51 protein-coding genes and 2 pseudogenes (1 of these 53 only partly in view) are annotated in these 56,502 nt (G+C 72.6%); 28 read left to right on the top strand and 25 right to left on the bottom strand.

Going from position 1 to position 56,502, the window contains the following annotated elements:
* Both BG452_RS36700 and BG452_RS36695 read right to left on the bottom strand, forming a co-directional pair.
* A protein-coding gene (locus tag BG452_RS36700) for a serine hydrolase domain-containing protein (RefSeq protein WP_188308723.1) crosses the window boundary here: on the bottom strand, positions 1-923 show its 5' portion. 184 nt of this gene lie to the left of the window's left edge; the window shows 923 of its 1,107 coding nt (coding positions 1-923); the start codon lies at positions 921-923; its stop codon lies off the left edge, out of view.
* Between the two features lie 438 nt (positions 924-1,361).
* Positions 1,362-1,814 (bottom strand): MarR family winged helix-turn-helix transcriptional regulator, encoded by a 453-nt coding sequence (locus BG452_RS36695; protein ID WP_188308668.1) that lies wholly within the window; start codon positions 1,812-1,814, stop codon positions 1,362-1,364.
* Positions 1,815-1,874: 60 nt separating this feature from the next.
* Here BG452_RS36695 and BG452_RS36690 point away from each other — a divergent pair, with 60 nt between their 5' ends.
* From BG452_RS36690 to BG452_RS36670, 5 genes are all read left to right on the top strand, one after another.
* Positions 1,875-2,261 (top strand): hypothetical protein, encoded by a 387-nt coding sequence (locus BG452_RS36690; RefSeq protein WP_188308667.1) that lies wholly within the window; start codon positions 1,875-1,877, stop codon positions 2,259-2,261.
* 14 nt (positions 2,262-2,275) lie between these two features.
* Positions 2,276-2,593: a YrdB family protein gene (locus BG452_RS36685; RefSeq protein ID WP_188308666.1), complete on the top strand. Its 318-nt coding sequence runs from the start codon at positions 2,276-2,278 to the stop codon at positions 2,591-2,593.
* A 333-nt stretch (positions 2,594-2,926) separates the two neighbouring features.
* Positions 2,927-3,400 carry a DIP1984 family protein gene (locus tag BG452_RS36680; protein ID WP_188308665.1) on the top strand — a complete coding sequence of 158 codons (474 nt, stop codon included), beginning with the start codon at positions 2,927-2,929 and terminating at the stop codon, positions 3,398-3,400.
* Positions 3,401-3,814: 414 nt separating this feature from the next.
* Positions 3,815-4,066, top strand: coding sequence for a hypothetical protein (locus BG452_RS36675; RefSeq protein ID WP_188308664.1), 252 nt, complete (start codon positions 3,815-3,817; stop codon positions 4,064-4,066).
* A gap of 192 nt (positions 4,067-4,258) precedes the next feature.
* On the top strand, positions 4,259-4,951 hold the full coding sequence (locus BG452_RS36670) for an SDR family oxidoreductase (protein WP_188308663.1): 693 nt from the start codon (positions 4,259-4,261) through the stop codon (positions 4,949-4,951).
* Positions 4,952-5,174: 223 nt separating this feature from the next.
* Here BG452_RS36670 and BG452_RS36665 read toward each other — a convergent pair whose 3' ends face one another.
* From BG452_RS36665 to BG452_RS36655, 3 genes are all read right to left on the bottom strand, one after another.
* Positions 5,175-5,975 carry a hypothetical protein gene (locus BG452_RS36665; RefSeq protein WP_223243279.1) on the bottom strand — a complete coding sequence of 267 codons (801 nt, stop codon included), beginning with the start codon at positions 5,973-5,975 and terminating at the stop codon, positions 5,175-5,177.
* Between the two features lie 162 nt (positions 5,976-6,137).
* The gene (locus BG452_RS36660) at positions 6,138-7,214 is read right to left on the bottom strand and encodes a phosphodiester glycosidase family protein (RefSeq protein WP_317621399.1); all 1,077 of its coding nucleotides are present in this window, start codon (positions 7,212-7,214) and stop codon (positions 6,138-6,140) included.
* A 417-nt stretch (positions 7,215-7,631) separates the two neighbouring features.
* Entirely contained in the window at positions 7,632-8,546 is a 915-nt protein-coding gene (locus tag BG452_RS36655; protein WP_188308662.1) for a hypothetical protein, read from the bottom strand.
* A gap of 320 nt (positions 8,547-8,866) precedes the next feature.
* Here BG452_RS36655 and BG452_RS36650 point away from each other — a divergent pair, with 320 nt between their 5' ends.
* From BG452_RS36650 to BG452_RS36640, 3 genes are all read left to right on the top strand, one after another.
* Positions 8,867-9,406 (top strand): hypothetical protein, encoded by a 540-nt coding sequence (locus tag BG452_RS36650; RefSeq protein WP_188308661.1) that lies wholly within the window; start codon positions 8,867-8,869, stop codon positions 9,404-9,406.
* A 150-nt stretch (positions 9,407-9,556) separates the two neighbouring features.
* Positions 9,557-10,033: a carboxymuconolactone decarboxylase family protein gene (locus BG452_RS36645; RefSeq protein WP_188308660.1), complete on the top strand. Its 477-nt coding sequence runs from the start codon at positions 9,557-9,559 to the stop codon at positions 10,031-10,033.
* Positions 10,034-10,080: 47 nt separating this feature from the next.
* Complete coding sequence (locus BG452_RS36640) at positions 10,081-11,004, top strand: RNA polymerase sigma-70 factor (RefSeq protein ID WP_188308659.1); 924 nt, start codon at positions 10,081-10,083, stop codon at positions 11,002-11,004.
* An 80-nt stretch (positions 11,005-11,084) separates the two neighbouring features.
* On the opposite strand, the pseudogene BG452_RS48255 reads toward BG452_RS36640, so the two are convergent.
* Positions 11,085-11,187 (bottom strand): annotated as a pseudogene (locus tag BG452_RS48255) (aminoglycoside phosphotransferase); the annotation flags it as partial.
* 1,295 nt (positions 11,188-12,482) lie between these two features.
* Positions 12,483-13,178 carry an alpha/beta hydrolase gene (locus BG452_RS36635; protein ID WP_188308658.1) on the bottom strand — a complete coding sequence of 232 codons (696 nt, stop codon included), beginning with the start codon at positions 13,176-13,178 and terminating at the stop codon, positions 12,483-12,485.
* Between the two features lie 315 nt (positions 13,179-13,493).
* Here BG452_RS36635 and BG452_RS36630 point away from each other — a divergent pair, with 315 nt between their 5' ends.
* Entirely contained in the window at positions 13,494-13,835 is a 342-nt protein-coding gene (locus BG452_RS36630) for a hypothetical protein (RefSeq protein ID WP_188308657.1), read from the top strand.
* An 8-nt stretch (positions 13,836-13,843) separates the two neighbouring features.
* Here the strand turns inward: BG452_RS36630 and BG452_RS36625 are convergent, their stop codons facing one another.
* A complete protein-coding gene (locus BG452_RS36625; RefSeq protein ID WP_188308656.1) occupies positions 13,844-14,416 on the bottom strand; it encodes a TetR/AcrR family transcriptional regulator in 573 nt (190 codons plus the stop codon).
* 120 nt (positions 14,417-14,536) lie between these two features.
* Between BG452_RS36625 and BG452_RS36620 the strand changes: the two genes are divergently transcribed.
* Positions 14,537-14,977, top strand: a complete 441-nt coding sequence (locus tag BG452_RS36620) for a nuclear transport factor 2 family protein (protein WP_188308655.1) — start codon at positions 14,537-14,539, stop codon at positions 14,975-14,977.
* Between the two features lie 465 nt (positions 14,978-15,442).
* Here BG452_RS36620 and BG452_RS36615 read toward each other — a convergent pair whose 3' ends face one another.
* Positions 15,443-16,942 (bottom strand): MFS transporter, encoded by a 1,500-nt coding sequence (locus tag BG452_RS36615; RefSeq protein WP_188308654.1) that lies wholly within the window; start codon positions 16,940-16,942, stop codon positions 15,443-15,445.
* Positions 16,943-17,268: 326 nt separating this feature from the next.
* On the opposite strand from BG452_RS36615, the gene BG452_RS36610 reads away from it, so the two are divergent.
* A complete protein-coding gene (locus tag BG452_RS36610) occupies positions 17,269-17,469 on the top strand; it encodes a hypothetical protein (RefSeq protein WP_188308653.1) in 201 nt (66 codons plus the stop codon).
* Positions 17,470-17,531: 62 nt separating this feature from the next.
* Here the strand turns inward: BG452_RS36610 and BG452_RS36605 are convergent, their stop codons facing one another.
* Positions 17,532-17,885: a helix-turn-helix transcriptional regulator gene (locus BG452_RS36605; RefSeq protein ID WP_188308652.1), complete on the bottom strand. Its 354-nt coding sequence runs from the start codon at positions 17,883-17,885 to the stop codon at positions 17,532-17,534.
* A gap of 172 nt (positions 17,886-18,057) precedes the next feature.
* Between BG452_RS36605 and BG452_RS36600 the strand changes: the two genes are divergently transcribed.
* Positions 18,058-18,381 carry a hypothetical protein gene (locus BG452_RS36600; RefSeq protein ID WP_188308651.1) on the top strand — a complete coding sequence of 108 codons (324 nt, stop codon included), beginning with the start codon at positions 18,058-18,060 and terminating at the stop codon, positions 18,379-18,381.
* Between the two features lie 10 nt (positions 18,382-18,391).
* Positions 18,392-18,763, top strand: coding sequence for an STAS domain-containing protein (locus tag BG452_RS36595; protein ID WP_188308650.1), 372 nt, complete (start codon positions 18,392-18,394; stop codon positions 18,761-18,763).
* Between the two features lie 352 nt (positions 18,764-19,115).
* On the opposite strand, the gene BG452_RS36590 is transcribed toward BG452_RS36595, so the two are convergent.
* From BG452_RS36590 to BG452_RS36580, 3 genes are all read right to left on the bottom strand, one after another.
* The gene (locus BG452_RS36590; protein WP_188308649.1) at positions 19,116-20,486 is read right to left on the bottom strand and encodes a ricin-type beta-trefoil lectin domain protein; all 1,371 of its coding nucleotides are present in this window, start codon (positions 20,484-20,486) and stop codon (positions 19,116-19,118) included.
* Between the two features lie 874 nt (positions 20,487-21,360).
* Positions 21,361-24,192 carry an ATP-binding protein gene (locus BG452_RS36585; protein ID WP_317621397.1) on the bottom strand — a complete coding sequence of 944 codons (2,832 nt, stop codon included), beginning with the start codon at positions 24,190-24,192 and terminating at the stop codon, positions 21,361-21,363.
* A gap of 475 nt (positions 24,193-24,667) precedes the next feature.
* Entirely contained in the window at positions 24,668-27,478 is a 2,811-nt protein-coding gene (locus BG452_RS36580; protein WP_188308719.1) for a helix-turn-helix transcriptional regulator, read from the bottom strand.
* A gap of 195 nt (positions 27,479-27,673) precedes the next feature.
* Between BG452_RS36580 and BG452_RS36575 the strand changes: the two genes are divergently transcribed.
* From BG452_RS36575 to BG452_RS36565, 3 genes are all read left to right on the top strand, one after another.
* Complete coding sequence (locus BG452_RS36575; protein WP_188308648.1) at positions 27,674-28,237, top strand: TetR family transcriptional regulator; 564 nt, start codon at positions 27,674-27,676, stop codon at positions 28,235-28,237.
* Between the two features lie 162 nt (positions 28,238-28,399).
* Positions 28,400-28,804, top strand: coding sequence for a hypothetical protein (locus tag BG452_RS36570; protein WP_188308647.1), 405 nt, complete (start codon positions 28,400-28,402; stop codon positions 28,802-28,804).
* Positions 28,805-28,933: 129 nt separating this feature from the next.
* On the top strand, positions 28,934-29,293 hold the full coding sequence (locus BG452_RS36565; RefSeq protein WP_188308646.1) for a hypothetical protein: 360 nt from the start codon (positions 28,934-28,936) through the stop codon (positions 29,291-29,293).
* A 98-nt stretch (positions 29,294-29,391) separates the two neighbouring features.
* On the opposite strand, the gene BG452_RS36560 is transcribed toward BG452_RS36565, so the two are convergent.
* Positions 29,392-30,624 (bottom strand): cytochrome P450 family protein, encoded by a 1,233-nt coding sequence (locus tag BG452_RS36560; RefSeq protein WP_188308645.1) that lies wholly within the window; start codon positions 30,622-30,624, stop codon positions 29,392-29,394.
* 254 nt (positions 30,625-30,878) lie between these two features.
* Between BG452_RS36560 and BG452_RS36555 the strand changes: the two genes are divergently transcribed.
* Together BG452_RS36555 and BG452_RS36550 are read left to right on the top strand one after the other, a co-directional pair.
* A complete protein-coding gene (locus tag BG452_RS36555) occupies positions 30,879-31,805 on the top strand; it encodes an alpha/beta hydrolase (protein ID WP_188308644.1) in 927 nt (308 codons plus the stop codon).
* A 291-nt stretch (positions 31,806-32,096) separates the two neighbouring features.
* Entirely contained in the window at positions 32,097-33,767 is a 1,671-nt protein-coding gene (locus tag BG452_RS36550) for a tannase/feruloyl esterase family alpha/beta hydrolase (RefSeq protein WP_188308643.1), read from the top strand.
* A gap of 78 nt (positions 33,768-33,845) precedes the next feature.
* Here BG452_RS36550 and BG452_RS36545 read toward each other — a convergent pair whose 3' ends face one another.
* The 3 genes from BG452_RS36545 to BG452_RS36535 all read right to left on the bottom strand — a co-directional run bounded on the left by BG452_RS36545 (position 33,846) and on the right by BG452_RS36535 (position 37,305).
* On the bottom strand, positions 33,846-34,913 hold the full coding sequence (locus BG452_RS36545; protein WP_188308642.1) for an alpha/beta fold hydrolase: 1,068 nt from the start codon (positions 34,911-34,913) through the stop codon (positions 33,846-33,848).
* A 556-nt stretch (positions 34,914-35,469) separates the two neighbouring features.
* Positions 35,470-35,880, bottom strand: a complete 411-nt coding sequence (locus BG452_RS36540; RefSeq protein ID WP_188308641.1) for a peptidoglycan-binding domain-containing protein — start codon at positions 35,878-35,880, stop codon at positions 35,470-35,472.
* Between the two features lie 462 nt (positions 35,881-36,342).
* On the bottom strand, positions 36,343-37,305 hold the full coding sequence (locus tag BG452_RS36535; RefSeq protein WP_188308640.1) for a hypothetical protein: 963 nt from the start codon (positions 37,303-37,305) through the stop codon (positions 36,343-36,345).
* Positions 37,306-37,959: 654 nt separating this feature from the next.
* Between BG452_RS36535 and BG452_RS36530 the strand changes: the two genes are divergently transcribed.
* Entirely contained in the window at positions 37,960-38,298 is a 339-nt protein-coding gene (locus BG452_RS36530; protein WP_188308639.1) for a peptidoglycan-binding domain-containing protein, read from the top strand.
* A gap of 774 nt (positions 38,299-39,072) precedes the next feature.
* Positions 39,073-39,420 carry a hypothetical protein gene (locus tag BG452_RS36525; protein WP_188308638.1) on the top strand — a complete coding sequence of 116 codons (348 nt, stop codon included), beginning with the start codon at positions 39,073-39,075 and terminating at the stop codon, positions 39,418-39,420.
* 334 nt (positions 39,421-39,754) lie between these two features.
* On the opposite strand, the gene BG452_RS36520 is transcribed toward BG452_RS36525, so the two are convergent.
* The gene (locus BG452_RS36520) at positions 39,755-40,102 is read right to left on the bottom strand and encodes a hypothetical protein (RefSeq protein WP_188308637.1); all 348 of its coding nucleotides are present in this window, start codon (positions 40,100-40,102) and stop codon (positions 39,755-39,757) included.
* A gap of 285 nt (positions 40,103-40,387) precedes the next feature.
* Between BG452_RS36520 and BG452_RS36515 the strand changes: the two genes are divergently transcribed.
* The 4 genes from BG452_RS36515 to BG452_RS36500 all read left to right on the top strand — a co-directional run bounded on the left by BG452_RS36515 (position 40,388) and on the right by BG452_RS36500 (position 43,556).
* Positions 40,388-41,254, top strand: coding sequence for a helix-turn-helix domain-containing protein (locus BG452_RS36515; protein WP_188308636.1), 867 nt, complete (start codon positions 40,388-40,390; stop codon positions 41,252-41,254).
* Positions 41,251-42,150, top strand: a complete 900-nt coding sequence (locus tag BG452_RS36510) for an aldo/keto reductase (protein WP_188308635.1) — start codon at positions 41,251-41,253, stop codon at positions 42,148-42,150. The genes BG452_RS36515 and BG452_RS36510 overlap by 4 nt, the downstream gene beginning before the upstream one ends.
* 81 nt (positions 42,151-42,231) lie before the next feature.
* Positions 42,232-43,029 (top strand): alpha/beta fold hydrolase, encoded by a 798-nt coding sequence (locus BG452_RS36505; RefSeq protein ID WP_188308634.1) that lies wholly within the window; start codon positions 42,232-42,234, stop codon positions 43,027-43,029.
* A 230-nt stretch (positions 43,030-43,259) separates the two neighbouring features.
* Positions 43,260-43,556: a hypothetical protein gene (locus tag BG452_RS36500; RefSeq protein WP_188308633.1), complete on the top strand. Its 297-nt coding sequence runs from the start codon at positions 43,260-43,262 to the stop codon at positions 43,554-43,556.
* 286 nt (positions 43,557-43,842) lie between these two features.
* Here BG452_RS36500 and BG452_RS36495 read toward each other — a convergent pair whose 3' ends face one another.
* From BG452_RS36495 to BG452_RS36470, 7 genes and pseudogenes are all read right to left on the bottom strand, one after another.
* A complete protein-coding gene (locus tag BG452_RS36495) occupies positions 43,843-44,667 on the bottom strand; it encodes a helix-turn-helix domain-containing protein (protein WP_188308632.1) in 825 nt (274 codons plus the stop codon).
* Between the two features lie 10 nt (positions 44,668-44,677).
* Positions 44,678-44,926, bottom strand: coding sequence for a hypothetical protein (locus BG452_RS36490; RefSeq protein ID WP_188308631.1), 249 nt, complete (start codon positions 44,924-44,926; stop codon positions 44,678-44,680).
* A 1,561-nt stretch (positions 44,927-46,487) separates the two neighbouring features.
* A pseudogene (locus tag BG452_RS46400) lies at positions 46,488-46,694 on the bottom strand (NAD(P)/FAD-dependent oxidoreductase); the annotation flags it as partial.
* Between the two features lie 108 nt (positions 46,695-46,802).
* Positions 46,803-47,168, bottom strand: coding sequence for a hypothetical protein (locus BG452_RS36485; RefSeq protein ID WP_188308630.1), 366 nt, complete (start codon positions 47,166-47,168; stop codon positions 46,803-46,805).
* A gap of 134 nt (positions 47,169-47,302) precedes the next feature.
* On the bottom strand, positions 47,303-47,557 hold the full coding sequence (locus BG452_RS36480) for a hypothetical protein (RefSeq protein WP_188308629.1): 255 nt from the start codon (positions 47,555-47,557) through the stop codon (positions 47,303-47,305).
* A gap of 432 nt (positions 47,558-47,989) precedes the next feature.
* Positions 47,990-48,922: an effector-associated constant component EACC1 gene (locus BG452_RS36475; protein WP_188308628.1), complete on the bottom strand. Its 933-nt coding sequence runs from the start codon at positions 48,920-48,922 to the stop codon at positions 47,990-47,992.
* A gap of 176 nt (positions 48,923-49,098) precedes the next feature.
* Entirely contained in the window at positions 49,099-49,491 is a 393-nt protein-coding gene (locus tag BG452_RS36470) for a peptidoglycan-binding domain-containing protein (protein ID WP_188308627.1), read from the bottom strand.
* 395 nt (positions 49,492-49,886) lie between these two features.
* On the opposite strand from BG452_RS36470, the gene BG452_RS47390 reads away from it, so the two are divergent.
* From BG452_RS47390 to BG452_RS36455, 4 genes are all read left to right on the top strand, one after another.
* A complete protein-coding gene (locus tag BG452_RS47390) occupies positions 49,887-50,015 on the top strand; it encodes a hypothetical protein (RefSeq protein WP_262986098.1) in 129 nt (42 codons plus the stop codon).
* 990 nt (positions 50,016-51,005) lie between these two features.
* Positions 51,006-51,998: an AraC family transcriptional regulator gene (locus tag BG452_RS36465; protein WP_317621396.1), complete on the top strand. Its 993-nt coding sequence runs from the start codon at positions 51,006-51,008 to the stop codon at positions 51,996-51,998.
* Positions 51,999-52,438: 440 nt separating this feature from the next.
* Positions 52,439-53,521: a peptidoglycan-binding protein gene (locus tag BG452_RS36460; RefSeq protein ID WP_188308626.1), complete on the top strand. Its 1,083-nt coding sequence runs from the start codon at positions 52,439-52,441 to the stop codon at positions 53,519-53,521.
* Between the two features lie 191 nt (positions 53,522-53,712).
* On the top strand, positions 53,713-54,186 hold the full coding sequence (locus BG452_RS36455) for a hypothetical protein (protein ID WP_188308625.1): 474 nt from the start codon (positions 53,713-53,715) through the stop codon (positions 54,184-54,186).
* The last annotated feature ends 2,316 nt before the right edge of the window (positions 54,187-56,502 follow it).

The raw sequence follows: 56,502 nt of genomic DNA, 5'->3' as shown, positions 1-56,502 counted from the left end.
ATCAGGCCGAGGCCGTAGCGGACCCCGGGGCCGGCCGGCTCGGCGGCGACGGTGGTGCGCATCTGGGCGAGCTGGGCCGCGGGCAGCAGCCGGCCGGCGAGCAGCGCGTCGTAGAACCGGGTGAGGTCGGTGTTGGTCGAGACCATCGCGCCGGCCGCCCAGCCCCAGGACGGGTCCAGCTCGGTGTAGTCGCGCAGCGACCCGTCCGCGGCACGCTGGTAGCCCTTGGGGTGGGCCTCGTGGATCGTCATGTCGCCGGGGACGGGGAAGTAGGTGTGGCGCAGGCCGATCCGGTCGATGACGCGCTTGGTGATCTCCTCGCCGATCGGGCGTCCGGTGACCTTCTGGATGATCATGCCCGCCAGCAGGTAGTTGGTGTTGCTGTACTCCCACTGGGCGCCGGGCGCGAAGTGGGCCTTGTGGGCCAGCGCGGCGTCGAGGAGTTCGCGCGGCTCGAGGTAGCGCTTGGGGTCGCTGAGCGCGCCGGCCTTGTCCACGTAGTCGGGCAGGCCGCTGGTGTGCTGGAGCAGCTGGTGGACCGTGATGTTCCGGCCGTCGATGCCGTCGCCGCGCAGAAGACCCGGCAGGTAGGTGTCCACGTTCGCGTCGAGGCCGACCTTGCCCTCGGCGACCAGTTGCAGGACGACGACGGCGGTGAACGCCTTGGTGTTGCTGCCGATCCGGACCTGCCCGTCGACCGGGACCTTGGCCTTGGTGGCGGCGTCGCCGACACCGGCGGTGTAGGTGCGGGTACGGCCGTCGCGGCCCTTGACGGTGGCGAGGGCGGCGGGTACCCCGTCCTTCTGGACCAGGGCGTCGAGGCGTTGCTGCACGGCGTCCGGGCGCGGTGCGGCGGAGGCCGTGGCGGGTGCCAGGACGCCGGCCACCACGGCCGCGGCCACGGCGGTCACGGTCGCCGCCACCCCGCGCCGGTGACCGCGGAGGCGGTTCGGACGGTGGTGCTGCGATGCGTGTTCGTTCACGGGAAAGCCCCTCTGGGTAGGGCACCGGAGCTCTTCTCGGCGCCCTCCAAGAGGATCATCAGACGGGCCGTCAATCCGTCCGCGCAGAGGACGATATGGCACCCGGGAACGTGCTCCGGGTCGGGGCCGGGCACGGGACCGTACTCCCAGGGCCGGTCCGGCACGGTGCCGCCGGACACAGGTCCCGGGGTGCCCCGCATGCCGAGCGCATCGGGGTCCGTCTCGCCTTTGTCGAGGGGAAGTGCGTTCGCCGCCACGGCGGGTGAACCCGGGCACCGGGCCGGCTGCGCTCTGGCAGTCGAGGGGAGAGCAGTCCGGCCGACCCCTTGTCATGGCGTCGTGGGGGCGGTGACGGTGGCCGGGTTCGTCGTCGCGGGGCTACTCCTCGACCGGCAGGCCGGCCTCGCGGGCGAGCACGCCCAGGGCCCGGCGCAGCGACTCGCGCTCGACGGGGGAGAGGGCGGCGGCCAGTTCGGCGTCGATGGCGTGGGCCTGGGCGGCGCACTCGTGCAGCAGGGCGCGGCCGTCCTGGGTGAGGGCGAGCATCTGGCGGCGGCGGTCGGCGGGGTCGCGCTCGCGTGCCACCGCGCCCAGTGCCTGCAACTGGTCGGCCATGCTCACCACCAGGCTCGGCGCCACGCCCATCGCCTGTGCCAGTTCCAGCTGCGAGGAGGCCGCGCCCGCGTCGAGGGCGGCGAGCAGCGCGACGTGTTTCGGCTTGAGGCCGCGGTCCTGGATCGCGGCGGTGAAGCGCGTGGTGGCGATGGTGCCCAGGGTGCCGAGGCGGAAGGACAGCGAGGAGGTCAGCGAAGGGGGGTTGACGGCGCTCATGGCAGCGATACTATCTCTATCGAATCATTCGAAGCTCAAATCATTTGAGGTGTGTTTGATATGGGTGGGACTGGGACGGGCGCGCTGTCGAAGCCGCTGGTGATCGCCAACGCCGCTGCTGCGGCGCTCTCGATGGCCTCCTGCGCGGCCGGGTTGATCAACCCCGGGATCGGGCTGGCGAAGGAGGAGCCGGTGACCGGCGGCGTGCGGTTCTACGCCCAGGCGTACGCCGCCCGGGCCCTGCCCTTGGGGGCGTTGCTGCTGCACCAACTGGTGCGCGGGCGTGGCGGAGCGGCGCTGCCGGCGGTGCTGCTGCTCGCGGGTGCGGTGCAGGCGGGGGATGCCGCGATCGGGGTGCGCACCCGCAACCCGGGGATGGCGCTCGGGGCGGGCGCACTGGCGCTGCTGCACCTGGCGACGGCGCGGCGGGTTGCGGGTGCGCGGTGACCGGGGCGCTGCGCGTGGCCGACGACACGCTCGCCTTCCTGCTCGAACTCTCCGTCTACGCCGCCGCCGTGCGGTTCGCCCTCACCCGGCGGGCGGCCCGGCCGGCCCGCTGGGCGCTCGCCCTCGCCCTGCCGGCCGGGTACGCCGCGGTCTGGGCGCTGTTCGGCGCGCCGGGTGCGACGGTGCCGCTGCACGGTGCGCCCCGGGCGGTGCTGGACCTGGTCTGGTTCGGCAGTGCGGCCGTCCTGCTCCGGGCGACGAACCTGCGCCGCACGGCGGTCGTCTTCGCGGTGGCCTACCTGCTGACCACCGCAGTGCACCTGACGCTGTGACAGGGCGGAGCCGGGGCGCGGCCGGCGGCGAGGGGCCCCGTCAAGGCCGCCGCCGCGGCCTCGGCGACGTGCCCGACCCGTACGGGCCGCCGCCCGCCGCCGGCTCGCCATGGGGCCCGACGCGCTGCCGTGTGGTGATGCCGCTGCTCACCCTCGCCCTCATGCCGCGGGTGCGCTTCCCGGAACTTCGCCGCAGTCCGGACGCGTACGTGCGCCACCTGCGCAAGCGGGGCTGACCGCGCGCATCCCCCCGGCCCCACCCCGCGAACCGCGCCGCAGGCGCTGACGTGCATACTTTCCGGACGATCGGCAGGACGTAGGAGTGATGGCACGGTGAAACTGGCGGAGGCGCTCGCGCAACGCGCGGCTGCGGTGCGGCAGGTGGAGCAGCTGCGGGCGCGCGTCGTCGGCAGCGCCCGCTATCAGGAGGGCGAGGAACCCGCCGAGAACGCGGCGGAGGTACTGGCCCAGGCCGGGGAGACGCTGGACGAGCTGGAGCGGCTGATCCGTCAGATCAACCGGACCAACTCCACCGCGACCATCGAGGGCGGCGGCACCCTCACCGACGCCCTCGCCCGCCGGGACGTCCTGCGGTTGCGCCACTCGGTGATCACCGCAGCCGCCGACGCCGCCTCCGGGCGCGACCAGCGCGGAGCCGTACGGCAGTTGCGGTCCGAGCTCAGGATTCTTTCCGCCCTGCCGGTCGCCGAGCTGCGCGCCCGGGCGGACGTGCTGGCCAAGGAGATCCGTGAGGTGGACGCCCTGATCCAGCGCACCAACTGGCAGATCGACCTGATCGAGGACTGACCCCACGAGCAGGGTGTGGGGGAGCAGGTAGTCGCCACGGAGGCGTGCACACACCGCGGGCCGGCGGTTCATCCGGCCCTTGGCGCGTGAAGAGCAACGCAGGGGTTCGATTCCTCACCGACAGTGCAGCTCAGCACCGCGCACAAGTGACGGAGCACTCCGTACAGCACATCACCACGTGCAGATCCGGGCGACGAGGGCGGGAAACGGGGCGCCCCACACCCGTTGCGGGGGCCGTGCCAACAGCACGGCCCCCGCAATCACCCCACAGCCGACCCGCACGGACACCTCGAGGATGCGGACAGCGCCGACAGCTCCATTTCCGTCGGGCGACGGGACGGTGGCGGAGTGCGCCGGCTGCCGTCGGATCAAAACGCTTCGCTCCGGGCTGGAGCGGGCGGCTACGCTCGCGCCATGGAGCTTGACCAGGAGCCGGCCCGGTACTGCCTGCGGGACCTGCTGGACGGCCGCCTTGATCCGCTGGCGGCGGCCGAGCGGATCGGCTTCGAGCTGTGCCCCGCCGACCCCGGCTCGCCGCTGCGGCCGGTCCGCGGGTGGCTGTACCGCGCGGAGGACCAGCAGGAGCACCGCGGCGGACTGACGGAGGAGCTGGAGGCCGAACTGCACGACCTGGCTGCCCGGCTGCTGGCCGGTCCGCTGTCCTGACGGCGGCTGGGTCCCGACAGCGCTCCCGCCCCGGTTCCCGGCGGTCGAAGTACCCGTCGGAGTTCGCACTGGCGGCGGTCGAGCGGGCCCGGGCGGAGCCGGTACGGGGTGACAGCCCTGGCAGCAGCTCACCCCACGTATAGTGCAGGCGTTTTGGGGAACTGACGACCACGTCGCCGAGGAGACCGTTGTATGGAGCCCGTCACGCTGATCACTGGTGGATCGACCGGAATCGGTGCCGCCACCGCCCGCACCCTCCTCGAGCAGGGGCACCGTGTGGCGGTCACCGGACGTGACGCGGGCAAGCTGGCCGCCTTCGCCGCTTCGGCCGGAGCGGGTGAGCGGCTGCTGACGATCACCGGCGACGCCGCCGAGGCGGAGGACGTCGCCGCTGCCGTGCGCCGCGTGGTTCAGGCGTGGGGCCGACTGGACAACGTCATTGCCAACGCCGGTTTCTCGCTGCCCGGCAACCTGGAGAGCCACGCCCCCGAGGACATGCGCGCCATGGTCCTCACCAACGTTCTGGGCCCGGCCCTGCTGGTGCGCGAGACCCTGCCGCAGTTGAGGGCGTCCAAGGGCCGGATCGTGTTCATCGGTTCCGTCGCCGGGGTGCGCAACACGCCCGGCAACCTGTACTCGGTCACCAAGTGGGCCGTGCACGCGCTGGCCGAGAACACCCGGCTGCTGGTCGGCAAGGACCGAGTCGGCGTGACCGTCGTCGCCCCCGGAGTGGTGGACACCGCGTTCTGGGCCGAGCGCGGCGGCACCCCCGAGGAGGCGATGACCCCCGAGCAGATCGCGGCCGCGGTCGCCTTCGCGCTCAACCAGCCCGCGGGCGTGGACATCAACCAGATCACCATGCGGCCGACCGGGCAGCTCGGCTGACGCCAGTACGGCGACCGAAGCGGAGCTGAAAGCCGTCGCCCGCGACGCCGAGGGCGTCGTGGTGCAGTTGGAGGAGGCGTAACGGAGCCCCGTGCCTCTTCGGTCCGCGCTCGCCGTCGTGCCGACGGCCACCGCAGTTGCGTGGTCGCGGCTTCCCGGGGGCGTGGTGGCGCCGGTCCCGGTGTTCGTCGGCAGGCGGCCCCGGGGCACCCCGGCTGTCGTGTTACCAGGTCACGATGACGTAGCCGTCGCCGCCTCGGGAGCCGGCGGTCGCGGCGGCCCCGGGGGTGCCGGAGCTTCCGTCGTTCTTGTTCGCGACGCCGTCGTCGCCTTGGCCGCCGTCGCCGCCGGTCCCTCCGTTGCCGCCGTTTCCGCCGGTGGCGACGGAGGCGGGCAGGGCGGCGCTGACGGCAGTGGGCAGGTTCTGGGTGGGGGCGGCGCCGCCCGTTCCGGCGGAGCCGGCTGTGCCGCCGGCGCCACCGGGGGCGTTCAGGCCCTGGTTGTTGGCCCTGCCTCTCGCGCCGCCTTCGCCGGGCCGGCCGGCGGCGCCGTTCGCGCCGTCGCGGCCGGGGTTGGCGCGGACGGTGGCGGTGACGGGCTCGAAGTCGATCTCGCAGCTTCCGGAGGCCACGGTGCCGCCGGTGCCGGGGCTCGTCGGCCGGCCGGGGCGGCCGCCGGAGCCGCCGTCGCCGTTGACGGCGCCGATCCGGCCGTTCTGTCCGCCCGTGCCGCCGCCCCCGCCTCCGCCACCTCCGCCGCCTCCGCCTCCGGCACCGTTCCCGCCCGCGCCCCACACGTAGAACGTCACCTCGGTGACGCCCTCCGGCGCGGTGAAGGTGCTGTACAGCGAACCGTCCCGGCCGAATCCCAGCTGCCCGTGCGCGGCCGCGGGCACCGCCGTCGCAGCAGGGGCGGCTCCGGCAGCCGTACCCGCCCCGAGGCAGGCGGCCCCGAGGGCCGCCGCCATCGCGCCACACGCCAGCCGCCTGGGGGAGGCGGCGGAGATACTCGATGAAGTACGCATGCAAACAGAAGTTCATGCCGGCCGCGCCACCGCAACGCCCCTGTGCCGTTCGGCCCAGCGCCCCTGCATGCGGCCGCCGTGCGGCCCGGCCTCACCGTCCGAAGGTGGGGGACGTCGAGGAACTGACCCCGTACTCCTGCCGCTGCGGCGCGGTTGGTCGTCCTACCCGGCGAAGATGCCGATGGCGTTGGGGATCCGTCGTTCCTGACCGTGGTCGAGGTGGTTGCGCACCGCGAGTTCGCCCGTGTCCGGGTCGCGGGTGACCAGGGTGGCGGAGGCGCCGCCGTCCAGGTACACGCCGTCGGAGCAGCCGAAACCGCGGAGTGCTTGGGCGAGTTCGGTGAGTGTCAACCCGGTGGAGGTGCCCTCGCGGCCGTCCGTGGAGAGAAGTGTGAGCAGCCGGCCGTGGTCTGCCAGGCAGACCGCGGTGCGCGGCTCGACGTCGTGGGCGTCCAGCCCTGCCAAGGGGTTCCCGCCGTGCAGCATCGGGTAGGCGCCGAGGGCGAAGGCGAACGGCACCGGCCCGTTCGACGCGAGGCGGTAGTCCGCCACGACAGCCGTTCCGACCGGCAGGCCCGCCAGCACCCGGGCGCCGGCCTCGCGGCCGAGCAGTACGAGGCTGCCGGCGGGGATCGGACCGCGGCCCGGGGTGGCGGAGGCCGACACGACCCGGTTGCGGCGGACCGTCAGCTCCCAGGTGTCCGTGCTGCAGGGCGCCTTTCGCGACTCGTCGTTCCCGCACACGGCGCGCTCTCGGGAGACCTCACCCCAGTCGGAGGTGAACACTCCGATCGAGCCGACCGGCAGGGCGTACTGGTTCAGCCCGCCCAGCTCCCACGTACGGCCTGCAGCCCGCAGGTGGCCCCGAAGTTCCAGACGGCCGGTACGGGCCACGCCGTCCACCCCGACCCCCAGCACGTCCTGGTCCGTGTCACCCGGCGGCGGCCACCAGCCGAACCGCTGAGCCTGCGGGACCGCGGCCTTCAGGGCCAGGCCGCGGTGGACGGCCGGGCCGGAGGGCGCCCCCGTCGCCTCGACACCGGGGTGCTGCTCCTCAGTGATGTCGAAGAAGTCCCCGTTCACGGCCGCGACCGCCCCGCGTTCGCCGGCCAACCGGGTAAGCGGTGCCCGGGCGGCGACCGCACTGGGATAGAGCAGGTCCGCTCGCACGCCGGGCCGGCGCAGGTCGGCCCGCGCGGCGTACAGCCGAGCGGTGCCGTGCGAGGTGGGTACCGTCACTTCCCTGTACGCGACTCCGGCCGCGAGTGGTACCCAGGGTGCGGTGCCTCCGAGGGCCTCTTCGGCGGACGACGCGGCTGGGCCGGCCGGGACCAGGGCCATCACCAGGGCGACCGCGGATCTCAGGAGAACCTTCACACCCCCATCCTCGCGGCTGCCGCGCCCTGCCCGCAGCAAGGTCTGCGCGGACCAGGTCCGGGCCGCGCTACGCCAGGCCGGCCGGCCTGACGACCAAGCAGCTGATTGCCGCCACCGGGCTCAAACCGACACCGAGGGGTCCGGCCGCCGGGCTCCAGTGGACCAGCCGACGGTTCGGCGAGAGCCGGTCGGAGCGGCGAATCACATCGCTGCTGTTGGGACGACGGACGCCCGCGGTCCGGGGACCGCGGGCGTCCTGGATGCTTCAGCGACGCCGCGTCAGCGGCGGGCGCCCCGACGGCGGGCGATCACCAGCGCGCCCCCGCCGACGGCGAGCAGCGCGGCGCCGCCGGCGCCGTAGACGATCATCTGGCTGCTGTTGCCACCCGTGCTGGCCAGGGTGCTGGCCGGCGTGGTCGAGACCGGATTGGCGGTCGGCTTGCCGACCGGGCCGGTCGTGTCCGCCGGCACGGCCGGGGCGGTCGACGGGGTGCCGCCGGACGGCGTCCCGGTGGTGGCCGGCGCCGACGGCTTGGCGGTGGTGGAGGGCGAAGCGGTGGCCGTCGCGGTGGCCGAAGGCGTCGTCGTGGGGGTGGGCGTCCCGGTCGGGTGCGGGGTCGCGGTGGACGTGGGCGACGCCGAGGAGGTCGGCACCGGGGCGGTCGGCGTGCCGGTCGGGGTCGGCGTGCAGGCCTTGCCGCCGTTCCAGGCCGAGATCAGGTTGTCCGGGAAGACGCCGTCCGGGTACCTCGGCGCGGGGTTGGCGACGCCGTCGAACTTCTTGTCGCCGTTGTACAGGTCGATCTGGCCGTAGCACTTCGGCAGGTGGGCGGAGACGTCCAGGGTCGCCTGGCGGTTCCCGCTGCGCAGCGTGGTGGTCGCCCAGCCGAGGAAGGTCTGCTTGCCCGAGGTGGCCCAGGTCGGCCCCTCGGTGTCGTAGGAGGCCAGCGAGACCCGGTAGTCGCAGCCGTCCACGATGTCGCCGACCAGCCGGACCTGGATGACGCCATGCGGCTGGGACATCCGGCCGTCGGAGATCCAGCCCTTGCCGCCGTCGACGGAGAACTGGACGCCGACGGCGCCGCACCCGTGCTCGGCCTGGGCCTGGGCGGTGCCGGCGGTGAGCAGCGGAGCGCCGACGGCTATGCCGAGGGCGGTGAGGGCCGGAAGGCTCCGACGCAGGAGGTGGTGCACGAGGAAGCTCCCTAGGGGGTTGTACACGGTTCGGTGGGACTCGCCGCTCCCCGGTGGCGATCCGGACGGACCGTCACCGGAACTGAGCGGACGTGAAACCGTGACCGTACCCGATGGCCCCGCGGTCCCGGGCCCCGCACCCACACCGAGCAGGCCTTCGCCGCTCTGCAGGGGGGCAGTCCAGGCCGCCCGGCCCGCTCAGGCCGAGCACGGGAACACGGCGAACACGGCGATTGTCCGGGGCCGGCGGGAGGGTGCAGGCGCGTGGGGGACGGTGCCGATCGGCCGGTGATCGTGAGGAGCTCCGCGCGGCTCCGAGCATGTACGCCGAGTACCGCTTGGCCGGGGAGCTGAAGCACCGATGGGACGTGACCACGTGGAATCTCCACATGGGCATGCTGTCGAGCTTCTATCGGTGGGCACGCGACGAAGGCCTGTCTGCGGCTGGGCCGTTCAGTTACCGCATGGGCAAGAGGATGGCGGATGGCGTGCTGGTGCAGGTCGAACGGAACCTCGCCACGATGCGGACTCCGCGGCCGCACACCTCGATCACGTACTTGGATCGGGACTTCTCTCAGCTGTTCGTGCGGGCCTTGGCGGGGCTGGACCCGGATGGGGAACCGGACCGTCACTACCGGGGGCGCGAGGGCGCCCGGAACTCCGCGATGGCCGGGCTTGTGCTGTCGAGCGGCGTTCGGCGACAGGAGTTCACTTATCTGACCGTGCATGAGGTGCCGCCGCTGCCGGCCCGCCCGTCTCCGGTGCCGGTGCTGTTCCCGCTCGCTCACGCGATCACCAAGGGCCAGAAGCCGCGGACGACGTGGATCAGCTACGGAGCGCCGGCCGACGTGCACCAGTAAGCGAGCTGGACCGAGCCGCGTCGGCGGAGGGCTTCGCCTGGCGGCCATGCGGGCATCGTGGTGATCCACGTCACATTCGGACGTGTCACTGAGCGGCCGGCTGTCTCGTCTCGGGGGTGCAACCCACTCACGAGCACGGAGGAACACACCATGGACGCGCGACTCGACTTCTTCGCCGCTCCCGTCTCCGGCAAGGCCCTGAAGTACTTCATGTCCGCGGGCAAGGTGATCCGGGAATCGGGGCTGCCCGCCAGCCTGCAGGAGCTGGTGTCCACGCGCGTGAGCCAGATCAACGGCTGCGCGGTCTGCCTCGACATGCACGCCAAGGAGGCCATCGCCGCCGACGTGAGCCCGGTGAAGCTGGCTCTCGTGGCGGCGTGGAGGGAGGCCACCGTCTTCAGCGAGGCCGAGCGGGCCGCGCTGGCGCTCGCGGAGGAGGGGACCCGAGTCGCGGACGCGGCCGAGGGCGTCAGTGACGTGGTGTGGACCAATGCCGCCAAGCACTTCGACACCGAGCAGCTCACCGCATTGGTGATCCACATCGCATTCATGAACATGGTGAACCGGATGAACATCATCACCCGCCAGCCGTGCGCCGGCGACTACGTCGCCGGGCAGCTGCACTGAACGTCAGCGGCTCGGATGATCACCAGGAGACGGAAAGGGGCTAAGGAATGGGCAAGGTCGAGGAGTTCGCGGAGCTGCGGCCGCTGCTGTTCTCCATCGCCTACCGGATCCTGGGCAGCGTCAGCGAGGCCGAGGATGCGGTCCAGGAGACCTGGCTGCGGTTCGATGCCTCGCCGACGCAGCCGACTTCGGTCAAGTCCTTCCTCTCCGCCGTGGTGACCCGGATCTCGATCGACGTGCTGCGCTCGGCCCGGGTCCGGCGGGAGGAGTACGTCGGGCCGTGGTTTCCGGAGCCGCTGCTCGACGACCCCTATGAGGACCCGGAGCGCTCGGCGGAGCTGGCCGACTCCGTGTCGACGGCAGCGCTCCTGCTGCTGGAGAGGCTCAGCCCGCTCGAGCGTGCGGTCTTCGTGCTCCGCGAGGTCTTCGACTTCGGCTTCCCCGAAGTCGCCTCTGCGGTCGGCCGTTCGGAGGGCGCGTGCCGCCAGCTCGCGGTGCGGGCGAGGCGTCATATGAGCGCCGGTAGCCCCCGCTTCGAGGCCGACCGCCGGGAGCGGGAGGAATTGGCGACCCGGTTCTTCGAAGCCCTCCGCGAGGGCGACGTCCTCGGTCTGCAGCAGCTGCTCGCCGCCGACGTCTCCATGGTCGGCGACGGCGGCGGCAAGGCCCCGCAGCTGGCCAGGGCGGTCATGGGCGCCGACAAGGTGGCGCGCCTGCTTGCCGCCGTCTTCCCCGAGTTGGCCCGCATCGGACTCACGACCGAGGCCCACGAGATCAACGGCCAGCCGGGCGCGATCTTCCGGGACCGGGACGGCAAGGTGCTGCAGACTCTGGCGCTCGACGTGCTGGACGGGCAGATCCAGACGATCCGCTTCGTGCTCAACCCCGACAAGCTGGGCCATGTCGGCCCGGTCGGGGACGCGTGGGAGGTCTCCCGCGAGTTCAGGGAGTCCCGCCGCTCGGCGGAATGACCGCGCTCGCGCGGCTACGTCTTCCTCGGGACCGTCGCTGCCACGACGCTCGTCATCTGGCTCCGGGCGTGATCGGCCGGACCCTCGGCGTGATCAGCCGGCGGCCCCCCGCGGTCACGACCAGCGGGCCCCGGTGGGAGCGGGTCGCCGAAGAGCCGTCAGGAAGGCGGCCAAGGCGTCGGCCGGAGACGACCGTGCGCCGACCCGTCGAATCAACCCGGTGCGCAACGCCGCGACGTGATCAGGCCGGTCCAGACGTCATCGGCGACCCGTCAGCCCACCGCCTGCTGCGCCCCGGTGCGGCGTCGAACAAGGCGATCCGGCAGGCACTCGGCCACCTGGCGCTGCACGGTGCGGTCCTGGTCGACCGAGACCGAGTTCCTGCTGCCGGGCGGCGGGCGCCAGGTGCGCCCGGACGGTGTGTGGCAGGCCTCGGAGATCGGGGTGCCGGCCGTCCCGTTCCGTGGGGCGCAGACTACCTTCTCCCTGGGCGCTGAAAAATCTGTGATGGCTGGAGTAGACATTGTCGGTGGCTGTGGTTAGTGTTTCTCTCGTAGACGCAGTCAAGCGGTACCCGCCAGACACGAACTGGCGGTCAGCGGTACAGAAGTTCGCAAGCGGCCCGGCGGTGGAGCCCTGAAGCCAGAGCAGGTGCAGGACGGCGACAGGACTGGCTGCCGGGCCGGGCGGCCCGCAGGTATCAGGGGCCGCCACCGAGTGGTACCGCGGCAAGTGCAGGTGCAGTACCAGCAAGTGAAGTCGAGTGGTACCAGCAGTCGCAGGACGCGGTATCCCAGTAAAGGCGCCAGGGCTGCGGGCGCGCGTACTGGGAGGTGCGGCAGTGGGGTTCCAAGCCGAGCAGGTGAGCAGGACGGGCGACGGGGCTGGCCGCCGCACCAGGCAGCCCAGGAGGGCCGCAGTAGTACCGGATGGTCGCAGTACAGCAGTAACCGGCAGTACGCAGTTCCCAGTCAGTACAGAGGATGAACGGAGGGACAGACCGCCATCAGGATCGCCCGGCCCGTGAGGTATTCACCCGGGCGGACACCGCAGACCCCACAGCAAGGACGGTGGTTTCCGGTCACGCATACGCGATCCCCGCACACCCCCACCCTTGGGGCCGTGCGGACACAAGGACCGGCCCAGGGCCGGTAGATGGTGTTGTTCCCCTCGGGGCCCCGGAGCCGCTACGGCACCGGGGCCCCTCAGCGCCGGCTCGGCCCCAGTGCCCCGCCGTCATCGCCTGAACTCATCGGTCCGGTGGGAGGAAGTTGTCCGCCGGCTCGCGCGGCTCGGGCTCGCCCATGGATTCGGCCCTGCCGGGGACCGCCCTCAGCCGGGACCCCCCGAGGACCAGGACCACGTCTTCGTTCGGCTGGTGCCCGCGCCTCGGTGCCCGTTGCCCGGCCGTCTGCTGTTGATGAGGCTCGTTGAACATGGTTCTGGCCGCGATTCCGTGAATGATCTCGTCCCTGCCGTCACAGGCTCAGCAGCAGGTCCCGGACCGCGGCGGGCTGGGACAGGAACGGGTGGTGGCCGGTGTCGAGTTCGACGACGCTGCCGGCCCGGCGGGCGAACTCGCGCTGCAGCCGCGGCGGGGTGCCCCGGTCCTGGGCGCAGACGAGGTATGTCGAGGGCACCTGCTGCCACGCGGCCGCCCCGATCGGCTGTCCGGTCACCTGCACGCTCTGCCGGGCGAGGTGGTTCGCCGCCTGTGCCTGGATCTCGGGGTCGCAGTCCTGCAGGAATGTGTCCACGAGTAGGTCGGGGCGGACTCCGAAGGTGCCGGCGTCAGGGTCGACGTCGAGGAACGGGGCTGGACTGCCGTCCCCGAACTCCGACAGGCTCTGCCCGACCTCGGGCAGGTAGCTGGAGATCAGCAGCAGGTGGCGTACCGACCCGACGCCCGCGGCGGCTTCGGCCGTGATGATGCCGCCGTAGCTGTGGGCGACCACAACGGTGGGTTCGTCCGCGTCCAGCAGCGTCTTCCGCACCGCCTCGACGTCCTCGGAAAGCCCTGGGCCGCCGGCGCCTGCGGGCAGGCCCGCCTCTCCGCAACTCGGCAGCGCCGGGGCCACGCTCGGCACCCCGCGCTCCTGCAGCAGGTCGGCGGTGCGGTGCCACCACCACGACCCGTCCCGCACACACGCCCCGTGCACGAACACGACCCTCATCGCTGCCTCCACGTCCGCCTTGGCTGCCCTGTGATCAACGGTAGACGTGAGCCGAAGGTCATTCACGGAATCACGGGCAGAGCCGTTTTCGCAGATCCTCGTCACTGTTCGCTGCCCTCCGGTCATTGCGCCGGCCTCCAGCTGGCGTCCGGCCGCTGCCGCACCCCGTGGGCCCGGGTACCCGCCCTGTCGGCCTCCGCCTCCGCCCGCCGGCCGACGCCGCCGTTCGGTCCGGTGTCGCGCAGCTTGCGGTGGCCCCCCCTGGGGGGCCGCCGTAAGCGGTTCGCCTGGTCGGACATCACGAACGTCGAGGTGGTGAAGAAGAACGAGCGCGCCAACGCCCCGGATATCGTGCGGATCACGCACCGGGGCCACGGCGTGTGCAGCCCGCCGGTGCTGATTGGTCTCCCGGGCAGCTGGCGGGACCCCGATTTCGAGGCCAAGGCCGCCCGGAAGTTCGGGTGGCGGACGTGGGGAGGTTCGCGCGGCGCGCATCGGGGCCTTCGAGCCGACGGCCTGTCAGCGGGAAGCGGCGCAGGCGTCGTGGCGTGGGCGGGTGCTCGGGTGGTGGTGCGACGGGAGCGCGACCCGAGGAGCGAGCCCAACTCGCCCGATCGGGCCGGGGTTCACCACGGTTCAGGTGGCGAGCGCGCGTGAGGGGTTGGTCAGCGTGGCCGCAGCCCGTCGAAGAGCACCGCGAAGATCCGTTCCCGGGCGGCCGCGTCGTCCCCGAGGTGCTCCATCGTCGTGGTCGCACCGATCAGCAGGGCGACGAGTTCCGGCGGGCCCAGCTCCGGGCGGAGGGCCCCGGCGCGCTGCGCTCGGGCGAGGAGTTCGGTGAGCTGTGCCCGGATCGCCGCGCCGGCGTCTCGCAGGGCCGCGTGCGCGTCGACGCCGGCTGCGGCGAGTGCCTGGGCGAACTCGTTCTTGCCCGCGGACTGTTCGACCACCAGGCGGAAACAGTCGAAGAACGCCTCGGCGGGTGCGGAGTCGGCGGGCAACTGCGCGGCCTGGGTGGCGATCGTCTCGAGCTTGCGCACCATCACGGCTTCAAGCAGTGCCTCCTTGGTCGGGAAGTGCCGGAACAGCGTGCCGACCCCGACTCCGGCGGCCCGGGCGATCTCCTCGGTCGGCACGCCGACGCCGCGGGTGGCGAACACCTGCGTGGCGGTGTCCAGCAGCCTGGCCCGGTTGCGGGCCGCGTCCGCCCGCAGCGGGCGTTCCTGGGTGCCGCTCATCGCTCCCACCCTTTCCTGTCGGTGGCGAAGCCACACTGGACAAACGGAGTAGCTAGTCCGTATCGTCGAAAGCGGATTCGCTAGTCCGATTCTAGCGACGGATCCTGCTGGGGGTTGATCATGTCCGAAACGCTGTCACCTCGTGAGGTCTTCACGAAGCTGCTCGACGGTATCGGTGGGGGGCGGTTCGCGGAGCTCGCGGACCTCTACGCCGAGGACGCCGTGGTGGAGATCGTGTTCGCACCGGTCGGACCGCGCCGGTTCGAGGGACGGTCCGTGATCAGGGAGCGGTTCATGGAACTCGCCACGAGCGTCCCCGTGGAGCTGACCCCGGTGGACGTGGTGATCCGGGAGACCGACGACCCGGAGGTGATCGTCAACGAGTGGAACTACCAGGTGCGTCACCGGGCGACCGGGCGGACCTCCATGGCCGCCAACATCCAGGTGCTGCGCGTCCGCGACGGCCTGATCGTCAGTAGTCGTGACTACCACGACCATCTGGCCCTTGCCGTAGCCGGCGGCAACCTGCCGCAGCTGGTGGAGGCACTGGACGGCAACTGACACAGGTCGTCAGCGGCCCTGTGGGTGTAGGCGTCGCCGTGGGCCATCGAGGGCAACCTGCGCGCCCGGACCTTCTACCAGGGCCAGGGCTGGACGCATGACGGCACGGTGCCGCGGGAGTCGAGCGACGGGGTGCCGATCACCAAGCTCCGCTACCGCCGCATCCTGCCGACCGGCTGAGGCGGCGGGGTGCCGGTGACGTCGAAACCGGCGTGGACGAAGGTCGCAGGCAGGCGCTCGGTGAGGTCTTTGAGGAAGTCGGCGGCTTCCGGGCCTTTGGTGGTGCGGTGGTTGAGGCGGTGGACCTCGTGACGGCCCGTTCCGCGCGCCGCGCCGGGCTGGCCCCCCGAGCATCAGACCCTGTGCCCGGCGAGATCCGCGATCCGCGATCCGTGGCTCGCTCAGCGAGACTCGGCGTCGAAGCCGCCGTTACCGGTGCGGCGGGCCTGCCCGCGCCGTCCACGGCTACGCCTTCGACGGCTCGTCGGCGGTGACCGCGCTCAGCGGCGTGGCCAGCGATTCCAGGCTGCGCTGCTCGGCCTTGACCCCGATGACGGCCTCCACCAGCCCCGCCACGGTCATCAGCCCCGCGCCGATGCAGAACGCGAGGGTGGTGTCCGAGACCTTGCCGCTGCTCACCAGTCCGTTGAACAGCAGCGGCCCGCTGATGCCGCCGACGGCGGTGCCGACCGCATAGAAGAAGGCGATCGACAGGCCCCGGGTCTCCAGCGGGAAGATCTCGCTCACCGTCAGGTAGGCCGAGCTGGCGCCGGCGGAGGCGAGGAAGAGCACGCCCGTCCAGCAGGCCGTCATCGTCGTGGCGGAGAGGTCGCCGTGCTGGAACAGGGCGGCGGTGGCGAACAGCAGGAGGCCGGAGCCGATGTAGGTGCCCGCGATCATCGGTTTGCGGCCCACGGAGTCGAAGAGGTGGCCGAGGAGCAGCGGTCCGAGGAAGTTGCCGACGGCGATCACCGCGAAGTAGTAGCCGGTGTCGCCCTTCGCCACGCCGAAGTAGGTGGTCAGGATGACGGCGTAGCCGAAGGTGACCGCGTTGTAGAGGAACGCCTGGCCGATGAAGAGGGCCAGGCCGAGCGTGGTGCGGCGCGGGTAGCGGGCGACCACGGTGCGCACGACGGTGCCGAAGCCGAGAGCCGCGCGCTCGCGGATCCGGATCGGCTCACCGGTGACGGGAGGCAGCGGCCGTCCGGTCGAGTGCTCCACGGACTCCTCCGCCTCGGCCACGACCTCCTCGGCCTCCTCCGCCCGGCCGTGGGTGAACAGCCAGCGCGGACTCTCCGGGACGTGCCGGCGCACCAGCAGGATCACCAGGCCCAGCACCACGCCGATCCCGAAGGCCAGCCGCCAGCCGAGGTCGGTGGCGAACAGCGAGGTGTCGAGCAGCGCGATGGACGCGAAGGCGCCGAGCGCCGCGCCCACCCAGAAGCTGCCGTTGATGACCAGGTCGATGCGTCCGCGCACCCGGGCCGGGATCAGCTCGTCGATGGCCGAGTTGATGGCCGCGTACTCGCCGCCGATGCCGAAGCCGGTGAAGAAGCGGCAGAGGAAGAAGAACCAGGCCGTCCAGGAGAACGCCGTCAGCGCTGTCGCGGCGAGGTAGACGGCGAGTGTGATCATGAACAGTCTCTTGCGTCCCAGCCGGTCCGTCAGCCAGCCGAAGAACAGGGCCCCGGAGCAGGCGCCGGCCACGTAGACGGCGGCGGCGATGGTGGTGACCTGCGCGGTGGAGATGGCGATGCCGCTGCCGTGCTCGGCCAGCCGGGCCGCCAGGTTGCCGACGATCGTCACCTCCAGGCCGTCGAGGATCCAGACCGTGCCCAGGCCGATGACGATCCGCCAGTGCCAGGCGGACCACGGCAGCCGGTCGAGCCTGGCCGGTACGGAGGTCTCGACCACCCCTGGTTCCTGATCTCCCCGGACCGCCGTCGACTTCGCCGGATCCGCCATGACGGGTCTCCCTCCGCTCGTCCTGCCCCGCTCGCGAGTGCCCACCCGCCCCGGCACCGCCCGGCGAGCAGGTGACCGCGTGGACGTCACGGCCGCCGCACGTCGACCGTCAAGCCGGCTGCGGGGCGAGTGGTTGGGGTGACGTGGTCGCCGCCCCGGGGTCGCGTGTGCCCCGCACGGCACGTCCCATGCCCGGACGGTCCCGGCGGGGGCAGCGTCGCCGGAGGGCCGGACCGGCCAGGCCGCCTTTCTCGCCGAGGACTCGGCGGTCGGCGCGGCGCAGGACGGCCACCTGGCGATCCCGGCGACCGCGAAGCCGTACGACCATGCGGTGGGCGCGTGGATGCGCCGCCGGCGGCACCCTCGACGGCCCCGCCAATCGCACCGGCGGTGAGGCGGACCCGGCCTTCCGGCCCGGCACCCGGCTGTGCGGACGGGCGGGGGCCCGCACCGAGGGCGAACTGACCGACCAGCAGAGCGCACTCCTGGACACGCTCACCCGCCACTGCGAGACCGTCGTCGGCTGACCAACGATCTTCGGTGCACGGGCCGGGCCCGGCCGCACAGCCGGGTGCCGGGCCGGGCGCGGTCACTGCCCGGAGGACTCCTGGGCGCCTGGCGCGGGGCTGTGGTGGCCGTCGGCGGGTGTCCGCAGGAGGGTGGCGAGCAGTTCGGCGACGGTGGGGCCGGCGTCGGCCGGGTGGCGCAGCTGTTTGGCGGCCAGGACGCTGTAGTGGTTGGTGCGGCCGCGGCGTTCGTGGCTGAGGTATTCGGCCTGTTCGAGGTCGGTGATGATGCGCTGGACGGCGCGTTCGGTGAGCAGGCAGCGGACGGCGATGTCCCGTACGCGGACGCCGGGGTCGCGGGCGATCTGGACCAGGACGCGGGCGTGGTTGGTCAGGAAGGTCCACTGTCGTTCCGTCGGTGCTGTGCCGTTGTCCATGCCCCCACGATAAGACCTTGGTTCACGACCGACGAAACACGACAGCAGATTCGTGCTTTGGTTGACAGGCACGGCTGCGGGGGCGAACAGTGGAGCTACCGCAGCCCGCACAGGTGTCCGTGGCGGGCTGCCCTTGATGACCCCTTCGGCGGGAGTGGTGTGCGTGGACCCGATGAGCAGGGAAGGCCTGGAGCGGCTGGCCGTCGTGCTGGCAGAGCGGATCGGCGCGCCCTGCGAGAGCGGGGAGGACGCCGGCCGGGCGGAGCCGCTGCGCCGGCAGGTGCGCCATGCGGTGACCGGCATAGATGCCTACCTCGGCGCGGTGGAGGCGGGCAGCTGCTCCGCGGTGGGACTACGTGAGCGCGCCCTGGACCTCTGGGATGGGCTGGAGCGGATCGTAGCCGCCTTGCCCGCGCACGACACCGCCGGCACTGCGGGAGCAGACGTCCGTGAAGGCGGGAACCGGGTGCCCGTGCAGCCCGCCCCGTTGCCCTGAGGAGGAAGCCGTGTTGCCCCACCCCCTGCTGAACTCGGAGACCCTGCGGGTCGGCGGCGCGCTGGTGTGCTCCTTCACCGGGGACATGACCCTCGACAGCGGACCCGTCGCCGACCAGACGCTGAACGCTGCCTTGGACCAGCGCCCCGTCCTGCTCGCCGTCGACCTGGCCGGCGTCGAGTTCCTCACCTCCACCGGCCTCAACGTGCTTCTGACCGCCCGCCGTCGCGCCCTGGCCGAGGGAATCCCGCTCGTGCTGATCGCGCCCCCGCCCCAGACGTTGCGGGTCCTCGATCTCACCGACACCACCGCGCTGTTCACCATCCACGCCACCACCGAAGACGCTCTGCGGCACCACGTGCCACGCACTCCTTCTGTCTGAGCGCGTCGCCAAGGCCCCCTCGGGTACCCGCCCGGGGCCGGGACGAGACCCTCCGAAGCGAGTAGCCCGCCACGACCGATGCGCACCACCGACTCCGCTCCCGCACGCGGCCACCGCCGAGCGCACCCCGGTGGCCCGGCCGTCGCTGGCATCGGCTCGTCAACGGATTCTGTAGTCGCCAGGGGCCGTTGCTTGGCCACCGGCGGCGGCGGTGGACCTCTGCGTGGGTCCCGGTTCGGGGCCCGGGGCGGCGAGGGGTGGTGCGCTGCCCTGCCCGACGAGCGGCCGCGCCCCCCAGCCGATGCAGCGCCGCACGTCGCGCCGGCCGGTCGACGGCCGGCGCGACGCCGTCTCAGGCGGGCAGCACCCACTTCTGGTTGGCGCCGCCGGTGCAGTCCCAGATCTGCACCTGGGTGCCCGCGGTGGTGGACTGCCCGGGGTCGTCCAGGCACTTGCCCGACTGCGGGTTGTACAGCGAACCGTCGGAGCGCGGGATCCAGACCTGGGAGCCGGTGTTGTTGCAGGCGTAGATGTCCACCGCTGTGCCGTTCGCGGTGCCGGCCGCGTACACGTCCAGGCACTTGCCCAGCACGTGCAGCGTGCTGCCGGCCGGGACGACAGTCCACTGCTGGGCGGGCGTGCCGTTGCAGGTGTAGATCTGCACCGGGTTGTAGTCGGCGGTGGAGGCGGCGCGGTCGTCCAGGCAGAGGCCGCCGTAGCCGGTGATCGCCGAACCGCCGCCGCCGCTGCCGCCGGTGGTGGTGGTGTACGCCGCGACGGACGCGACGCTCATCGTCGCCCCGGAGGTGGTGGCGGCCGTCGGGGTGGTGCACCCACAGGCGCCGTTGGGGAAGCCGCCGCCGATGGCCAGGTCGAAGATGATGGACAGGGGGTGGTCGAAGGCCTGCTGCCAGACGGCGGTGCCGACCTGGTTCTCCGTCACGGTGAAGTACGCGGCGCCGTCGAGGTACCAGGTGATCGACTCGGCGGCGGTGTTGGTGCGGTCCAGGACCATCGCGTAGTCGTGGTAGCCGCTCTGGCAGCCCGGGCAGGCGCGCAGGCCGCTGCCGATCCCGTTGCCCTCGTTGCAGACGCCGCCGGGGAAGGTGCCGCAGTGGACGGTACCGGCCACCTGCGAGCGGGCGTTGACGTCCTCCATGATGTCGATCTCGCCGTTCTCGGGCCACTGCCCCGGGCCCAGCATCCAGAACGCTGGCCAGTACCCCAGCCCGCCGGCGGGGGCGGGCTGCACGATCGAGGCCGTGACCTCCAGCTTGCCGCCGGCCGGCGCGCCGGCGACCGCGTTCGGCGTCCGGATCCGGCCCGAGGTCCAGGAGCTGCCGCTGCCGAGGGCGGTGATGTCCAGGTGGCCGCTGCCGTCGAGGTGGACGTTGGCGGTCGAGTCGGTCATGGTCTCGATCTCGCCGGTCCCGAAGGTCGAGCCCGGGCCGGTGTCGTACGTCCAGTTCGCCCCGGACGGCCGTGCGCCGCCGGGGCCGGAGAAGTCGTCGCTGAACACGGTCGTCCACCCCGGCGGCGGCCCGGCGGCGGCCACCGGGGCGGCCGGCGCCACCGCGGCGGCGGCGGTGGCGTCGGCGGCGGGCGCGTGGCCGATCAGCGCGACGAGCATGCCGAGGGTGGCCAGGACCGCGAGTCGGCGGCCGGACCGGGTGCGGAGGCGAGCGCGTCGGCCGGTGCGGCGGCGCGCGGGGTCACGGGTCATCTGGGGCTCCCGACGGAAGGGGCGCGGACCGGCCCGCGGGGTGGGGTGGGGGCCGGTTCCGCGGAGCGGGGCGGGGGCGCCGGTCCGGCGGATCCTGCCGGACGGGCCCTGGAGTCGTCCTATCGTGTGCTGACCTGAGGCGCATTCAACTCCTGTACCTGTCAAGGCGTCAAGGGGATGGAAGGGCACTCCGCTGCGCCAACTCGTGAAGGCCCTCGCACGGGAGCGGGGGCCGACGCTTCGGTGCACATTGACGAACTGAACCCGGGGGACCCCGGACAGAGGATCGGAGCACGTCCCCCTCGGTGCGCCCCCTGCCCAGCGTGGCGGCGGCGGTCGTTCTCTGGGCCGGCCGGTGATCGCATCCGCGGCACGTGCCGCTCAGGTCCGCGCGGGCAGGACACCTGCCAGGTCCGGACTCTGGACCATCGGCACGCCTTGATCTGCTTCGGCCAGGCAGCCCATCTGCGAGACGCATTGCTCGCCCCCGACGAGCTGGATTGCTCTCGGGCTGATGCGGACCCTGGCCTGCGCCGATGGCGGGAACGTGTCGAAGCAGGGGAGCAGTTGGGAGTACGGCCCCGAGGGAAAGCTGGAGTGGACCCGCCCGCCCGCCCGTCCACCCGGCCCGCCCGCCCGTCCACCCGGCCCGGCCGGCCGTGCCCGGCGAACCACGCCCCGAGCCCGAGTACCACCGGTGCGTAGAGCGCCGAGACTGCGCGTTCCTTCGTCCCTGTCCGAATCTCCTTGCACGGCAGCCGAGTTGACGGCCTATCAGGAAATTTGCGGAGCCTCGCCGCGCCCCCGACGTCCGCTCCAGGATATGGGCGGTGGGATCCCGCCGGGCGCGGGACGGCGAAACCCGCCTCCTCGGTCAGCCGTCCCTGTCCCCGTCGGCCGGCGGCAGTCGGGTCAGCGCGTCGCGCAGCGCGGCCCTGGTGGTGACGCCCAGTTTGGGGAAGAGGCGGTACAGGTGCGAGCCGACGGTGCGCGGGGAGAGCCTGGTCCGCTCGCCGATCTCCTTGTTGGTGAGCCCGCTCGCCGCGAGTTCGGCGATCCGGCGCTCCTGCCAGGTCAGCGGCACGGCCGCCGCGGCCGCCGGACCCGCCGGAAGCCCGCTCTCCCACAGCCCGCTCTCCCGCAGTTCGGCCCTGGCCCGGGCCTCCCAGGCCGTCGCCCCGAGCCGCTCGAACTGCTCGGCGGCCAGCAGTAGCGGGGCCTGCCGGGCCGTCTTCGGCGCCTTCAACTGCCGCAGCCTGATGGCGTGCGCCAGCCGGATCCGGGCCAGCTCGAAGGGGAAGTCCCCGGCCCCGGGGTACGCCTCGACGCGGGCGAAGGTCCGCTCGGCCTCGGCGAGGTCCGCCGCGGTCATCGCCAGGGCGCCGTAGGCGGACAGCGCCAGCCGGGGGGACGCCTCCGGCAGGCCCGCGTCGCAGGCCGCCAGCGCGTGCCGGCGCGCCTGCTCGCGGCGGCCGCTGTACAGCGCGGCCTCGGCCAGTTCGAGCAGGGCCCGCGGGGCGATCTGATGGGCGTGGCGGTCGAAGCTGCCCGGCGGCGTCATGCCGATGGCGTACAGGTAGGCCGCCTCGAAGTCGCCCTCGGTGAGCGCCGCCCCGGTGGCGATCGCCTCGGTGATCTGGGTGAGCAGGCCGACGCCGCGCGGCCGGGCCCAGGCGTCCACGGCCGACTGGAGCTCGCGCGCCTCGTCGAGCCGCCCCTGCCTGGCCGCGAGCTGCCCGAGGCAGGCGCGGGCGTGGTAGGCGAGCAGCACGTGGCCGTGCGCGGTGGCCAGTTCCAGCGCCCGGTCCGCCGTCCGGCGCGCCTCCTCCCACTCCCCGGAGTACATCCGGTCCAGCATCAGCATCCGCAGCAGGACCATGACGCTCGACACTGCGCCGGCCTCCTGCTCGCGCTCGACGGCGCCGCGCAACTGGCCGCGGTACTGGTTCAGCACGTCGACGTGGGAGGCGCAGACCCCCAGCCGGGCCAGGTCCCAGGGGGCCTGGTTCGCCGGGTCGGCGAACGCCCGCTCCAGCCGCGCCCGCAGGCCGACCCCGCTACGGGCCACGGCGCTCGCGTCGTGGTACATCGCCGTCAGGGGGTGGACCAGCTCGCCGAGGGCCTCCAGGATGCGGTCGGTGCGCTGCCACAGGGCGGGGTCGCCGGAGTAGTGGGCCATGGTCACCAGCGCGTCCGCCGCGCGGGTCAGCGTCTCGTCACCCGCGAGCGCGGAGTCGCCCGTACGGTGCTCGACCGCCGCCGCGAGCCGCCGGAAGGCGGGCCGGACCGCGCCGGAGCGGACGAAGTCGGCGTGGGCGGAGGCGAGCACGGCGGCCAGCGGCGCGGCCGCGCCCGGCTCCGGCTCGAAGCGGTGCAGCAGCCGCTGGGCCTCGTCCAGCAGGGCCGCCTGACCGGCGAGGTAGGCCGCGTCGCCGAGCCGCCGGGAACGCTGCGCGGAATCCTCGCTCAACTCGGCCGCGCGGGTGAGCCAGCTGACCGCGGCCGCCGCACCACCGCGCCGGGTCGCCGATCCGGCGGCCGCCTCCAGCGCCGCCGCCACGGACTCGTCGGGGTCGACGGTCGCCGCCGCCAGGTGGCCGGCGTACCGCTCGACGTCCGCGCGGTGCACCCGGGCCAGGTCGGCGTGCGCGGCCCGGCGCTGCGCGGACGTCGCCAGCTGGACGACGGCGGAGCGCACCAGCGGGTGCCGGAACACGAAGTCGCGGCCCGCCGCGTCCACGTCGAGCAGCCCGGACGCGGCGGCCTCCTCCACGCCGCGCATCCGGTACCGCGCGCCGGGCTCCCCGCCCGGCCGGCCGGCGGTGCCGTCGAGGGCGCCCCGCAGCAGTTCGGCCCGGGTGCCGGGGTCCAGACGCCCGATCCGGGCGCCGTAGTGCAGCTGGAGGCGCCGGGACAGCGGGAGGGCGGCGCCGCCCGGGTCGCTGCCCGGGTACGGCGCGGCGGGGCGGGGCGGGAGCTCGTACAGGGCCAGCGGGTTGCCCCGGGCGTGGTCAAGGACGGTGCGCCGGGTGCGGGCGTCGAGCTCCGGGCGGTGCACCGTCAGCAGGCGTTCGGCGGCCTCCTCCGACAGCGGTTCCACCGGCAGTTCCGGGAGGCGGGCGTCGTCGAAGCGGGAACGCTCGTCCGCCCGCAGCGCGACCAGCATCTTCACCGGGCCCGCCGCCAGCCGGCGGGCGACGAACCCGCACACCTCGGCGCTGGCGTCGTCCAGCCAGTGGCCGTCGTCGATCAGCAGCGTCAGCGGCCGCTCCGCGCCGACCAGGGACAGCAGGTCGAGGACGGCGATGCCGAGGGCCAGCACGGACGGCGGCCCGCCGCTGCCGTGCCCGAACACCACGTCGAGCAGCGCCCGTTGGCGCTCGTCGAGCCCGGCGGCGCGGTCCAGCACGGGAAAGAGGCACTGGTGCAGCCCGGCGTAGGGCAGTTCCGACTCGGCCTCCACCCCAGTGACCCGGATCAGGGCGTGCCGCTGCCGCGCGGCCAGTCCCGCCGCGTGACCGACCAGGGCGCTCTTGCCCACCCCCGGCTCGCCCCGCAGCACCAGGGCCTGCCCCTCGGGCGCGGCCACGAAGGCGGCCAGCGCGGCGAGTTCGGGCTCCCGGCCGATCAGCCGAGGGCCGCCGGGGTCCGGACCGCCGGGCCGGGACGGCAAGCCGTCGCTGCGGAGCCTGTCCTCTGCGGCCACGTCCCGTCCTCACCACCGATCGAGGCCTGAGCGGCCTTCACCTGTTTCGCCGGTGTCGCAATGTACCTGGTGACCGGGACCGTCCGGTTCGCTCACGTCCCGGACCCGCCCAGTACCCCCGGGTCCGCAGGGCGGAGTCGGTGTGAGTTGCGGGTGGCTCAGCAGGTCGCCGACCTCGTTCGGCCGGGCCGAGGCGATGGCCGGCGCGTCCAGCCGCTTGACTGCCTCCTCCGTCGTCATGGCCGCCGTCCGGCCGCCGACCAGTCAGCGGCGGGGCACCGGGCGACGTCGGCCGCCCGGTCGGGATGGTCGGCGAGGTCCGGGCGGTCGAGGAAGCCGGTGGCGAGGCGGGCCAGGACCCGCACTGGATCGGCATGCCGTAGGCGCGCTTGTCCCGGTACGGGCCGCCGGTGCCCGGGCGGGGTTCAGTCGCACCGGGTTCGGGGCGGCTCGGGAGGATCGGCCGGTCGAACGGTCAACGGTGGTGCGGGAGAGCGGGGTTCGGCGTAGCAGCGTCCTCGTCCAGTCTGGTGAGGGCGTCGCGCAGGGCCGCCCTGGTGGTGATGTCCAGCTTGGGGAAGATGCGGTACAGGTGGGCGCTGACGGTGCGGGGGGAGAGCCTGGTCCGTTCGCCGATCTCCTTGTTGGTCAGGCCGCCCGCGGCCAGGTCGGCGATCCGGCGCTCCTGCCAGGTCAGCAGGCTCGTGGTGCGCGTTGCCGGCCGGGCGGGGACGCCGCTGACCCGCAGTTCGGCCCGGGCCCGGGCGGCCCAGGCGGTGGCGCCGAGGCGTTCGAAGGCGTCGGCGGCCGGGGCGAGGAACTGCCGTGCCGCGGTGGCGCCCTGGGTACGGCGGACCCGGATGCCGTGCGCCAGCCGGATCCGAGCCAGTTCGAACGGAAAGCGCGCCGCCGCCGGGTGGTCCACGGCCAGGGCGTAGGCCTCGGCGGCCTCCTGCTCCCCGTCGGCGGTCATCGCCAGGGCGCCGTGGGTGACCAGCGCCAGCCGGGGGGAGACAGCGGGCAGGTTCGCGTCCCGGGCGGCCAGCGCGTGCGCCCTGGCCTGTGCGGCGCGCCCGGTGTGGACGGCGGCCTCGACCAGGTCGAGCAGGGTGCGGGAGGCCTGGTGGGCGTAGGGCTGGAAGACGCCCGGCGCGGTGATGCCGATGGCGTGGAGGTAGGCGCCCTCGTAGTCGCCGTCGCTCAGCGCCGCCGTGGCGCCGGCCGCGTCGGCGAGCTGGGTGAGGAAGCCGATGCCGCGCGGGCGGGCCCAGGCGTCGACCACCGCCTGCAGCTCGCGGGCGGCCGCCGTCTGCCCGCGCATCGCGGCGATCTGGGCGAGGTAGGCCCTGGTCTGCTGGGCGAACAGCTCGTGCCCGTGTTCGTCCGAGTGCCGCAGGGCGCGCCCGCCGGTGCGCTCGGCGGCCTCCCACTCCCCGACGCCCATCTGGTCGAGCATGATCAGGTGCAGCATCACCATGCCGGCGGAGACCGCGCCGGTCTCCAGCTCGCGGGAGACGACGCGCTGCAGGTGCGGGCGGAGCGGGCTGAGGACGTCCAGGTGGTAGGCGGAGACGGCGAGCCGGGCGACGTCCCACGGCTCCTGCCCGGGCAGGTCGGCGGCGGCCCGTTCCACCGGGCCGGTCCAGCCGGCCCCGTGCCGGACGACGTCGCTCCAGGTGGCGCTGTAGATCCGGGCCCGCTCGCCGACCCGGTCGCCGAGCGCGGCCAGCAGCGCGTGGGTGCGCTCCCAGAGGGCCCGGTCGGCGGCGAACTGGCTGGTGGCGAGCAGCAGGGCGAGCAGCCGGTCCAGCACAGTGCCGTCGGTGCCGCCGGCGCCGTCCGGATCCTCGGCGTCGGTCCGGTCGGCGGCGCGCCGATCGGCCAGCCGCTCGACGACGGCGGAGATCTGCCGGTGCGTGGAGCGCACGTCGCCGTCCTGGTAGAGCGCCTGGTAGCCGGAGGCCAGCGCGGCGGCGGGGGAGCGGTCGGAGTCGGGCCCGGGGTCGGCCCGCAGCAGGCGGCGGGCGTGGCCGAGGCGGGCGGCGTGCCCCGCGATGAACGCCGCGTCGCCGAGCCGCCGGGACCGTTCGGCCGGGTGCTCGCTGAGTTCGGCGGCGCGGGTCAGCCAGGTCACCGCGGTCAGCGCGCCGCCGCGCCGGGTCGCGGACTCGGCGGCGGCCTCCAGGACCCGGGCCACCTCCTCGTCCGGGTCCAGGGTGGCCTCGGCGAGGTGCGCGGCCCGGCGTTCGAGGTCTCCCCGGTGCAGCCGGGCCAGCGTCCGGTGCGCCTCGCGGCGCTGGCCGGGGGTCGCGAGCTGGACGACGCTGGAGCGCACCAGCGGGTGCCGGAAGGCGAATTCGCCGGTGGACGGCTCGATCACCAGCAGGCCGCGGACGACGGCCTCGTCGGCGTCGCGCATCCGGTACCGGCCCGCGGGCACCGGGCCGTCGCCGGACCCGGCCGCGACGCCGTCGAGGGCGCCCTTGAGCAGCTCCGCCCGGACGCCGGCGGCCAGGCCGGTGATCCGGGTGCCGTAGAGGTGCCGGAGGCGCCGGGAGGGTGAGGCGCCGCGCAGGGACAGCGGGTCGGCCGGGGGCCGGTCGTCGGTCGGGCCGCCCGCGTGGCCGGGCAGCTCCAGCAGGGCGAGCGGGTTGCCCTGGGCCTGGTTGAGGACGATGCGGCGCAACCGGCGCTCCAGCGACGGGTGGTGGCCGTCCAGCAGGAGGGCGGAGTCCTCCTCGCTGAGCGGGCCGACCGCCAGTTCGGGCAGTGCGGCGGTGTCGAAGGGGGAGGCGATGTCGGAGCGGACCGCCAGCAGGAGTTTCAGCCGGCTGCCGGTCAGCCGACGGCCGATGAACCCGCAGACCGCCGCGCTGGAGTCGTCCAGCCACTGGGCGTCGTCCAGGACCAGGAACAGCGGCTGTTCGAGCGCCGCCGCGGAGAGCAGGCCGAGCGCCGCGATGCCGAGGGACATCAGGGACGGCGGGGTGCCCCCGGTCTGGCCGAACACGGCGCCGAGGGCCGCGCGGGAGGTGTCGTCCAGTCCGGTGGTGTGCGCCAGCAGCGGGTAGAGCAGCTGGTGCAGCCCGGCGTAGGGCAGCTCGGACTCGGCCTCGACCCCGGTGGCCCGGACCACGAGCTGCCCCTCCCGGGCCGCGAGTTCGGCGGCGAAGTCGAGCAGGGTGCTCTTGCCGACGCCGGTCTCGCCCCGCAGGAGCAGCGTCCGCCCCTCCACGGACCGTGCGAACGCGGTCAGTTGCTCGCGTTCGCCGTCCCGACCGAGCATCGGCCCGACTGATCCCACGGTCCGGTTCCCTCCCCATCGAACGTCCAGGTCGGTGAGGGCCGTGACCGGTCGGACGTCGGGGCCCGGCGCCCGCGAGGGCCGTACGGCTTTCAACTACCTGGTTGGTTGATTAGACCCGGCCGAGGAACCGACTGTCAACCAAACGGTTAGTCGGTACTCGGCTAAGGTCTGCGCATGCAACGTGACGCCGAAGCCACCAAGCAGAGACTCCTCGCGGCCGGACGGGCCGAGTTCGCCGCTCACGGGCTCCACGGCGCCCGGGTGGATCGCATCGCGGCGGCTGCCCGGAGCAACAAGGCGCAGATCTACCACTACTACAGGAGCAAGGTGGGCCTGTTCGACGCGGTCTGGAGCGCCGCGGTGGAACAGATCGTCGACAGCCTGCCGTTCGACGGGGACGAGGACCTCCCCGAGTTCGCGGCCCGGCTCGGCGACATCTACGCCGAGCACCCCGACCTCCCCCGGCTGATCACCTGGCAGAACATGGAGCGCGGCGCGGAAGCGCCCGACGCCCGCGCCCTCGACGAGGTCCGCCGCCGGATCGGGGTGATCGCCGACGCCCAGAGCCGGGGCGTGGTGTCGGACCGGTTCGAGGCCCGGCTGCTGTTCGCGGTGATGGTCCACCTCGCCATGCTCTGGCCCACGATCGCCCCCGAGGTGCTGATGGTGGTGGACGTCCACGACGCGGCGCAGCGCCGCGAGCTGGTCCGGCGGGTGGCGGCCGGACTGCTGAAGTGAGGGCCGGCCGGGCGGTGACGGCCGGGTGGTGAGGGCCGGGCGGTGGGGAACGCAGTCGTTTGACTGATGCCGGGGTCGTGGCCCGCGCGGCACTGTGGAGTCGCTGCACGAGCAGACACGTCATCAGTACACCGCACGCATCGCACCGCAGGAGTCATCACCGTGAACAACCCGTTCGGCAAGCTGGCCAGGACCGCCGGCGCCCTGGGCCTCGCCGTCGCCGCGCTGACCACCGTCTCGGCCACCCCGGCGTCCGCGAGCACCGCGGCCACGGCCGGCTGCACGAAGTACTTCGGGTTCGGCAACGTCCAAGTCCAGGTGGACAACTGCTCCGACGGCTGGGTGTGGATCTACGTCGGCGACGGCACCTACTTCAAGGGCTCCGTCCAGGCCACCGACGACTTCGGCCACATCAAGACGCCGCTGGAGGTGGACCAGGGCAAGTCCGTCGCGACGAAGTACATCGGCAGGATCAACAGCATCAAGATCTGCGGCACCAAGTACCTCGGCTGGGCCCCGCCCCGCGGCTGGTGGACGTACTGCTCCAACGAGCTCTACGTCCACTGAGCCAGACCGTGCCGTCCCGGACGCCCCGTCCGGGAACCTGACCCGCCGGTACGGCAGGAGCGGCTCAGCCCCCCGCTGCCGCCTGCCGTACCGGCGTCACCAGCACACCCACGGAAAGGTGGTTCACCCATGTGCACCCCGAAGACGGTGCTCCGCGGCTCGGCCGTCGCGGCGACCGCGGTCGCCGCCCTGGTCGGTCTCGGCGCCGGCCCGGCGAACGCGGCCGGCCGGCCGCCGCTGCAGCCGGGCGCCCACCTGTACACCGGCACCGACGGGAGCGGCACGGCGACCACGGTCGACCTGGCCGACCTCGGCACCTGCCACACCCTGGCGACGCCCGCCCGCTCGGTCCAGGTCGCCAACGGCTCCGCGTCCGTGGTGCTGTACCCCGGCGCGGGCTGCGCGGGGGCGGTTCCGTGGGCCACCGGCTCGCTGGCGCAGTCCGACACGCCGTGGGCGATGCGCAGTTACCGGGTCATCCCGGCCTGACGCGGGCCGCGGCGACTTCGGCCGGACGCCGGTACCGGGGGTGCTCTTTCCCGCACCCCCGGTACCGGCGTTTCCGGCTGACGGGCCCCCCGGAGCGGTCAGCCGTGCCGGTAGCGGACCGGCAGGGAGAGCACGCCGCGGATGATCCCGGAGTCGATCCACGCCAGCGACTCCACCGGGACGGCCAGTTCCAGCTCCGGGACGCGGGCGAGCAGCACGCGCAGGGCGACGGCGGCCTCCAGCCGGGCGAGCGGGGCGCCCAGGCAGTGGTGGATGCCGTGGCCGAAGGCGAGGTGGCGGGCGTCCGGCCGGCCCACGTCGAGGGCGGCCGGGTCGCCGGAGCCCCGCTGCGCGGCGTCGTGGCCGGCCGAGCCGAGGGCGACCACGACCAGGCCGCCCCGGGGTATCGCCACCCCGCCCAGCTCCAGGTCCACCGCCGCGTACCGGTTGGTGGAGCGCTCCACGGGGCTGTCGTGGCGCAGGAACTCCTCCACCGCGGCGGGCAGCAGCTCGGGCCGTTCGCGCAGCAGCTCCAGCTGGTCCGGGTGCCGCAGCAGCGCCAGTTCGGCGTTGCCGAGCAGGTTGACGGTGCTCTCGTGGCCCGCGACCACCAGCATCAGCGCGGTGCCGACCAGTTCCTCCTCGGTGAGCCGCCCCGCCTCCCCGTCGCGCACGGCGACCAGCGCGGACAGCAGGTCGTCCTGCGGCCGGCGGCGCTTGTCCGCGACCAGCTCGGCCAGCAGGCCGTGCAGGGCGGCCAGCGCCGGGCGGTGCTCCGGGGAGGCGGGCCGCAGTGCCTGGGACGACCACCGGCGGAAGTCCCGGTGGTGCTCGGCCGGTACACCGAGGAGTTCGGCGATGACGGTGGCGGGCAGCGGGGCGTTGAAGGCCTCGACCAGGTCGAGCGCGCCGGAGGGCGGCATCGCGTCGATCAGCCCGTGGGCGATCTGCTCGATCCGGGGCGCCAGTTCGGCCGTGCGGCGCGGGGTGAAGGCGGCCGCGGCGAGCCGGCGCAGTCGGGTGTGCTCGGGCGGGTCGGCCTCCATCATCTGCGCGCCGAGGCCGACCGAGGGCCGGTGCAGGACGAAGCCGGCCGCGTCCAGGGCGTCGGCGGCGGGCGTGGCGTCCTTGAGCAGGGCGGGGTGGGTCAGCGCCCGGCGGGCGAGGTCGTGGCCGACCACCACCCAGCCCGCCAGGCCGGGTGGGAACTCGGCCGGGTGGATCGGGCCGAGGTCCCGCAGCCGGGCGTACCGGGCGGGGGCGTCCGCCTTGAAGGCGGCGTCGAGGACGACCGTGGCCGTTCTGCCGGGGGGTTCTTCGTGCGGGTCCATGGGAGCTCCTGTCCGGGGGATGGGCGGGTGGCCGGCCGCGACCGGAGCGGCCGTGGCCGGGATCCCATCCTTCGCCCGGTGGCGGGCCCCCGCATCGGTCATCTGACCACCGGCTCCGTCGGCCGCCGGAGCGCCCCATGACTGCATGTCAGGCGTGGAGTCATCTGACCGAAGCCCCGGTCCGCCCCCGTGGGCCACGGTGGTCCCCGACGCCCCCGGACCGCCGGCGGGCCGACCGACCGGAAGAGGACCCCATGGCCAGGACGGACATCCGCTTCGACAGCGCCGGCACCACGATCGCCGCGCACCTGTACCTCCCCGACGCCCCGGCCCGAGCTCCGCGCCCGGCCCTGGTGGTCGGCCACCCGGGCACGGGGGTCAAGGAGCAGGCCTCCGGCACCTACGCCCGGCTGCTGGCCGAGCGCGGCTTCGTCACCCTGGCCTTCGACGCGGCCCACCAGGGCGAGTCGGGCGGTCTGCCGCGCGGACTGGAGGACCCGGGCCAGCGGGTCGAGGACTTCAGGGCGGCGGTGGACTTCCTGGGCACCCGCGGCGAGGTCGACGCCGAGCGGATCGGTCTGCTCGGCATCTGCGCCTCCGGCGGGTACGGGCTGGCCGCCACCGGCGGCGACCGGCGGGTCCGGGCGGTGGCCGCCGTGTCCACCGCCGACCCCTCCCGGCAGTTCCGGCTCGGCGCCGACGGCGGCCAGGACCCGGCCGTCTTCCGGGCCCTGCTGGACGCCGCCGCCCGAGCCCGCACCGCCGCCGCCCGGGGCGAGGACCCCGGCGCGCTGACGGTGTTCCCGCAGACGGCCGAGCAGGCCCGCGCGCTCGGCGGCGAGCACGGTGTCGAGGGCTTCGAGTACTACTGCACCCCACGCGGCGCGCACGAGCGGTCCGCGAAGTCCCTGGCCTGGGCGAGCATCGACCGACTGGCCGGGTTCGACGCCTTCTTCGCCGTTCCGCTGATCGGCCCCCGCCCGGTGCTGCAGATCGTCGGCGAGCGTGCCGTCACCGCCTGGATGGCCGTCGAGGCCCACCAGCGCGCCACCGGCCCGGCCGAACTGCACCGGATCCCGGGCGCGAGCCACGTCGACCTCTACGACCGGAGGGAGTACATCGACCCGGCCGTCGATACGCTGGCCGGCTTCTTCACCGAGCACCTGGGCGCCGCACGCTGACCGGCCGCGCCCGTGCCGCCGTCGAGCCGACGGCGGCACCGGTGGCGATCCGGCGCAGGCGGCCGTTCTCAAGGTTCAACATGGGAGTGCTCCAAGGGAGTTCGACAACGGGTTGATCCAGCGGCCCCACTGTCGTCCGGCGCCGGTGCCGGCACATCGGTCATGTGACCCCAGGTTCTCCGGTCCGGTCGACCCCGCGACCACTGCGCCGACCGGCGTCAAGTGACTGATGTGCCGTCACCGCTCCGGCGGCCACAGTGATGGCGCCGACCCCGATCCCGAGGAGAGATCATGAAACGACGGTTCCTGACCATCGTCGCGGCCGCCGTCCCGCTGGTGGCCGCCGTGGCCGTCTCGACACCGGTGAGCGCGTTCCCGGAGCTCACCGCCGCCGTGAACCCTGCCGCGAACCCCGCCGTGAACGCCACCGCCCCCTCGTCCTTCGCCTGCGCCCCGGCCGCCGTCCCGGTCCAGGCCCCGGCGGGCACCGCGGTGGAGTCCGTGACCGCCGCCCCGGTGCCGGCCGGGACCTTCCAGGTGCCCGGGGTCCCGCCGCTGGGCGGCTTCCCGGTGCCGGACGTCCCGGCGCACTGCGAGGTGACGGTCACCCTGACCCACCCCGGCGCGGACGACCACGCCAAGGTCACCGTCTGGCTGCCGCAGAGCGGCTGGAACGGCCGCTTCCAGGGAGCGGGCGGCAGCGCCTACGCCGCCGGGGACAGCGGCGCCGGGCTCGCCGCGGCCGTCAAGCAGGGCTACGCCGTCGCCACGACGGACGCCGGTGTCGGCGGCGCCCTGGACACCAGTTGGGGGCTGGACGCCGCCGGGAAGGTCAACACCGCGCTGCTGGACAACTTCGCCTCCCGCTCCGCGCACGAGATGGCACTGGTCGGCAAGCAGGTGGTGGCCGGGGTCTACGGCCGGGCCGCCTCCTACTCCTACTGGAACGGCTGCTCCACCGGCGGCCGCCAGGGCTACCTGGAGGCCCAGCGGTACCCGACGGACTTCGACGGCATCAAGGCCGCGGCGCCGGGCATCAACTGGAACCAGTTCGAGGTCGCCAGCCTGTGGCCGCAGGTGGTGATGAACGAGGCGCACACCTACCCGACCGGCTGCGAGTTCGACGCCTTCAACCAGGCCGCGCTCAAGGCCTGCGACCAGCTCGACGGCGTCGCCGACGGCCTGATCGGCGACCCGCGGCGGTGCGACTTCGACCCGCGCCGGCTGATCGGCACCCGGATCGTCTGCGACGGCAAGGAGGTCACCGTCACGGCGGCGGACGCCGAGGTGGTCCGGCGGATCTGGGACGGGCCGCGCGACACCCACGGCAAGCGGCTCTGGTACGGCCTGCCGATCGGCGCCGACTTCCGCTACCTGGCGGCCAGCAGGACCGGTGACGACGGCGTCACCACCGGCGCGCCGTTCCTCGTCCCGGCCGCCTGGGTCGCCACCTTCGTGGCGAAGCAGCCCGGCTTCGACACCGCGCACCTGACCCGCGCGCAGTTCGAGGAGGTCCTCCGCACGGCGCGCGCCGAGTACGACCAGGTCATCGGTACCCGGGACGCGGACCTCTCGGCCTTCCGCGACGCCGGCGGCAAGCTGCTCAGCTGGCACGGCGACTCCGACCAGCTGATCCCCACCGCGGGCACGGTCGACTACCGCGAGCGGGTGGAGGCGCGGATGGGCGGTGCGAGGAAGGTCGACGACTTCTACCGGTTGTTCCTGGCGCCGGGCGTCGACCACTGCGGTCTGGACGGCGGCAAGGTGGACGACCTGGCGGCGCTGACCGCCTGGGTGGAGCAGGGCAGGGCGCCTTCGGTGCTGCACGCCACGGTGACCACCGGCACCGGCGCGACCGTCTCCCGCGAGCTGTGCCGCTACCCGATGCTCTCCCGCTACACCGGCCACGGGGACCCGGCCGCCGCGAGCAGCTTCCACTGCGTCCGGCCCGCGCGGCACTGACCGCGACCGCGCGGCACTGACCGCGTCCGGGTCCGCCCCCTCCGAGCAGAGGGGGCGGACCCGGACGCGGTGCGCGGGTCAGAGCCGGTCGGCGTCCACCACGGCCTGGGCGAAGGCGGTCGGCGCCTCCTGCGGCGCGTCGTGGCCGACGCCGGCGAGCACCCGGTGCTCGTACGGGCCGGTGAAGAACCCGCGGTACCCGGTGCCGTCGGTCGAGGGCAGGAACGGGTCGAGGGCCGGGTCCAGGGTGACGGTCGGCACCGTGACGGGCGGCCGGGCCGCGAGCAGCTGCTCGTAGCGGTCGTAGCGGCGCTCGCCGTCGGCCAGGCCCAGGCGCCAGCGGTAGTTGTGCACCACGACGGCCGGGTAGTCGGGGTTCTCGAAGGCCGCGGCGGTGCGCTCGAAGGTGGCGTCGTCGAAGTGCCAGGTCGGGGAGGCCTCGGTCCACACCAGCCGGGCCAGGTCGTGGCGGTTCTGCCGGGTCTCCATGGCGGTGCGGCCGCGGTCGGTGGCGAAGTAGTACTGGTACCACCACGTGTGCTCGGCCTTGGCCGGCAGCGGGTTGCGTTGCGCGGCGACGTCGGTGACGAGGTAACCGCCCACCGACACCAGGGCCTTGACCCGCTCCGGCCAGAGCGCCGCGACGACGGCGGCCGTTCGCGCGCCCCAGTCGAAACCGGCCAGCACCGCCCGGTGGATCCCGAGGGCGTCCAGCAGGGCGATGACGTCGAGGGCGACCGCGGACTGCTGGGCGTTGCGGACGGCGGTCGGGGAGAGGAACGTGGTGCTGCCGTGGCCCCGCAGGTACGGCACGATCACCCGGTACCCGGCGTCCGCCAGCAGCGGGGCCACGTCGACGTAGCTGTGGATGTCGTAGGGCCAGCCGTGCAGGCAGACCACCACCGGCCCGTGCTTCGGCCCGGCCTCGGCGTAGCCGATGTCGAGCACACCGGCCCGGACCTGCCGGAGGGCGGGAAACGCGGTGTGGGTGCCCGGGGCGACGGTCGGGATGACCGGGGCCGGGCGGCCGGGGCGTCCGGCGCCGGTGGCGGCGGCGCCGGACGCGTTCGCGGCCGCGCCGAGTGATACGGCGGTGGCGCCCACGCCGAGACCGACCGCCCTGGTGAAGGTTCGCCTGTCGATCATGTCTGGTCCTTCCTGGAGACTCGCTGGTGCCCCCACTGTTCTCGGGCCATCGGGGCGACCGCATCAGTCACATGACGTCGAGCCGCAGGAGGCCGCGGCGGGCCCGCCGGGTGCAGTCATCCGACTGTCGCCGACGCCGAACGGGCGGACACCCCCGCAGGGGTGTCCGCCCGTTCGGCCGCCGTGACCGTCCGCCACCCGGCCCCCCGGTGCGGCGGGCAGCGACACGGCCGAGGCCACGGCCGCCGCGAACAACGCCGCAACGGCAGCGCCGCCGACCACGCCGGGCAGAGCCCCAACGCCGCCAAGGAGCCGACCGACCACGCCAACGCGGCCTCCGGCGTCGCCACGGACGCGCAGACCGCGGTCGACAAGGCCGGCGCCGCACAGGACCTGGCCCGCCGTACCCGAGACCGAAGACCTGGCCAACCGCACCGCATCCGCCGTCGAGACCGCCCGCAAGGCCGGCGTGGACGAGACGGACAAGGCCTGCCAGGAGGCCCAGAAGGCCAGAACCGAGGCGGACCGAAGGCCGGGGCTGGGTCGGATCAGTCGATCAGAACTTGTTGCAGATCGTCTGGTCCGTGTTGGCGTGCCAGTACATGGCCATACGCGTCTGGGGACCGTAGACGCCGTCCGGGTCGAGGCCGACCCGAGCCTGGAAGTCCCGCACCGCCTGGGCCGTGGCGGGGCCGTAGTAGCCGTCCTCGGCAAGGTCGTTGGCGCCGTCGCACCGGTGAAGCGAAACCTGGAGGTCGTAGGTCCCGCTGTTGAACCCTGACTGCTGGCCCATGACACAGTTCACCGAGCCGGTGGACGACACCGGCACGAAGGTTCCGTAGCCATTCACCGAGACCTGCTGCCCCGTCGTACACGAAGGGGTGGACGCACTCGCGGCCGGGGCGAAGCCGAGCAAGGCGGCAAAGGACAGAACCGTGGTGCCCAGAGCAATGACGCGTCGCTTCATGAGGGCGCTCCTGAACGGGGTGGAGAAAGGTCCGGGACATCCCCCGTGACGTCCCGAACGACGATGGCTCTCGGCCATCCCGGGAGCATCGTACATATGAGTGATCAACGATCCGCTCAGGGGCGGTGGTCGGGGCGATCCCCCCTGCCCGCCACCACGCCAGCGCCGCTGCCTGCTGTCCGCTCGCCGTGCTCTGGTGAGCGGATCAGGGCTGGCTCAGCCGTCTGTCGGCGATGTGACCGGCTGTCAGGGTGTGCAGCGCACTTCTGAGTCCCGCCCGTGCCGCCCCGGACGGGGATCTCGGATTCCCCAGTGCGCTCCCTGGGCTGAATAAGCCCCGCACGCGTGCGGACACCCTCACCGGAACAGGAACACCATGCGAAACGGACTCAAGAAGCTCGCCGGACGGGGCGCCGCCCCGCCCATAGGCGGGCGGGGCGGCGCTGGTGGTGGGGGTGGTGATCAGGAGGTGGTGGTCGCCGGGAGGATCTGCACGGTGTGCTGGGCGCCGCAGGTCGTCGTGCCGCGGAACCGCATGTCGCCCTCGTTGACGATCACGCACGGGCTCAGCTGCGTGGCGCCGGCCGGCGTGGTGGCGTCGTAGGAGACGCGGACCCGGATGACGGTCGTGTCGCCCGCGTGGATGCCCGAGTCGCGGCCCTGGAGGTAGACGCCGAACGGGTCGTCCGGGATCTGGTCCGACACCTTGTCCAGCACACGCCACGAACCGTCGGCGTCCTGGACCTGCACCGTCGCGTGCGGGTCGGTGTACAGGAGGTTGCTGAGGTTGACGTAGTCGGACGGCGTCGAGTTGTCCAGGACGGCGTCGAACTCGATCGGGTCGCCGCCGGCGACGGCCGTGGCCGGCACCTCGGAGAGCGAGGTGGTCAGCGACTCGGCCTGGATCGTGCTGGTGTCCTGGGCCAGCCCCACCCAGGAGCCGTCGAGCGCGACCACCGAGGAGTGCAGCTTGAGGGACTTGAAGCCGCCGTTGGACGCCCCGTCGTGGGGCAGGCCCATCGGGGCGCCGATGCGCAGGTCCAGCGTGACCTCGCCGCCGGCGGGGACGGTCACACCGTCAGGCCCGGCCAGCAACCCGCTGTAGGTGACGTTGTCCTGTCCCGCGTGGTACTCCAGCGGAATCGACTTCCAGGTGCCGTCGGCCGGGTTCTTGTAGTCGATGGTGATCGCGTTCCGGGGCGTGCCGAGGTCGCTGGCGGTGTCGAACGACAGGCCGTACGTGGTGGCCTGGTTCCCCGTGTTGGTGATGGTCTCGTTGAACTCGACCGGCCGGCCGGCGAATCCGATCGCGGCCGGGGCCTCGACGGAGAGCGTGGCCTGCGGCGCCCCGTCCGCGAAGGCGGCGGGTGCGGACACCCCGACCGCCCCACAGAGCACGGCAGCCCCGGCGACGGCAGCGGCCATTGCGGTACGGCGAGCGCGACGGATACGGGCGATGGACATGTTTCTCCCCCTGGAACGTGACTGTGAGAAGCCGAAATACGGCTCAGAGCATGACTGGATGAATGATCGACCGGGTCGGTGAGCGAGCCGAGTGCCGAAGGCACCGTGCTCCGGAATCGCCGCTCCTCCCTTGCCTCTCATTCATCAAGACGTATGGGACGCAACGGGGTTGCGGGTGGATCCGAAAAACCTTCCGGGGGCGGGAGTCGGACGGCAACGCCCGCAGTCGAGAAGGTTCACCGGGCGGGGGCGGGCCAGTCGGCTGGAAGCGTGTAGTGCCAACCCGGGCGCCAGTCCGGTGGTGCCGTGACCGAGTCCTCCAGCGGCACTCCGGTCAGCAGGCAGTCCAGGTTCCACAGCCGGATGTCCTGGTGGATCGCGGGTCTGCCGTCGGCTGCACCCGGCGCGGCCCGGTAGCCCAGAGCGTGGAACGGACGGTGCGGGCCCGAGGTCCTGGTGTTCCGCCCGCGAGATCAGATTCTTTCATGATCATCTCATGTAGGATTCCTGGCGGTGATGACTGATGCCCCGTCATCACCGGAGCCACCGGGGGATGGCCCCAGAGATGGATGTAATTGCACGAGAACGCGCGCAATAGCACGGATCGCTGCGGGCGTGACGTTGTCGCTGTCCGTGGTCATTGGCCTCAGCGGAACGGCCCAGGCCTCCTACACCGCCCCTTACGTGCAGAAGGGGTCGCGCGGACCCGCGGTTTCGTGTGTTCAGGCCTTCCTGAACGGCGTCGGCCTCGGCCACAAGATCGCCGTGGACGGCGACTTCGGGCCGGACACGGAGAGCACGGTCGAGGACTTCCAGCGCGCGCACGGCGGCCTTGACATCGACGGCATTGTCGGACCCAGGACCGGCACCGCCCTGTGGAATTCGTACTGGCAAATAAATCCGCTGGGCACCGCCATGAACTATTGCTACGACTACATCCCGACGACTCCGTAGCCTCGCTGATGATGCCGGACGGCCCTGCCACTCCTGCGAAGGAGTGGCAGGGCCGTCCGGCATTGTGGATGCCGTCAATCGGCGCCCCGGTGGTGTTGGCCGGTGGCCCACGGCGAGGGCCTGACCTGCGGTGTTCAGGCCGGGCGAGACACACACCGCTCTCACTCTCGCCGGACCCGGGTTGGGCCACCGCAGACATCGCACGTGATTGAGCGTCAAGCGGGAGGGTTCGCCAGCGCTCTGGAGCGGCGGGTTGCCAGGTGAGAGCGAGTGCGCCGTCGATGGCGGCGGTGCCGGGTTCTTGGGAGCCGCCGAGGGCCGCGTGGCCCAGCAGCACCGGTGCCTGCAGCGCGTGGCTGATGTCCTGGGGCATTGAAGTCACGCAGGCCCCGGGTTCCCCGTGGCCAAGGTGGTGGGTGGGCCGACGCCGTCCTGGCCCGCATCGTGGTCGACGTCGCCGTGCGGGCCGCCGTCCGGGCCAGGCTCCGCCCCGGCCGGGCGTGCCCGCTGGGCGCCGGGGCGGCCGCTGCCGGTGGACGGGGCCCGTGACAGCCACAGGCGGGGCTGCCGTCCGGGGCCCACGACCGCCAGGCGCTGGCCGCCCCCGGCCTGCTGCGCCCCCGTCGCCGGGGTGGCGGAGCACGGCCGCGTTCCTGGTCTGCGGTCCCGGGGCCGCAGCGGTGTTGGACGGCCGGAGACAGCCGGGTACGTGAGCTGTCCTGACTGAGTAGTCGCGCTCATGTGCGGTCCGGTTCGGCACGGTGGAATCGGTTCATGGACAACATCGCGGCCGGGTCCGCATCGCCACCGCATGACCGCGACGCGTGGAGGTTTCCGCTCGTCGCGACGGTTCTGCTGCCGCTCTGCCAGATCCTCTACTGGTGCTTCGCGCTGGTGCGCGCGGTCGAGGTCGACCAGTGTGTGCCACGGGGTGCCTGTGGGCGGGACTGGGGCCTTCAGTACGACGTTGCCTACGGCCTGATGGCCGCACAGGTGGCGCTCGTCGCGACTGCCTGGGTCCTGCCGCCCCGGACGCGCTGGGCTCCATGGCGCTTCGTCGCCTCCGCAGTGAGCGTGATGAGTGGTCTGGCATGCAGTGCGGTGATCCAGAACTTCGGCTGAGGGCGCCTTCCAACGCCTGATCCGTCGGCCGACGGCGGTCATCGGCGGGGGCCTCGGGCCAGCCTTGGCGGGGGCGTCGCACCGGCCGCCGCTCTGCCGCTCTGCCGGCCTGACTGCCTGCCCACCCCGCTGCCGCGCCCTGGCCGTGCCCCTGTCGGCCCCGGTGGCCGGTCCAGGCCGCCGTCCTGGCCGTCCCGGCCCCTGGGTTGCCCGGTCGTCTCCGGCCCCGCTCCGGTCCGGCCTGCTGCTTCCCGTGCTTCCTGTGCCTGCCGCCGGGGCACCGTCTCGTCCTGGCGGCAACCGCCGTCCCGGCCTCTTCCTGCCTCCGGGCGCGTCAGCGCCGCCGGCGTCCGCCCCAGCGACGCGTCACGCCTTCCCGCAGACGGTTCACAGCGGTCAGGATGGGGCGGAGGAACGGTACCGCTACTACCAGCAGGCACTGGGCGGTCGCCGCGATCGGCAGATGCAGCAGAAACAGCCCGTAGGCACACGCCAAGGGCAGGACCAACGACACCACTGCCACGGCACGGGTGATCCGCTTCAGGCGGGGTGTGACCCCGCGGCCCGACTTGTCATCCGCCCACGCCGTGATTCCGATGGCGAAAAAGGCGAGGACCAGTGCCACCACTTCCACAGTGGTCAGCACCACCGCCACGAGAACGTCGACTACTAACTCAAGCATCTGGTCATCCTCACGCTCATCCCATGTGCCGTCCTGAGTACGGATACTCAAGTTCGCGGCTGCCGCACACCCCCCGGCCGCGCCCCCTCGGCAGCTGCGGGTCGCTGCTCTGGCCGTGGTAGTCCTGACGGTTGAGCCCCCGTCCGGCGGGCGGCGGCCTCCACCGGGGGCTTCCACCGGCGGCCTCCACCGGGGGCTTCCATCGGGATGCCGGGCAGCCGCCCCCCTCGGGTGGGTGCACCGCACCCACGCCCCGCCCCATGGAGTGGATCTAGCGTGGCGGGCATGGAGAGCAACAACGAGCTCGGTGCGTACCTGCGTGCCCGCCGCGCGATGATCACGCCGCGGGACGTCGGGCTGCTCGACGGCGGGGACCGGCGGGTGCCGGGACTGCGGCGGGACGAGGTGGCACTGCTGGCCGGGGTGAGCACGGACTACTACATCCGTCTGGAGCAGGGTCGTGAGCGGAACCCGTCCGAGCAGGTGCTCCGGGCGATCGCTGCGGCCCTGCGGCTGGACGGCACCGCAGCGGGTCACCTGTTCCGGCTCGGCCTGCCGGTCTTCGCCACGGCGGCCGCGGCACCTGCCGTGGCCCCGGAGCTGTCGCGGCTGATGGACGGCATGCGTGACGTGCCGGCCTTCGTGGTCGGCGCGGCGCAGGACGTCCTGGCCGCCAACCGGATGGCGCGCGAGCTGTACCGCGGGTTCGCCCGGTACGACAACCTGCTGCGAATGATCTTCCTCGACCCGTTCGCACGCGAGTTTTACGTCGACTGGGACAAGGCGGCGCACACCGCGGTCGGCAACCTGCGGGCATCCTCCTCGCAGTTCCCCAAGGACGAGCGGATCGAGCGCATCGTCGGCGAACTCGGCGTGCGCAGCCCCGCCTTCGTCGGCTTGTGGGCGCGTTACGAGGTCCGTCCCCGCACACAGGAGGACAAGCACTTCCGGCACCCCCTGGTGGGCGAGATCCGGCTGCACTTCGAGGCGCTGGCCGTCACCAGCGCCGCGGGCCAGCACCTGTCCGTCTACAGCGCGGAACCCGGTAGCGCCAGTGCCGCGGCCCTGGTCCAGCTCCGCCGACTGGCCGAGCAGGCCTCGGCTCCCACCGTTCAGGACAACACCGAAGAGGAAGAAGGCATCCGGTCATGACCGACGCCCCGTCCGGCACCGCCGGCACCTTCAAGATCGCCGGCAAGGAGGTCACCCGCCTCGGCTTCGGCGCCATGCGCCTGACCGGGCTCGGCGTGTGGGGCGAGCCCGACGACCGCGACGAGTGCGTCCGCGTGGTACGCCGGGCCGTCGAACTCGGCGTGCAGCTGATCGACACCGCCGACTCCTACGGCCCGCACGTCAGCGAGGAGATCATCCGGGAGGCGATCCACCCCTACCCCGACGACGTGCTCATCGCGACGAAAGCCGGGCTGACCCGCAACGGCCCGGACACGATCAGGACCCGCGACGGGCTGGTGCGCCTGGGCCCCCAGGCGTGGCCGCCGGTCGGGCGCCCGGAGTACCTGCGCCAGCAGGCCCTGATGAGCCTTCGCCGACTCGGCCTGGACCACATCGACCTGTTCCAGCTGCACCGCATCGATCCCGAGGTCCCGCTGGAGGACCAGATCGGTGCGCTGAAAACGCTCCAGGACGAAGGCAAGATCGTCGCGATCGGCCTGTCCCAGGTCACCGTCGACCAGGTCGAGCACGCGCGCACGATCGCGGAAATCACCACCGTCCAGAACCGCTACAACCTGACCGACCGCACCTCCGCCGACGTCCTGGACCACTGCACCCGCCACGGCATCGGCTTCATCCCCTGGGCGCCGGTGGCCGCAGGCGAGCTCGCCCGCCCCGGCGGGCCACTCGACCGGATCGCGACCGCCCACGGTGCCCGGCCGTCCCAGGTGGCGCTGGCCTGGCTGCTCGCCCGCTCCGAGGTCGTGCTGCCCATCCCCGGCACCTCCAAGATCGCGCACCTGGAGGAGAACCTGGCTGCGGCGACGCTGCGCCTGACCGACACGGAACTCGGCGAACTCACCGACGCCGCTTGATCCGCACCCCCGCAGGACCTGCCGCTGCCCTCCACGCCGGCCGGCCCTTCCCACCCGCTCACCGAAGAAGGCACTCAAGCGATGCTGCTTCCCTCCACCGAGGCAGGCCGGGGACGGCCCGTCGTCCTGCTGCACGCCCGGCCCACCGACCGCACCATGTGGGACGCCCACCTCCCGCTGCTCGCCGAGGCGGGCGTGCGGGCCATCGCCCTCGACCTGCCCGGCCACGGCGACGCGACCGTGCCCGACCGCCGCACGGTGGCCCCCTGGTCGGACGTGCTCGACACGCTCGACCACCTGGAGGCCGACCGCTTCGTCCTCGCCGGGAACTCACTGGGCGCCCTGGTGGCACTCCAGGCCGCCGTCACGGCACCCGAGCGGGTGGAGGGCCTGGTACTGGTCGGGTACCGGCCCCACGACCTGCCCGCCTCCCCGCGTCTGGACGCCGCCTGGGAGGCCGAACGGACGGCGCTGGCCGCCGACGACCTGGACGCCGCGGTGACGGCCGGCGTCAAGGCGTGGACCTCGGCCGGGGCCACCGAGGAGGTACTCACCCACGCCGCCCGCATGCTCCACCGCCAGCTGACCGACCAGCTCACCCACGGCGAACCGCCGCAGGCGCCGGACCCCCTCGGCACCGGCCCGGCGGCGCTGAGCACACTCAGGGACGTGCCCGCTCTGATCGGCGTCGGCGAGCACGACATGCCCGACTTCCACCAGGGCGCCGAGAACCTGGCCCGCGACCTCGATGCGGGTCGCACCACCGTCATCCCGGGAGCCGGACATCTCGCCCCACTGGAACAGCCCGCCGCGTTCTGCGCCCTACTGCTGGAATTCCTCCGCCGTCTCCCGCAGCCCTCGCCGCCCGCGCACCGGTAGGACCCGCCGCCGGCCGCCGACGAAACCCACCCGCTCCGACCGGATGCCCCTGGGGCCGAACCTGATCACCGTCTGCCAGGGCCCGTACCACCCGGGAAGATCGGATACCTACCGCCCCCTCGCTCACCTCCCTCTCGCCCACCCCACCCGCGCCCGGCACGCCGCCGCGCAGCGGGGCCGCCGGCCGGGAGGAGGGGCGAGGGGGAGGGCGGCCGGGGCGGCAGGCCGTTGTGCGGCTCCCGCTCGCCTCCTACCGCTCCGTCCACCCGCACGCCCGCCCACCCTGCGCACCGAGCGGCCACCAGATCGGCTGGGTCGAGCGCGGCCTGGCCGGCATCGGCGACCGGCGGGTGGCGGTGTACGAGGGCTACTTCATCGGCGACGTCCACACCCAGGAAGTGATGCTCCACGACACCCCCGAGCAGGCCGCTTTCACCGTCCACACTGCCCACCCCTCCCGTGTCGTCGACTGGCTGGTGCGGACCTCGGCGCCCGGTGCCGGGCGGGTCCGATGGGCCGGACAGTAGGCGGCTGGAAGCGCCGATCAAGGGGGCTCCGTCGCCGAGTTCGACCACGCGAACTCGGCGCAACTGGCGCACAGTACACGGCTGGGCGGGCGGGTCAACCCCTCTGGTGACGTGCGGAGACGGGCTTGCGGGGCCGGGGGTGACTGTGGCCGCGGTCGGGGCCCTGCCTGCCTCCGGTCGGTGGCGGGCAGGGCCCCGGGCTGTCTGCGCCGGCCGGGTTCGGCGGCTGCGGGATGACGCCGGTGCGGCCGCCGGCGACCGCACCACACGAACCGTCCTCCTTCGTCTACGGGGTCCGCTCGGCCGGCCGCTGCGGGGGCCGGGCCTGCTGTGGCACGGCCGGCGGTCGCGACCGCCACCGCCGGACCGGCACCGGGGTGTCCACGGCCGTGGCCGGCTCCCGCACCGAGGGCTCGTCGGCGCCGCGGCCGATCGACTCCCTCAGCCGCAGGATCTCCGCCTCGGCCTCGGCGAGCCGCCGCTCGACGGACACCGGCGCCCTGCCTCCGCGCTGGTAGGTGTTGACGCGCCGCAGCGCCTCAACCCACTCGGCTTCCTTCTCAGGTGCGACCCCGCAGGCCCGCACGAACTCGACGAGAATCCTCTCCGTGCAGTCCCGTTCACCGGCAAGGACCCCGTGCAGGGTGCTCTTCGGCAGCCGGCTGACTCCGTCGCGCATGGCCCGCGTCTCCAGCTCCCGCAGGGACGGGCTCCCGGCGTGCAGCCACAGCCGTTTCATCGCGAAGTGCAACTCGGAGCACTCCGTGATGAACCGCAAGGCCTGGCCCGAGGTGGGGACGGCGACCGTGCCCTGGCCCCGCTTCTTTCGTCCGGGCCGGTTGGCGTCGGCACGCAGCCACAGCCGCTCCGCGGTGCGCACCGATCCCCCGCAGGCCCGGGTGTAGGCCTCGGTGACCGGCCAGGTCGGGACCGTACGGCCCTCGTCCGCCCGGGAGAGGGTGGCGAGGGAGACGGGCAGTGCGAGTTCGATGGTCTTGTGCGCCATCTGGCTGTAGGTGAGGCCGGAGCCCTCGCGCAGCTTGCGAAGCCACCGCGCGAGAGCCCCGATCTCCGTGTTCTGCTCAGCCAGGGCGCTGTTCAGGCGCCCCACCGCCCCTCTCCTAGCGGGTCCGGCGGGTGGTGAGCGCCTCGACCAGGCGGCGGACCAGCTCGATCCCGAGCAGGCCGGCCGTGGCCAGGGTGGTGACGATGGTCTGCACCGCCATGCCCCGCGCGGTCAGCGCGGTGGTGAGAAGGAGGACGACGACCACGACGACCGCGGCCGAGACCGGCACCTGGGTGCAGGTCGTCGTCGGGACCTCCACGCACGCCGCGGACACGACGGCCTGGTTGGTGTGCTTCTTACGCAATGCGATCTCCCTCGGGTGTTGCCACTCGACAGGGGGCCCACACGACGCCCGCCCGGCCTTCCAGAGCCAAGCGGGATGGACTCCCATCGCACAGAATCCTGTGTCCCGTAGGGACAGTCCAGCCGCCCCAAGACCGGTTTCTCGCTTTGTCCCACTGCAAGTTGAGACACCATCAGCGAAGAACTCCAGCTCACAGCACCCAACCCCCGGGCCTCCTGAGTGCCCGCAACGGCAACTTCGTCCGACCTTGCCGGGACAACCAGGCTTGCCCGAACGCCGCCGAGACGCAATCCTCGGGATAACCAAGGCGGGGCAAGCCAGAAGGCCCCGCGCGGTGGCGGGCGCGCCCAAGCGCCCGACGCGCGACGCGGGATTGGAGGACGGGATGAAAGCCACACACCAGAAGCCATTAGCGCGGCCGGAACTCCGCCAACAATCCCCGCCGTTACGCGAACGCGGCCGGCCCAAGGCCGACCGCCCGGTACGCCGATGCCCTGGTGGCATACGGCCCCGGCATGCCCAGACGCCGCAGCACGCGACAGTGCTCGCACCGCCATGCCAGCTCCGGCGGCATAGGCCCCCACTTCGCCATGTCCGTATGCCCTCAGGGCATCCATCCCGGACATAGAGCGCCCTCCCCTGCCCTCACCACAGGGGTCCCTCGAACGCGGTCTCCCCGGCCGTTGCCACTCGACACACACAGGGGATCGGCTTGCCTTGTTCCAGCAGGGCCGGCCAGGTGCGGCATCGCCGCACCGAAGCTTTCCAACGCCAGGACGTCCGGCCGACCGCCGCGGCCAGCACCACGTGCCCACGCGGCCGGCCGGACATCCCGGCACCCGTCCACACCGCCAACACCCCACGGGAGACGGCAAACGCACGAACGCCCTACGCTGAGATCCTGCAGACCAGCACCAGGAGGACGCGCTGCGGATGGTGTTCGACCCCACCGGGGCCGACGGGCTGCGCGCGAGCACCCGGGTGTGCAGTCTCAAAAAACATGCAACTGGTCACGAACGTCAACGGCGACTGGGGCTGCCCGCCGCTCGACCTCTTCCCCGAGGCCCTCGACGCCGCGTTCAGCCCTGCCGACTGACCGGCCCCCTCTCTCGGACCAGCTGGTTCCTGCCGTTGAGCCAGAGGCAGTAGACGGCGTTCTGGTACAGGACGTTCCGGAGCGCGGCGGGGGTCTTCCCGGCAGGTGCCGAGGAGGGCGACGGGGCAAGCCCGGCCCCGCGACGAGTGCAAACCATGGAACGCCCAAGGCCCGGGCCCCGAGGTGCGCAGAACCCGCGCCGCCGGCGGAGAGCCGTCGTAGTCCTGGAGCCCGCACCGTCGCCGGACGGCGTGCCGGGCCTCGGCGTCGCAGGCCCGTCGGCAGAGCGCGCCGCCGCCGACCGGACAGGGTGCACACCCGAACCGGCCGCCCGTCCACGACCTCGGAGCGATCGCCGACTACCGCGTCCTGCTCGCCGTGAGGAGCACCGGGGACGACAACTCCCCGGGCGATGGCATCAACGTGGTCGGCGTCAGCCAGGGCGAGCATCCGAGCGAGGTCATCTGCCACCAGGTCGACGGCGCTGACAGCACTCTGGCCCAGGTGGACTTCGATGTCCGCCTGGGCATACCAGGTCGGCTCGTGAACGAAGACGGCCTCTCGATCGGTCTTGCCTTCCAGGTATCCCCTCGAGAGTGGCGGTCGTTCATAGGGGTGCTCGCGCTCGTCGCACACCAGGATCACCCTGCCGGTGAAGCCCTCAGTGCGGAGACCACCCGGTGGCGGGTGGCCCAAGTACCGAGTGCGGGCGATGATGCCGGACACCTTGATGCCCGGGGCGGACACCTTGATGCCGCCCGGGCCGGCCACTGCGCCGCTCTACAGCTCCCAGTCCCTGCGCAGAGGCCGCGTGTGGTCGCTGAGGGTGTGCCACACCGCCGCGCTGGTGCCGTGCTGCTCCAGATCGGCCAGGCGGGCCGCGCCGGCCTTCACGGTCATCAGCATCCGGGCGACCAGCGGGTGGGCATCGGCGATGGCCCGGAGGTTGCGGATGCACTGCCGGGCGGCCCTTTCGCCGGTGTCGGCCAGGACGAACAGCAGCCGCGGAAAGACGATGTAGTGCTGCTGCCAGGTCGGCAGGACGCTCTGTGTGCCAGCGGTACGCCGCAGGTGGGGCGGGATCGGGTGGTGGGCGCGGAAGCGGGCGTAGCCGATCGGCTTGGCGGCGCGCTTCTCGCTGGCCATGGTGCCGCGGTCGACCTCGACGAACGCCCGGTGCAGCGTCCGGCCCGGGCCGCCGGTCGCGTAGTGCGGCAGACCGTCGGGGATGATGGCGCCGTCGGTGGTCGATGCTCCGAGGCCAAGCTTGCGCGAGGTCGTTACCGGCCGTAGGTGCCGGTGGCCCAGAGCGCCTGGTTGTTGGAGTCGTAGATGACGATGTTGCCGTCCGGCTGGATGGCCAAATGGCCCCCGGGGTGGCCGTACGTACCGGACGCCCACAGGGCAGGGCCGTTGGGGCCGCCAGAATGGGTGACGGTGCGCCGTAACGGCCGGACGACTGCCCAGAAGCCGAGGGTCGGTCGACAGTCTGATCCGGTCCGCGACCCGCAGACGGCGCTGCGTCCGTCCCGCATCGAGGTACAGCCTCCTGGAGAGTCGGTCTCGCAGCTATCCACTTCGGGACGTAGGCCACGCTCGGCCACGCACGTGTGCGGATAGACACCAGGCGGCCGGTTCCGCCGCAAGGGCTTACGCCGCAAGTGCTTACTCCAACACCCCGCCGAGGCCCTGACCGTCCTCCACACCAGCCTGTCTGGGTACTGGCCGGCGTCGGTCCGGTGCGGTGGCCGTACGGACTGGATCCCGACGGCACACCCGCACCCCTTGGACAGCAGCCCGACGACGACCACGACCACTGGGTCGCCGCCGTCGATCCGTCGCGGTCCCGGCCGGCCCGGATCGCGTACCGGCGCGGCGCCGCCAACCCAACGGCTCATTCGGCAGCTCGACGGTGCAGCCGCTGCAGCCCGCTGCCGACCACGGGCGAATGGTCGGGATTCTTCGGTTCAGTCGGACTTCGCGCTGCCAGTTCGGCCGCACAGCAACGGCTCGATGTCCTTCTCCCAGGCCTTGCGGGGGTTGATCTCCACCGGCCTTGTCCCCGCACGGTGGACCGTCAGGCGGACTGCACGGGTTCGCGGTCCGCGGAGGAAGAAGCCCAAGGCCCGGGCCAGGGCTGAGGCACCGCCGACTTCGCCGAATACCACGGAGATGGTGTTCTGTACCGGTATCTGTTCCCCAGGGCCCGGGGCCCGGCTGATGAGGCGTACGTCGAGCATCGCCGGATGGGCCCGAAGCTCATCGGCGAGTGACTCGGCCTTCGCGGGGGCCTCGTCCCCGGTCACGGATATCCGCACGTCAACGGGTTCGCCCAGAGTGGTTGCGTCCGAAGGCAGTCGAGGACCAGCGCTCCATCGGCGACGGGCCGGTAGGCGGTGGAGCCTCGACGGTCGCCGCGGGGTGACCGGGAGTCGGGGCCGGGCTGCGGACCCTGACGGGGGACGGCCGGGATGTCTGGCCGTCACCAGTCGGAGTACCCCCTCGGCGAAGTCCGGGCCGAGGAAGTGGACGTCCTCCCACGCGGAGTAGAACGCACCGGATGCACCGAGCAGGTAGAAGCCGGTGCTGCCCGGCCGGCCCAGCCCGACGACGCAGAGGTCCCCACCGGCTTCGCGGCAGAAGCTGGAGAGGGAGCCGGGGTGCAGGCCACTGGTGCCGCAGCCGAAGTTCACACCGGTGAGGCGATGCGGATCACGCGGGTTCGGGAACCGGAGCGAGAGACCGGCGAACTCGGCGAAGAACTTCAATGCGTATCCGGGGAGTGCGTCATCAGAGGATTCGAATTCCGCGGCCGCCTTGGCCAGTGCCAGGACGGACCGGCGATCGGGGGCCCAGCCGGCGGACAGGAGGACGAGCTCGACGCGGGGGTCGAAGCGCATGCTTCTTCTTTTGACGATTGACTGACGGCGTGTTCGATCGTCTGAGGGTACCGGTTGACGTAGAGCGAGCGCGGCCACGCCCGGGGCTTCGTCTGATGGGCCGCGAGGGTGGTCTCGCGTCGTGTGCACGACGCGAGACCACCCCCGACCGGCTATTCGGTGCCGGGGAGCGGTGATCAGCCGGGGAGCTGGCCGTTGCAGTTGCTCATCCAGGCGCTCATGGTGCTCTGCGTGGAGTAGTCGCCGGAGTGGTGGGCGGCCAGGTAGACGTTGTAGATGTCGGCCTTGATGTCGCCACCGGTCTGCGGGCCGACCTGGCCGTCCTGCTGGATGCCCTTCGAGCCCTGGTAGGCGACCACCGCGTTGTAGGTGTTCTGGCCGAACTGGCCGTCGGTCGAGAGGCCGGCGCTGTCGAGGTAGTTCATGGCCTGCTGGACGCACACCACCGGCTGACCGGTGGAGCCCCACTGGATCGTGGAGGCGGCGTTGGCCGTGCCGACGGCGAGGCCGAGGGCTGCGGTGGCGCCCATGGTGAGGGTAGCCGCACGAAGGGCCCACTTCTTCTGCATGTCGAGTCTCCTCAATCGCTCAAGTCATTCTGGTCACGGGAGCGTTGTCGGGTCGCTCCCGTCGTTGTCGATCGTGAGCCCTCATGCCGGTGCGGACCAGCCCTCCCGGCGGGGTTGGCCGAAAGACCGCGAGGTGGCGCGGCCTTCCCTGCCGGCGCCGCGTCAGGCCCGGCCGCGAGAGACAAACCGGCCGATCGGTCGGCGAACTTCGACATTGGTCGACGTATTGGCCTGGTGCCATCCGAAGTCTTTACCGATCATTCGGCCGGATCCGAGGTGCGGGCGGAATTCCGCCCTCCGCCCGGGCTGTGGCAACTCCTCCGAACCGAAAGGGTGGCTGAAAATGTACCGCTGCGGGGAAACCCGGCGCACCGCCGTCGATCAGGACGCGGTCTGTGGACGCCGTGCGGCCGGCCGTCCCGCGTGCGGTGCCCGGGCACACTGCGTCCGCCGCCGGCCGGCACTGCCGTCCCGGCCGCACCCGGGACCTCGACGCCACCCTGCCGGCGCCGACCGGCACCTGATCACGCCGCCCGACTGACCCGCCGCCCCGCCCGCCAACGCGAAGAGGCCGCCACGCCTGCAGGGATGGCGGCCTCACGTGCGTTCTCAGGGGCGCAGCAGCCTACCGCTGGGCGTGGCAGTCGCCGCTGCCCCGGCCGGGGGTTCGGTGTCCGGCTTGTACGGCCGCTGCCCGGCGGCGGCTCGGCCGAGGGCTGATCTCGGCTCAAGGGACGCGGCCTGCCTGTGGTGGATGGGCCGCGCCGCCTTGGTGTTGACGGGTGGGCTCGCGTGTTGCGGTGTCGCACCGGCCCCGGCCCGGTCCGTCCGCCGCCCGCCGACCGCGTGCGGGGCCGCTGCCCGGTGGGAGCCGTCCGCGGTGATCAATCTCGTTGGCCAGGTTCCCGCTCCCACTGCCGGCTCTCAAGAGACCTGCCCCATACAACCAACCTGCCGGTCCGGTCGCTTCGCCTCCGTCGTACATCCCCGGTACTACGGCGACCTGTGGATACACCCCGGGCTGGACGACCGGCCCCGGCCGGCGCGCCTATCGTCCTCGAGTATGAGCAACGACCACGACGGGACCACCCGGTCCGACGACGCGCCATTCGTCGTCGAGCTGTCCGGGGTGCACAAGGAGTTCGGCGACGCCAAGACCCTCGACAACGTTGCCCTGGGAGGCGGCGGGCGGAGCCGCGGTTTCTGCTGTCCCACCAGGGCCGCGGCGGTCTCAATCCTTGCTGGCCGGCGTCCCAAGTCGCAGGTAGTCGGCGTGGGACGGAACGGTCGGCCGGGTGGGACGGAGACGGGCTGTCCGTCCTCGTGGGCGTGGGCCATCGTTGGGGCTGGCGGATCGAACTCACCCGCCGTGCTCGCTGCGAGGGAGCACTCGACTGTGCACCGGCTCCCGGGCGTGCCCGCCCCCACCGCGACAGATCGAGCACCATCGTCCGCAGATCCGGTCCGACTCAGCCAACCCCATTCCATCCAACGCGCGGAGGCTGGGTACGTCCGTGTCACCCAACGACCTGCTCCGTAACGGCCCTGAGAGAGATCCCGCTCTCCTGTACGAGGGTGGTGACATCGATCGACTGCATGATGTCGTCACCGAGCGGCTCGCGCCGCACCGCTTGACCGTGCTGAACGGCAGACGACCGAACGGGCGCTTCCGCTGCTTGCACGAAGGGGAGGTGATGCTCTACGAACTCGGATACGGCACGGACGTCACCGTCTGCCCGGGAGAGCTGGGGGATTTCTACAACGTCCAGCTGCCCATGTCGGGTGCGGGCGTCGTCACCGTGGACGGCGTGGTCCTGCCGTCCACTCAGAGTATCGTCGGCCCGGGCAACCGGGTCTCGATGACGTGGAACAGCGAGGCACGGAACCGCATCCTCATCATTCCGGGTCGGGCCGTCGCACAGGCCCTGGAGGTACGGGGAGTCGATTCCTCCACCGCCGCAGTGCGCTTCAGCCCGGTGCTCGACGAGCAGGATCCGTTGGTCCGTTCGTGGATCGAACTCGTCCGGGGATTCAACGAGTTCGTCGCATCGCCGTTGAGCCACCGCTCTCCACTGGGAGTGCGGCACTTCGAGCAGCTCCTGATCGACGGCCTGCTGGACGCACAACCCCATTCCCGGAGCGATGCCCTGACGGACAGCGGCTCGGCTGCCCTGCTGCCCGCCGTACGCCGGGCCAAGGCGTTCTGCGAGGAACACGTGCACGAGCCGGTCTCGGTGGCGGATATCGCCCTCGCCGCGCGAACCAGCCTACGGAGCCTCAGAGAGGGCTTCCGCGTGCATCTGAACACCACGCCCCTGGCGTACCTGCGCCGGCTCCGGCTCGACCACGCCCACCGCGACCTCCTCGCCATCGCCGACGGCCGAGCCGACGGCACGGTGACCGACGTGGCCTGCCGCTGGGGCTTCACCCACCTGGGCCGCTTCAGCACGGTGTACCGCCAGACGTTCGGACAGCCGCCGTCCGAGACGCTGCGCCGAAGCTGCTGAGCGAGTGAGCGAGGGAGCGGCTGGCCGGGAGGGTGGTTGAGTACGCGCTCGCACCGCTCGGCTATCCACAAACGTGCAGTCCCTGGCGATCCGAAAGCGGATAGCCGTGTGATCAAAGTTCGGGGAGGCTCGTCCTGGATGCGGTCGGATGCAGTTCACCGGCCGTCTGCGCCGGCGCTCCTGAGTCTGGGCCGAGCGTTCGGACCATCCCGGAAGGACATGATTGTTCGAGTTGAGCGTGCCCCAGTCGGCTTTCGGGTCCGTCGCAACTCGCGGGAGGTCACCCGGACACCCGCCAACCGGGCGGCTTACATGCCCGAGCCTGGCGCTGCTGACCGCCGTTCGGACGGTCTGGATCTGTCCGTCGAGCACGCCGAGCGGCCAGGGGGTGAAGCACCCTGCCCTCCCTGGCGAATCATCATGAATCTGGAGAGCTTACTGTGAGTACCCTCCTGTCCACCCGGCGCCGGTTGTCGCTGGGCCTGGCCCTGGCGGCCGCACTGACGGGCGTCGGCGCGTACACCGCCGCGGCCGCGCCCGCCACGACGGCGCCGGCCCCGATACCCCTCACCTCCTCGGCCTGCCCGGCCGACCTGCAGCAGGGTGAGGCCGACGGCTGCGTCACCCAGCTCCAGCTGGAGCTCAACCTGACCGGCGCCCAGCTCACCGTGGACGGGCAGTTCGGATCGGCCACCGACACGGCCGTGCGCACCTTCCAGGCCGCCCACTCCCTGACCGCGGACGGCATCGTCGGCCCCGCCACCAAGTCGGCGCTCGACGCGGCGGCGGCCGCCGCCTCCGCCACCGTGGACCTGCGCACCCAGTGCGGCGACCTGCAGACCGGCGCCAGCGGCGCGTGCGTCAGCACCCTGCAGACGATGCTGAACACCTTCAACGCCGGCCGCCTCGTCGTGGACGGGCAGTTCGGATCGGCCACCGACACGGCCGTGCGCAACTTCCAGGCCGCCCACGCCCTGACCATCGACGGCATCGCCGGCATGGCCGTCAAGAACGCCCTCTACGACAGCACCCCCGCCCCGCGGCCCAGCGGCCCGATCGACTCTGCCAAGGTCCTGAACGCGGCAAAGTCCTACCTGGGCGTGCCGTACGTGTGGGGCGGCGGCCACTCGCTGCGCGGCGAGGGCCCCGGCCCCTCCCTTGGCACCTGCGACCAATACAACGGCCCCCAGCCCTGCGCGGCCAACACTACTGCCGGCCTGGACTGTTCGGGCCTGGTCCGGGCCGCCTTCTGGTTCGGCGCCGGCATCGACCTCGCCAACGGCGGCGACACCAGCAAGCAGACCCAGGACAAACACCTCACCCCCATCACCGAGGCCCAGCGCCGCCCCGGCGACGTCGAATACTTCGGCACCGACGCCCACAACACCGTGCACGTCGTGCTCTACGCCGGCACCGACCCCGCCACCGGCGCCGACATGATGTACGAGGCGAAGGAAACAAACACCAACGTCCACTACGTCACCCTGCACACCGGCGGCTACTGGTACCACGTCACCGCCTGACCCACCCGGGTGCCGCGCGGGTGACCACTGCCGTCACCCGCGCAACACCCGACACCACCCGCCCAGGGCAGCTTTCCGCTCCAGCACGCCGCCACCGTCGGCGTCACGGTGCGGTGGGTTCGGATTCGCCGGGCGCCCGCGCCCTGCGTACGTTCTTCAAATTGCACTTCAGCGGTACTGAGGGGGACATCATGAGACCTGAGTTCGTCACGGTCCTGGGCACCGGATCCGTGGCGCGCAGCGTCGCCGACCGCCTGGCCGACGCCGGCTTCACGCCCAGCACCCCGCCGACCGGCGGGACCCACGTACTCGTGACGGCGTTCGCCGTCGCGGAGCCGAGCCCGCACATCGTCGAGGAGACCCGCCGCGTCATCGCCGCGATGGCGCCCGGTAGCTGGTGGATCGACATGACCTACCCCCCGCTACGGACCGACGACCTGTGGGTCCCGCCGGAGGATCTCGCCCGGGTGACACGGGTGCGCGTGCCGGTCACCGACGTGCGCGGCGTGCTGGTGGCCAGTCCGCCTGTCGACCCGGACCTTCGCAGCCGCCAGGTGTGCGACTCCATCCTGAGGGTTGCCGACCTCGTCCTGCCCACGCAGACCCCCGAGTTCCCAATCGCCTCGCTCGACCTCGGCCTCGCCGAGTCGCCCGCTGCCGCGTAGGCGCGCACCAACTCCTTATAGTGCCGCTCCTGACCCGTTCTTACCCGGGAGGTGCAGGCCAGGGCGCTGACCTGCGGTGGGGAGTCTCGCTCCCGGGGCGGTGAGTTTCGCCCCCAGGCCGCTAATGACCCGGGCGCGGATCGCGGCTTCGGTAGGCGGCCTGTCGGCAGGGACGCGGGCGCGGGCAGCGGCGACCCGGCCCGCTCGGCAGGACGTCCCCGCACCAACCGCATCTGCCGCCCATATTCGGAGGATACGACCGCCACCCGGCCGCCCCTCCGGCTCCACGTGTGACCTGATGGCCGAGCGGCGGCGATTTTAGGGCCCTTTGAGGGGTTTGCCGGGCTTGGTTGGACCAAGGTCGGGCCAGTCCAAGTGATAGCTGCGGCCTGTTCCGGTCGGGGTGGTGAGGCTGTCTCTGGTTGCTGTACGTGTTCGCCGCGAGCATGCCATGAAGCCGGGAACGAGAGCATCAGAGGCGAAGAATTTCCTGGCGTTCTCTGAAGGTTATTTTCTGCGGAAGTTATGGCGATTTCTCACGACGTGTCTCCGGCGGATCTTTTCGCAATGCGGATGGTGCGCGCCACGGGCAATGGATTGTGACGCACACCGGTTGTCACCCTGTCAGATCGGACGTCGGTGGCCTGCGTGGGGCCACTCGCCGGTGGAGGCCGTCAGGCCGCCGTCCAGGAGGTGGTGTGCCGCCCCGGACGGGTTGTCCGGGGGCTGTCGCGTCCGGCTGTCGCGTGTCCTTTCGCGTGGGTGCTGTCGCGGCCTGTGACGTGGCTGGATAGCCGTGATCCCCCGTGTGTGGTGAGAACGCGACAGCCGAGGGCGGGACAGAGCCCGGGGCCGCCTCGGGGAAGACCTGGCGGTGGCGGCTGCGCCCGGCCCAGTCCCTGCCCCACTCGGCCCTGCTGCGCCCTGCCTTGCCCCCGCTCGGCTGGTGCTGCGCCAGTCTCGGCGCTCCCACGCCGCCCACCGTTCCGCCGCCGCAGGCTTCGCCGGCACCTTCTCGGGTGGCGCCGCAGGCGTCATCCTCAGCCCTTTTCGAGGGGCCGTCAGGCCCCGGCCCACGCCGAAGGCCCGCGTGTTCCTGGTTCTCTTTCTGGTCGTCTTTCCGGCGATGGGCTTCGTGGTGTTCGGGAGGGTGTGGGCGGGTCGTTATCGCTCGGTAGGAGCGGGCAGGAATTTATGCTTGTGGTGACATTAGGGGGCGGGATGTCAGGCGTCTGTCGGGCGGGTTCTCAGCCGGATACCGTGCGCGCTTCCAGCCCGTTTCCCGTGCGCCTTTCCGATGACATCCGAAGGCCGGGCACCGGTGACATTCACGTGCGTTTCAAGGCCACCCCGAGCTGCGCCCTGGACCGGCGTTAAATGGGCTTTTTGACTAAGTGGGTTGTGACGGCTGGTGGGATGTTTTCACGGCCTGTCCTGCGCCCTGATTCCGGGGGCGGTGCGGGGGCTGGGTCGGTGACAGCTCTTGCATCTTCGATGGGCCTGGTCCCGCCGCGCCCCGGTACGGGGCGCCAGGCCTTGGAGGGCTTGCCCGGGGAGCCCGTGCCGAGGGCGACGTCGGGGGCGACGGAGGGCCTGGCGGTGGAGGCCCCGGCAGGGTGATGAACGGCATTTGGGTTGCAGTGTCCGGGCGTCACTTGTATTCAGCGGTCGGTTTCGGCTTCGTGCTGGTCAGGGCTCGGCGTCGCTGAAGGGCGGTGTCGCCTTCACGCCGAAGAGGGGTGTCGTAGACCGGTGAAGCCGTGGGGACACCCGCCACCCCGCTGCGCCCGGCGCCGCAGCCGTCGGGTGTGCCTGCCCGTTGGCGCCAGCCGTGCTGCGCCGACGTCGCCGGGGCGCAGCCCCGGTGGCCCGTCAGGGCCCTCGCTCCCTGGGTAAGACGCTGCCGCCGGCATTTCGCGTCATATCGTCAACGGGTGCCGCGCTGGATATTGCCCTCCCCGTCAGGGGAGGGGCTTCTACCGGAAATTCACGTCACATCGTTAACGCCGGGGCCGCCCCGCAGGGGAGGGCCCTATACCCGAATTTCGCGTCACATCGTCAACGCTGCCCACGGCGGGCCGCAGGCCCGTGCCAAACCACCGCGAAGTTGAGGCCCCCGCCAGGGGCCGCCACCCGCCCCCAATTCGCCGCAGGCGAATGGGCCTCAGCCACCCCGCCCGGCGCAGCCGGGCCCCGAGGCGCAGCCTCGGGCCACCACCCACGGTGACGCCGCCAGGCGGCACCCCCGCACCTGGCGGTGCGTCAGCACCGCCGCATTTCCGCCAGGAAATGCCCAAGCCGCAGGCTTCCGCCCCC

This window comes from Streptomyces sp. CBMA123, from assembly GCF_014596465.1.
In the GTDB taxonomy this organism is placed as follows: Bacteria; Actinomycetota; Actinomycetes; order Streptomycetales; family Streptomycetaceae; genus Kitasatospora.
The sequence above is the reverse complement of the archived record's forward strand: the minus strand, read 5'-3'. Positions and strand labels throughout refer to the sequence as shown.

Bases quoted from the DNA above. Each gene is read 5' to 3' on its own strand.
- BG452_RS36695 (WP_188308668.1), bottom strand. From the start codon at position 1,814: ATGAGCGCCGTCAACCCCCCTTCGCTGACCTCCTCGCTGTCCTTCCGC.
- BG452_RS36690 (WP_188308667.1), top strand. From the start codon at position 1,875: ATGGGTGGGACTGGGACGGGCGCGCTGTCGAAGCCGCTGGTGATCGCC.
- BG452_RS36675 (WP_188308664.1), top strand. From the start codon at position 3,815: ATGGAGCTTGACCAGGAGCCGGCCCGGTACTGCCTGCGGGACCTGCTG.
- BG452_RS36670 (WP_188308663.1), top strand. From the start codon at position 4,259: ATGGAGCCCGTCACGCTGATCACTGGTGGATCGACCGGAATCGGTGCC.
- BG452_RS36665 (WP_223243279.1), bottom strand. From the start codon at position 5,975: ATGCGTACTTCATCGAGTATCTCCGCCGCCTCCCCCAGGCGGCTGGCG.
- BG452_RS36650 (WP_188308661.1), top strand. From the start codon at position 8,867: ATGTACGCCGAGTACCGCTTGGCCGGGGAGCTGAAGCACCGATGGGAC.
- BG452_RS36645 (WP_188308660.1), top strand. From the start codon at position 9,557: ATGGACGCGCGACTCGACTTCTTCGCCGCTCCCGTCTCCGGCAAGGCC.
- BG452_RS36640 (WP_188308659.1), top strand. From the start codon at position 10,081: ATGGGCAAGGTCGAGGAGTTCGCGGAGCTGCGGCCGCTGCTGTTCTCC.
- BG452_RS36635 (WP_188308658.1), bottom strand. From the start codon at position 13,178: ATGAGGGTCGTGTTCGTGCACGGGGCGTGTGTGCGGGACGGGTCGTGG.
- BG452_RS36625 (WP_188308656.1), bottom strand. From the start codon at position 14,416: ATGAGCGGCACCCAGGAACGCCCGCTGCGGGCGGACGCGGCCCGCAAC.
- BG452_RS36620 (WP_188308655.1), top strand. From the start codon at position 14,537: ATGTCCGAAACGCTGTCACCTCGTGAGGTCTTCACGAAGCTGCTCGAC.
- BG452_RS36615 (WP_188308654.1), bottom strand. From the start codon at position 16,942: ATGGCGGATCCGGCGAAGTCGACGGCGGTCCGGGGAGATCAGGAACCA.
- BG452_RS36610 (WP_188308653.1), top strand. From the start codon at position 17,269: ATGCGGTGGGCGCGTGGATGCGCCGCCGGCGGCACCCTCGACGGCCCC.
- BG452_RS36605 (WP_188308652.1), bottom strand. From the start codon at position 17,885: ATGGACAACGGCACAGCACCGACGGAACGACAGTGGACCTTCCTGACC.
- BG452_RS36600 (WP_188308651.1), top strand. From the start codon at position 18,058: ATGAGCAGGGAAGGCCTGGAGCGGCTGGCCGTCGTGCTGGCAGAGCGG.
- BG452_RS36590 (WP_188308649.1), bottom strand. From the start codon at position 20,486: ATGACCCGTGACCCCGCGCGCCGCCGCACCGGCCGACGCGCTCGCCTC.
- BG452_RS36580 (WP_188308719.1), bottom strand. From the start codon at position 27,478: ATGCTCGGTCGGGACGGCGAACGCGAGCAACTGACCGCGTTCGCACGG.
- BG452_RS36575 (WP_188308648.1), top strand. From the start codon at position 27,674: ATGCAACGTGACGCCGAAGCCACCAAGCAGAGACTCCTCGCGGCCGGA.
- BG452_RS36565 (WP_188308646.1), top strand. From the start codon at position 28,934: ATGTGCACCCCGAAGACGGTGCTCCGCGGCTCGGCCGTCGCGGCGACC.
- BG452_RS36560 (WP_188308645.1), bottom strand. From the start codon at position 30,624: ATGGACCCGCACGAAGAACCCCCCGGCAGAACGGCCACGGTCGTCCTC.
- BG452_RS36555 (WP_188308644.1), top strand. From the start codon at position 30,879: ATGGCCAGGACGGACATCCGCTTCGACAGCGCCGGCACCACGATCGCC.
- BG452_RS36550 (WP_188308643.1), top strand. From the start codon at position 32,097: ATGAAACGACGGTTCCTGACCATCGTCGCGGCCGCCGTCCCGCTGGTG.
- BG452_RS36545 (WP_188308642.1), bottom strand. From the start codon at position 34,913: ATGATCGACAGGCGAACCTTCACCAGGGCGGTCGGTCTCGGCGTGGGC.
- BG452_RS36540 (WP_188308641.1), bottom strand. From the start codon at position 35,880: ATGAAGCGACGCGTCATTGCTCTGGGCACCACGGTTCTGTCCTTTGCC.
- BG452_RS36535 (WP_188308640.1), bottom strand. From the start codon at position 37,305: ATGGCCGCTGCCGTCGCCGGGGCTGCCGTGCTCTGTGGGGCGGTCGGG.
- BG452_RS36525 (WP_188308638.1), top strand. From the start codon at position 39,073: ATGGACAACATCGCGGCCGGGTCCGCATCGCCACCGCATGACCGCGAC.
- BG452_RS36520 (WP_188308637.1), bottom strand. From the start codon at position 40,102: ATGCTTGAGTTAGTAGTCGACGTTCTCGTGGCGGTGGTGCTGACCACT.
- BG452_RS36515 (WP_188308636.1), top strand. From the start codon at position 40,388: ATGGAGAGCAACAACGAGCTCGGTGCGTACCTGCGTGCCCGCCGCGCG.
- BG452_RS36510 (WP_188308635.1), top strand. From the start codon at position 41,251: ATGACCGACGCCCCGTCCGGCACCGCCGGCACCTTCAAGATCGCCGGC.
- BG452_RS36505 (WP_188308634.1), top strand. From the start codon at position 42,232: ATGCTGCTTCCCTCCACCGAGGCAGGCCGGGGACGGCCCGTCGTCCTG.
- BG452_RS36485 (WP_188308630.1), bottom strand. From the start codon at position 47,168: ATGGCCAGCGAGAAGCGCGCCGCCAAGCCGATCGGCTACGCCCGCTTC.
- BG452_RS36480 (WP_188308629.1), bottom strand. From the start codon at position 47,557: ATGCGGGACGGACGCAGCGCCGTCTGCGGGTCGCGGACCGGATCAGAC.
- BG452_RS36475 (WP_188308628.1), bottom strand. From the start codon at position 48,922: ATGCGCTTCGACCCCCGCGTCGAGCTCGTCCTCCTGTCCGCCGGCTGG.
- BG452_RS36470 (WP_188308627.1), bottom strand. From the start codon at position 49,491: ATGCAGAAGAAGTGGGCCCTTCGTGCGGCTACCCTCACCATGGGCGCC.
- BG452_RS36455 (WP_188308625.1), top strand. From the start codon at position 53,713: ATGAGACCTGAGTTCGTCACGGTCCTGGGCACCGGATCCGTGGCGCGC.